The sequence below is a fragment of the Amycolatopsis mediterranei genome, assembly GCF_026017845.1.
In the GTDB taxonomy this organism is placed as follows: Bacteria; Actinomycetota; Actinomycetes; order Mycobacteriales; family Pseudonocardiaceae; genus Amycolatopsis; species Amycolatopsis mediterranei.
This window is the reverse complement of the sequence record NZ_CP100416.1, coordinates 8,862,364-8,917,914: the sequence shown is the minus strand read 5'-3', so window position 1 is coordinate 8,917,914 and position 55,551 is coordinate 8,862,364. Positions and strand designations below refer to the sequence as shown.

Annotated in this window: 61 protein-coding genes (1 of these 61 only partly in view); 46 read left to right on the top strand and 15 right to left on the bottom strand. The window is 70.8% G+C overall.

The genetic code is table 11. The annotated features are described in order from the left end of the window. From lysA to prfA, 7 genes are all read left to right on the top strand, one after another. Nucleotides 1–1,047, top strand: the 3' portion of a protein-coding gene (gene lysA, locus ISP_RS40295; protein WP_013229543.1) for a diaminopimelate decarboxylase. It extends 384 nt beyond the left edge of the window; the window shows 1,047 of its 1,431 coding nt (coding positions 385–1,431); the start codon falls outside the window, past its left edge; its stop codon occupies nucleotides 1,045–1,047. 6 nt (nucleotides 1,048–1,053) lie between these two features. Then, entirely contained in the window at nucleotides 1,054–2,379 is a 1,326-nt protein-coding gene (locus tag ISP_RS40290; protein ID WP_013229542.1) for a homoserine dehydrogenase, read from the top strand. Next, a complete protein-coding gene (thrC, locus tag ISP_RS40285) occupies nucleotides 2,376–3,437 on the top strand; it encodes a threonine synthase (RefSeq protein ID WP_013229541.1) in 1,062 nt (353 codons plus the stop codon). The genes ISP_RS40290 and thrC overlap by 4 nt, the downstream gene beginning before the upstream one ends. Then, entirely contained in the window at nucleotides 3,434–4,318 is an 885-nt protein-coding gene (gene thrB / locus ISP_RS40280; RefSeq protein ID WP_037373533.1) for a homoserine kinase, read from the top strand. Before thrC ends, thrB begins: the two co-directional genes overlap by 4 nt. A gap of 410 nt (nucleotides 4,319–4,728) precedes the next feature. Further along, complete coding sequence (gene rho / locus ISP_RS40275; RefSeq protein ID WP_013229539.1) at nucleotides 4,729–6,732, top strand: transcription termination factor Rho; 2,004 nt, start codon at nucleotides 4,729–4,731, stop codon at nucleotides 6,730–6,732. A 182-nt stretch (nucleotides 6,733–6,914) separates the two neighbouring features. Continuing rightward, complete coding sequence (gene rpmE / locus ISP_RS40270) at nucleotides 6,915–7,145, top strand: 50S ribosomal protein L31 (protein WP_013229538.1); 231 nt, start codon at nucleotides 6,915–6,917, stop codon at nucleotides 7,143–7,145. 81 nt (nucleotides 7,146–7,226) lie between these two features. Beyond that, nucleotides 7,227–8,297, top strand: a complete 1,071-nt coding sequence (prfA, locus tag ISP_RS40265) for a peptide chain release factor 1 (RefSeq protein WP_014467685.1) — start codon at nucleotides 7,227–7,229, stop codon at nucleotides 8,295–8,297. 57 nt (nucleotides 8,298–8,354) lie between these two features. Here prfA and ISP_RS40260 read toward each other — a convergent pair whose 3' ends face one another. From ISP_RS40260 to ISP_RS40250, 3 genes are read right to left on the bottom strand one after another with little or no spacing between them, the layout of a single operon-like run. After that, on the bottom strand, nucleotides 8,355–9,623 hold the full coding sequence (locus ISP_RS40260; protein WP_013229536.1) for a mannosyltransferase family protein: 1,269 nt from the start codon (nucleotides 9,621–9,623) through the stop codon (nucleotides 8,355–8,357). Continuing rightward, nucleotides 9,616–10,047, bottom strand: a complete 432-nt coding sequence (locus tag ISP_RS40255) for a GtrA family protein (protein ID WP_013229535.1) — start codon at nucleotides 10,045–10,047, stop codon at nucleotides 9,616–9,618. Before ISP_RS40255 ends, ISP_RS40260 begins: the two co-directional genes overlap by 8 nt. After that, nucleotides 10,044–11,048, bottom strand: a complete 1,005-nt coding sequence (locus tag ISP_RS40250; protein ID WP_013229534.1) for a glycosyltransferase family 2 protein — start codon at nucleotides 11,046–11,048, stop codon at nucleotides 10,044–10,046. Before ISP_RS40250 ends, ISP_RS40255 begins: the two co-directional genes overlap by 4 nt. 518 nt (nucleotides 11,049–11,566) lie before the next feature. On the opposite strand from ISP_RS40250, the gene prmC reads away from it, so the two are divergent. Continuing rightward, the gene (gene prmC / locus ISP_RS40245) at nucleotides 11,567–12,433 is read left to right on the top strand and encodes a peptide chain release factor N(5)-glutamine methyltransferase (protein ID WP_013229533.1); all 867 of its coding nucleotides are present in this window, start codon (nucleotides 11,567–11,569) and stop codon (nucleotides 12,431–12,433) included. Nucleotides 12,434–12,547: 114 nt separating this feature from the next. On the opposite strand, the gene ISP_RS40240 is transcribed toward prmC, so the two are convergent. Next, nucleotides 12,548–14,521, bottom strand: a complete 1,974-nt coding sequence (locus tag ISP_RS40240) for a M6 family metalloprotease domain-containing protein (RefSeq protein ID WP_013229532.1) — start codon at nucleotides 14,519–14,521, stop codon at nucleotides 12,548–12,550. Between the two features lie 289 nt (nucleotides 14,522–14,810). Between ISP_RS40240 and ISP_RS40235 the strand changes: the two genes are divergently transcribed. The 13 genes from ISP_RS40235 to aroA all read left to right on the top strand — a co-directional run bounded on the left by ISP_RS40235 (nucleotide 14,811) and on the right by aroA (nucleotide 26,576). After that, nucleotides 14,811–15,461: an L-threonylcarbamoyladenylate synthase gene (locus tag ISP_RS40235; RefSeq protein ID WP_013229531.1), complete on the top strand. Its 651-nt coding sequence runs from the start codon at nucleotides 14,811–14,813 to the stop codon at nucleotides 15,459–15,461. Between the two features lie 74 nt (nucleotides 15,462–15,535). Then, a complete protein-coding gene (locus ISP_RS40230) occupies nucleotides 15,536–16,693 on the top strand; it encodes a glycosyltransferase family 4 protein (protein ID WP_013229530.1) in 1,158 nt (385 codons plus the stop codon). A gap of 47 nt (nucleotides 16,694–16,740) precedes the next feature. After that, nucleotides 16,741–17,184 carry a hypothetical protein gene (locus ISP_RS40225; protein WP_013229529.1) on the top strand — a complete coding sequence of 148 codons (444 nt, stop codon included), beginning with the start codon at nucleotides 16,741–16,743 and terminating at the stop codon, nucleotides 17,182–17,184. A 510-nt stretch (nucleotides 17,185–17,694) separates the two neighbouring features. Next, a complete protein-coding gene (gene atpB, locus ISP_RS40220) occupies nucleotides 17,695–18,480 on the top strand; it encodes a F0F1 ATP synthase subunit A (RefSeq protein ID WP_013229528.1) in 786 nt (261 codons plus the stop codon). A 55-nt stretch (nucleotides 18,481–18,535) separates the two neighbouring features. Continuing rightward, nucleotides 18,536–18,799, top strand: a complete 264-nt coding sequence (locus ISP_RS40215; RefSeq protein ID WP_013229527.1) for an F-type H+-transporting ATPase subunit c — start codon at nucleotides 18,536–18,538, stop codon at nucleotides 18,797–18,799. A gap of 30 nt (nucleotides 18,800–18,829) precedes the next feature. After that, nucleotides 18,830–19,390, top strand: coding sequence for a F0F1 ATP synthase subunit B (locus ISP_RS40210; protein ID WP_013229526.1), 561 nt, complete (start codon nucleotides 18,830–18,832; stop codon nucleotides 19,388–19,390). Nucleotides 19,391–19,395: 5 nt separating this feature from the next. Then, nucleotides 19,396–20,220 (top strand): F0F1 ATP synthase subunit delta, encoded by an 825-nt coding sequence (locus ISP_RS40205; RefSeq protein ID WP_013229525.1) that lies wholly within the window; start codon nucleotides 19,396–19,398, stop codon nucleotides 20,218–20,220. Between the two features lie 57 nt (nucleotides 20,221–20,277). Next, nucleotides 20,278–21,918 carry a F0F1 ATP synthase subunit alpha gene (gene atpA / locus ISP_RS40200; protein WP_013229524.1) on the top strand — a complete coding sequence of 547 codons (1,641 nt, stop codon included), beginning with the start codon at nucleotides 20,278–20,280 and terminating at the stop codon, nucleotides 21,916–21,918. Between the two features lie 11 nt (nucleotides 21,919–21,929). After that, nucleotides 21,930–22,868: a F0F1 ATP synthase subunit gamma gene (locus tag ISP_RS40195; protein ID WP_013229523.1), complete on the top strand. Its 939-nt coding sequence runs from the start codon at nucleotides 21,930–21,932 to the stop codon at nucleotides 22,866–22,868. After that, nucleotides 22,868–24,295, top strand: coding sequence for a F0F1 ATP synthase subunit beta (atpD, locus tag ISP_RS40190; RefSeq protein WP_013229522.1), 1,428 nt, complete (start codon nucleotides 22,868–22,870; stop codon nucleotides 24,293–24,295). Before ISP_RS40195 ends, atpD begins: the two co-directional genes overlap by 1 nt. A 114-nt stretch (nucleotides 24,296–24,409) precedes the next feature. Next, the gene (locus ISP_RS40185) at nucleotides 24,410–24,775 is read left to right on the top strand and encodes a F0F1 ATP synthase subunit epsilon (protein ID WP_013229521.1); all 366 of its coding nucleotides are present in this window, start codon (nucleotides 24,410–24,412) and stop codon (nucleotides 24,773–24,775) included. Between the two features lie 25 nt (nucleotides 24,776–24,800). Then, complete coding sequence (locus ISP_RS40180; RefSeq protein WP_013229520.1) at nucleotides 24,801–25,235, top strand: DUF2550 domain-containing protein; 435 nt, start codon at nucleotides 24,801–24,803, stop codon at nucleotides 25,233–25,235. A gap of 102 nt (nucleotides 25,236–25,337) precedes the next feature. Next, nucleotides 25,338–26,576 carry a 3-phosphoshikimate 1-carboxyvinyltransferase gene (aroA, locus tag ISP_RS40175; RefSeq protein ID WP_013229519.1) on the top strand — a complete coding sequence of 413 codons (1,239 nt, stop codon included), beginning with the start codon at nucleotides 25,338–25,340 and terminating at the stop codon, nucleotides 26,574–26,576. Here the strand turns inward: aroA and ISP_RS40170 are convergent. Continuing rightward, nucleotides 26,573–27,145, bottom strand: a complete 573-nt coding sequence (locus ISP_RS40170) for a cob(I)yrinic acid a,c-diamide adenosyltransferase (protein ID WP_013229518.1) — start codon at nucleotides 27,143–27,145, stop codon at nucleotides 26,573–26,575. The genes aroA and ISP_RS40170 overlap by 4 nt on opposite strands. Before the next feature lie 61 nt (nucleotides 27,146–27,206). On the opposite strand from ISP_RS40170, the gene murA reads away from it, so the two are divergent. Continuing rightward, nucleotides 27,207–28,481: a UDP-N-acetylglucosamine 1-carboxyvinyltransferase gene (gene murA / locus ISP_RS40165; protein WP_013229517.1), complete on the top strand. Its 1,275-nt coding sequence runs from the start codon at nucleotides 27,207–27,209 to the stop codon at nucleotides 28,479–28,481. A 1-nt stretch (nucleotide 28,482) separates the two neighbouring features. On the opposite strand, the gene ISP_RS40160 is transcribed toward murA, so the two are convergent. Continuing rightward, entirely contained in the window at nucleotides 28,483–29,067 is a 585-nt protein-coding gene (locus ISP_RS40160; protein WP_013229516.1) for a TetR/AcrR family transcriptional regulator, read from the bottom strand. Between the two features lie 43 nt (nucleotides 29,068–29,110). Here ISP_RS40160 and ISP_RS40155 point away from each other — a divergent pair, with 43 nt between their 5' ends. From ISP_RS40155 to ISP_RS40145, 3 genes are read left to right on the top strand one after another with little or no spacing between them, the layout of a single operon-like run. Then, nucleotides 29,111–29,593 (top strand): nuclear transport factor 2 family protein, encoded by a 483-nt coding sequence (locus ISP_RS40155; protein ID WP_265049883.1) that lies wholly within the window; start codon nucleotides 29,111–29,113, stop codon nucleotides 29,591–29,593. Beyond that, nucleotides 29,586–30,404, top strand: a complete 819-nt coding sequence (locus ISP_RS40150) for an NmrA family NAD(P)-binding protein (RefSeq protein ID WP_013229514.1) — start codon at nucleotides 29,586–29,588, stop codon at nucleotides 30,402–30,404. Before ISP_RS40155 ends, ISP_RS40150 begins: the two co-directional genes overlap by 8 nt. Further along, entirely contained in the window at nucleotides 30,401–31,591 is a 1,191-nt protein-coding gene (locus ISP_RS40145) for an alpha/beta hydrolase family protein (protein WP_013229513.1), read from the top strand. The genes ISP_RS40150 and ISP_RS40145 overlap by 4 nt, the downstream gene beginning before the upstream one ends. Here ISP_RS40145 and ISP_RS40140 read toward each other — a convergent pair. Both ISP_RS40140 and ISP_RS40135 read right to left on the bottom strand, forming a co-directional pair. After that, nucleotides 31,588–32,214 (bottom strand): LysE family translocator, encoded by a 627-nt coding sequence (locus ISP_RS40140; protein ID WP_013229512.1) that lies wholly within the window; start codon nucleotides 32,212–32,214, stop codon nucleotides 31,588–31,590. The two genes, ISP_RS40145 and ISP_RS40140, sit on opposite strands and share 4 nt — an antisense overlap. Then, entirely contained in the window at nucleotides 32,214–32,840 is a 627-nt protein-coding gene (locus ISP_RS40135) for a LysE family translocator (RefSeq protein ID WP_013229511.1), read from the bottom strand. Before ISP_RS40135 ends, ISP_RS40140 begins: the two co-directional genes overlap by 1 nt. 143 nt (nucleotides 32,841–32,983) lie before the next feature. On the opposite strand from ISP_RS40135, the gene ISP_RS40130 reads away from it, so the two are divergent. From ISP_RS40130 to ISP_RS40120, 3 genes are all read left to right on the top strand, one after another. Further along, nucleotides 32,984–33,505, top strand: coding sequence for a PH domain-containing protein (locus ISP_RS40130; protein ID WP_013229510.1), 522 nt, complete (start codon nucleotides 32,984–32,986; stop codon nucleotides 33,503–33,505). Nucleotides 33,506–33,565: 60 nt separating this feature from the next. Beyond that, complete coding sequence (locus ISP_RS40125; protein ID WP_013229509.1) at nucleotides 33,566–34,081, top strand: hypothetical protein; 516 nt, start codon at nucleotides 33,566–33,568, stop codon at nucleotides 34,079–34,081. Nucleotides 34,082–34,166: 85 nt separating this feature from the next. After that, on the top strand, nucleotides 34,167–36,185 hold the full coding sequence (locus ISP_RS40120; protein WP_080582949.1) for a protein meaA: 2,019 nt from the start codon (nucleotides 34,167–34,169) through the stop codon (nucleotides 36,183–36,185). On the opposite strand, the gene ISP_RS40115 is transcribed toward ISP_RS40120, so the two are convergent. After that, nucleotides 36,178–36,738, bottom strand: a complete 561-nt coding sequence (locus ISP_RS40115) for a cysteine hydrolase family protein (RefSeq protein WP_013229507.1) — start codon at nucleotides 36,736–36,738, stop codon at nucleotides 36,178–36,180. The two genes, ISP_RS40120 and ISP_RS40115, sit on opposite strands and share 8 nt — an antisense overlap. A gap of 71 nt (nucleotides 36,739–36,809) precedes the next feature. Here ISP_RS40115 and ISP_RS40110 point away from each other — a divergent pair, with 71 nt between their 5' ends. From ISP_RS40110 to ISP_RS40095, 4 genes are all read left to right on the top strand, one after another. Further along, the gene (locus ISP_RS40110) at nucleotides 36,810–37,793 is read left to right on the top strand and encodes a GlxA family transcriptional regulator (protein WP_013229506.1); all 984 of its coding nucleotides are present in this window, start codon (nucleotides 36,810–36,812) and stop codon (nucleotides 37,791–37,793) included. Next, nucleotides 37,775–38,542, top strand: a complete 768-nt coding sequence (locus ISP_RS40105; RefSeq protein ID WP_013229505.1) for an enoyl-CoA hydratase-related protein — start codon at nucleotides 37,775–37,777, stop codon at nucleotides 38,540–38,542. Before ISP_RS40110 ends, ISP_RS40105 begins: the two co-directional genes overlap by 19 nt. A 64-nt stretch (nucleotides 38,543–38,606) precedes the next feature. Beyond that, nucleotides 38,607–39,107 carry a TetR/AcrR family transcriptional regulator gene (locus ISP_RS40100; protein WP_230468571.1) on the top strand — a complete coding sequence of 167 codons (501 nt, stop codon included), beginning with the start codon at nucleotides 38,607–38,609 and terminating at the stop codon, nucleotides 39,105–39,107. Continuing rightward, complete coding sequence (locus tag ISP_RS40095) at nucleotides 39,104–39,568, top strand: DUF2867 domain-containing protein (protein WP_013229503.1); 465 nt, start codon at nucleotides 39,104–39,106, stop codon at nucleotides 39,566–39,568. The genes ISP_RS40100 and ISP_RS40095 overlap by 4 nt, the downstream gene beginning before the upstream one ends. On the opposite strand, the gene ISP_RS40090 is transcribed toward ISP_RS40095, so the two are convergent. Beyond that, a complete protein-coding gene (locus ISP_RS40090) occupies nucleotides 39,540–40,085 on the bottom strand; it encodes an NUDIX domain-containing protein (protein WP_013229502.1) in 546 nt (181 codons plus the stop codon). The two genes, ISP_RS40095 and ISP_RS40090, sit on opposite strands and share 29 nt — an antisense overlap. Nucleotides 40,086–40,122: 37 nt before the next feature. On the opposite strand from ISP_RS40090, the gene nucS reads away from it, so the two are divergent. From nucS to ISP_RS40040, 10 genes are all read left to right on the top strand, one after another. Continuing rightward, entirely contained in the window at nucleotides 40,123–40,782 is a 660-nt protein-coding gene (gene nucS / locus ISP_RS40085; RefSeq protein ID WP_014467679.1) for an endonuclease NucS, read from the top strand. Nucleotide 40,783: 1 nt separating this feature from the next. Beyond that, entirely contained in the window at nucleotides 40,784–40,990 is a 207-nt protein-coding gene (locus ISP_RS40080; protein ID WP_013229500.1) for a DUF1653 domain-containing protein, read from the top strand. A 384-nt stretch (nucleotides 40,991–41,374) separates the two neighbouring features. Then, entirely contained in the window at nucleotides 41,375–42,151 is a 777-nt protein-coding gene (locus tag ISP_RS40075) for a hypothetical protein (RefSeq protein ID WP_013229499.1), read from the top strand. A 211-nt stretch (nucleotides 42,152–42,362) separates the two neighbouring features. Continuing rightward, nucleotides 42,363–44,060 (top strand): sodium:solute symporter family protein, encoded by a 1,698-nt coding sequence (locus ISP_RS40070; RefSeq protein WP_013229498.1) that lies wholly within the window; start codon nucleotides 42,363–42,365, stop codon nucleotides 44,058–44,060. A 9-nt stretch (nucleotides 44,061–44,069) separates the two neighbouring features. Beyond that, entirely contained in the window at nucleotides 44,070–44,354 is a 285-nt protein-coding gene (locus tag ISP_RS40065) for a hypothetical protein (RefSeq protein ID WP_013229497.1), read from the top strand. Nucleotides 44,355–44,401: 47 nt separating this feature from the next. Continuing rightward, entirely contained in the window at nucleotides 44,402–45,394 is a 993-nt protein-coding gene (locus tag ISP_RS40060; protein WP_230468570.1) for a DUF3558 domain-containing protein, read from the top strand. A gap of 75 nt (nucleotides 45,395–45,469) precedes the next feature. Continuing rightward, nucleotides 45,470–46,471, top strand: a complete 1,002-nt coding sequence (gene dhaK, locus ISP_RS40055) for a dihydroxyacetone kinase subunit DhaK (protein ID WP_013229495.1) — start codon at nucleotides 45,470–45,472, stop codon at nucleotides 46,469–46,471. After that, nucleotides 46,471–47,100: a dihydroxyacetone kinase subunit DhaL gene (dhaL, locus tag ISP_RS40050; RefSeq protein WP_013229494.1), complete on the top strand. Its 630-nt coding sequence runs from the start codon at nucleotides 46,471–46,473 to the stop codon at nucleotides 47,098–47,100. The genes dhaK and dhaL overlap by 1 nt, the downstream gene beginning before the upstream one ends. Continuing rightward, nucleotides 47,097–47,768, top strand: a complete 672-nt coding sequence (gene dhaM, locus ISP_RS40045) for a dihydroxyacetone kinase phosphoryl donor subunit DhaM (protein ID WP_013229493.1) — start codon at nucleotides 47,097–47,099, stop codon at nucleotides 47,766–47,768. Before dhaL ends, dhaM begins: the two co-directional genes overlap by 4 nt. Before the next feature lie 118 nt (nucleotides 47,769–47,886). Beyond that, nucleotides 47,887–49,653 (top strand): 3-hydroxyacyl-CoA dehydrogenase family protein, encoded by a 1,767-nt coding sequence (locus ISP_RS40040; protein WP_013229492.1) that lies wholly within the window; start codon nucleotides 47,887–47,889, stop codon nucleotides 49,651–49,653. On the opposite strand, the gene tsaA is transcribed toward ISP_RS40040, so the two are convergent. The 3 genes from tsaA to ISP_RS40025 are packed head-to-tail and all read right to left on the bottom strand — an operon-like array spanning nucleotide 49,654 to nucleotide 51,322. Then, nucleotides 49,654–50,064, bottom strand: a complete 411-nt coding sequence (gene tsaA / locus ISP_RS40035) for a tRNA (N6-threonylcarbamoyladenosine(37)-N6)-methyltransferase TrmO (protein ID WP_235190537.1) — start codon at nucleotides 50,062–50,064, stop codon at nucleotides 49,654–49,656. Then, complete coding sequence (locus ISP_RS40030; RefSeq protein WP_013229490.1) at nucleotides 50,061–50,486, bottom strand: nucleoside deaminase; 426 nt, start codon at nucleotides 50,484–50,486, stop codon at nucleotides 50,061–50,063. The genes tsaA and ISP_RS40030 overlap by 4 nt, the downstream gene beginning before the upstream one ends. After that, nucleotides 50,483–51,322, bottom strand: a complete 840-nt coding sequence (locus ISP_RS40025) for an LLM class flavin-dependent oxidoreductase (protein ID WP_013229489.1) — start codon at nucleotides 51,320–51,322, stop codon at nucleotides 50,483–50,485. Before ISP_RS40025 ends, ISP_RS40030 begins: the two co-directional genes overlap by 4 nt. Nucleotides 51,323–51,415: 93 nt before the next feature. Here ISP_RS40025 and ISP_RS40020 point away from each other — a divergent pair, with 93 nt between their 5' ends. Together ISP_RS40020 and ISP_RS40015 are read left to right on the top strand one after the other, a co-directional pair. Then, nucleotides 51,416–51,880, top strand: a complete 465-nt coding sequence (locus ISP_RS40020; RefSeq protein WP_013229488.1) for an Lrp/AsnC family transcriptional regulator — start codon at nucleotides 51,416–51,418, stop codon at nucleotides 51,878–51,880. Then, a complete protein-coding gene (locus ISP_RS40015; protein ID WP_013229487.1) occupies nucleotides 51,864–52,388 on the top strand; it encodes an AAA family ATPase in 525 nt (174 codons plus the stop codon). Before ISP_RS40020 ends, ISP_RS40015 begins: the two co-directional genes overlap by 17 nt. Nucleotides 52,389–52,390: 2 nt before the next feature. Here the strand turns inward: ISP_RS40015 and ISP_RS40010 are convergent, their stop codons facing one another. Next, the gene (locus tag ISP_RS40010) at nucleotides 52,391–52,867 is read right to left on the bottom strand and encodes an Lrp/AsnC family transcriptional regulator (RefSeq protein ID WP_013229486.1); all 477 of its coding nucleotides are present in this window, start codon (nucleotides 52,865–52,867) and stop codon (nucleotides 52,391–52,393) included. A 58-nt stretch (nucleotides 52,868–52,925) separates the two neighbouring features. On the opposite strand from ISP_RS40010, the gene ISP_RS40005 reads away from it, so the two are divergent. Further along, nucleotides 52,926–54,044, top strand: a complete 1,119-nt coding sequence (locus tag ISP_RS40005; RefSeq protein ID WP_013229485.1) for a trans-sulfuration enzyme family protein — start codon at nucleotides 52,926–52,928, stop codon at nucleotides 54,042–54,044. Between the two features lie 6 nt (nucleotides 54,045–54,050). On the opposite strand, the gene ISP_RS40000 is transcribed toward ISP_RS40005, so the two are convergent. Beyond that, a complete protein-coding gene (locus tag ISP_RS40000) occupies nucleotides 54,051–54,257 on the bottom strand; it encodes an FmdB family zinc ribbon protein (protein WP_013229484.1) in 207 nt (68 codons plus the stop codon). Nucleotides 54,258–54,302: 45 nt separating this feature from the next. Here ISP_RS40000 and ISP_RS39995 point away from each other — a divergent pair, with 45 nt between their 5' ends. Continuing rightward, a complete protein-coding gene (locus ISP_RS39995) occupies nucleotides 54,303–55,427 on the top strand; it encodes an alkaline phosphatase family protein (protein WP_013229483.1) in 1,125 nt (374 codons plus the stop codon). The last annotated feature ends 124 nt before the right edge of the window (nucleotides 55,428–55,551 follow it).

Genomic DNA, 55,551 nt, shown 5'->3' with positions numbered 1-55,551 from the left:
GCCGACTTCCCGGCCGAGCGGATCACCTTCCACGGCAACAACAAGTCGCCCGCCGAGCTGGAAGCCGCGGTCGTCGCCGGGGTCGGCACGGTGGTGCTCGACTCGTACTTCGAGATCGCCCGGCTGGCCGACATCGCCGCCCGCCACGACGTCGTGCAGTCCGTGCTGATCCGGGTGACCGTCGGCGTCGAGGCGCACACCCACGAGTTCATCGCGACCGCCCACGAGGACCAGAAGTTCGGGTTCTCGCTGGCGAGCGGCGACGCCGCCGAGGCGGTCCGCCGGGTGCTCAACGCGCGTTCGCTCAAGCTCGTCGGCCTGCACAGCCACATCGGCTCGCAGATCTTCGACGCCGACGGCTTCGAGGTCGCCGCCCGCCGCGTCGTCGGGCTGCTCGCCGACCTGGCCAAGGAACACGGCCCCGAGCTGCTCGACCAGCTGAGCCTGGTCGACCTCGGCGGCGGCTTCGGCATCGCCTACACCGAGAAGGACAACCCGCCGCCGCCCGCGCAGATGATCACGCAGATCCGCGAGATCGTCCGCAAGGAGTGCGCCTACGCGGGCTTGCCGGTGCCGCGGATCGCCGGTGAGCCGGGCCGCGCGATCGCCGGTCCGGGCACGATCACGCTCTACGAGGTCGGCACCATCAAGGACGTCTCGCTCGGCGACGAGTCGGCGCGGCGGTACGTCAGCGTCGACGGCGGGATGAGTGACAACATCCGCACCGCGCTCTACGACGCGGTCTACGACGTCCGGCTGGTTTCCCGCTCCGCGGGCGACAACGAACAGCCGGTACCGGCCGTGTTGTCCCGGGTCGTGGGAAAACACTGTGAGTCCGGCGACATCGTCGTACGAGACTGCTGGCTGCCCGACACGCTGGCTCCCGGCGACCTGCTGGCGGTCGCGGCGACCGGCGCGTACTGCTACTCGATGGCGAGCACGTACAACCGGATGCCCCGCCCGGCCGTGGTCGCCGTGCGCAACGGCAGCTCACGGCTGCTGCTGCGGCGGGAGACGACCGACGACATGCTGCGCCTGGAGGTCTGAAACACCGTGTCTGCTTCCGAACTGCCTGCAGCCGACCGACGTCCGATCAGGGTCGCGCTGCTGGGCTGCGGGACCGTCGGCGGCGAGGTCGCCCGGCTGCTCACCGAGCAGGCGGGGGAGCTGGCCGCGCGGGCGGGCGCGCCGGTCGAGCTGGCCGGCATCGCCGTCCGCCGTCCGGACAAGCACCCCGAGCTGCCGCCGGAGCTGCTGACCGCCGACGCCGAAAAGCTCGTGACCAGTGACGACGTCGACGTCGTTGTCGAACTGGTCGGCGGCATCGAGCCGGTGCGCGGCTGGCTGCTCGCCGCGTTGAAGGCCGGGAAGTCGGTCGTCACGGCGAACAAGGCACTGCTGGCCGAGCACTCCGCGGACCTGTTCGAGGCGGCCGACGCCGCGGGCGCCGACCTCTACTTCGAGGCCGCGGTGGCCGGGGCCATCCCGCTGCTGCGGCCGCTGCGCGAATCCCTCGCGGGCGACCGGATCACCCGGGTGATGGGCATCGTCAACGGCACCACGAACTACATCCTCTCGGCGATGGACTCCACCGGCGCCGGCTACGCCGAGACGCTCGACGAGGCCAGCCGGCTCGGGTACGCCGAGGCCGATCCGACCGCCGACGTCGACGGCTACGACGCCGCGTCGAAGGCCGCGATCCTCGCTTCCCTCGCCTTCCACACCCGCGTGACGGCGTCGGACGTGCACCGCGAGGGCATCGCCGACGTCACCGCCTCCGACCTCGCGGCGGCCCGGGGGCTCGGGCGCACGGTGAAGCTGCTGGCCATCTGCGAGCGGGTCACCGACGATGACGGCGTCGAGTCGGTGTCCGCCCGCGTGCACCCGGTGATGATCCCGCGCCGCCACCAGCTCGCGGGGGTCGGCGGCGCGTTCAACGCCGTCTACGTCGAGGCCGACGCGGCCGGCGAGCTGATGTTCTACGGCCAGGGCGCGGGCGGGGCCCCGACCGCGAGCGCGGTGCTCGGCGACCTCGTCGCGGTGGCCCGCAACCGGGTCGTCGGCGGCCGCGGCCCGCGCGAATCCGCGCACGCGGCCCTGCCGGTGCGGCCGATGGGCCAGACGCCGACCCGGTACCACGTCAGCCTGTCGGTGGCCGACCGCGCCGGCGTGCTCGCCCAGGTGGCGCAGGCGTTCGCCGACCACGGCGTCAGCATCGCGGCGGTGCGCCAGAGCGACGTCGGCGACCGCGCGAGCCTGGTCGTGGTGACGCACCAGGCACCCGACGCGGCATTGCAGTCCACTGTGGACGAGATCGGCCGGCTCGACGTGGTACACGAAGTTGTCAGCGTGATGCGCGTGGAAGGCGAAGACCAGTGATCAGGCACCCGTGGCCCGGACTCATCGAGGCGTACCGGGATCGTGTCCCGGTCCCGGACGGGGCGCGAGTCGTCACGCTCGGGGAGGGCAACACGCCGCTGCTGCCCGCCCACCACCTGTCCGAGCTGACCGGCTGCGAGGTGTACCTCAAGGTCGAGGGGGCCAACCCGACCGGCTCGTTCAAGGACCGCGGGATGACCGTGGCCATCACGCACGCGCTCGCCAGCGGGCTCAAGGCGGTGATCTGCGCGTCGACCGGCAACACCTCCGCCTCGGCCGCCGCCTACGCCGCCCGCGCCGGCCTCACCTGCGCCGTGCTGGTGCCGCAGGGCAAGATCGCCATGGGCAAGCTCGCCCAGGCCGTCCTGCACGGTGCGCGGATCCTGCAGGTCGACGGCAACTTCGACGACTGCCTCGAGCTGGCCCGCAAGACCGCGGCCGACTACCCGGTCACCCTGGTCAACTCGGTCAACCCGGTGCGCATCGCCGGCCAGAAGACCGCGGCCTTCGAGATCTGCGACGTGCTCGGCACCGCGCCGGACATCCACTGCCTGCCGGTCGGCAACGCCGGGAACATCACCGCCTACTGGGCGGGGTATTCGGAGTACGCCGCCGACGATGTGGTGAAGAACACCCCGCGGATGTTCGGCTTCCAGGCGGCCGGTGCGGCGCCGCTGGTGCACGGCGAGCCGGTGCGCGACCCGGACACGATCGCGACGGCGATCCGGATCGGCAGCCCGGCGTCGTGGACCGCCGCGGTGAAGGCCAAGGACGAGTCGGAGGGCCTCTTCGAAGCCGTCACCGACGAGAAGATCCTCGAGGCCTACCGGCTGCTGGCCGGCCGCGAAGGCGTCTTCGTCGAGCCGGCGTCGGCCACCAGCGTGGCGGGCCTGCTGGCCACGGCCGCCGACGGCAGGCTCCCGCGCGGTTCGCGGGTCGTCTGCACGGTCACCGGACACGGCCTGAAGGACCCGCAGACGGCGCTCGCGGGCAACGTCGAGGTCGAACCCCTCGCCGTGGACCCCTCGGCGGTCGCGGCGGCGCTGGACCTGCGGTGACCGGCTTCCGGGTCACCGTCCCGGCGTCCACTGCGAACCTCGGGCCGGGCTTCGACGCCTTCGGGATGGCGCTGAGCCTCTACGACGTGGTCGAAGTGCGGGTCACCGACGCCGGGCTCAAGGTCGAGGTGACGGACGCCGGCGCCGGTGGCGTCGCCGACGTCCCCACCGACGAGACGCACCTGGTCGTGCGGGCGATCCACGCGACCTGCGCGCACCTCGGCGTCGAGCCGCCCGGCCTGCACCTGCGCTGCTTCAACGCGATCCCGCACGCGCGCGGCCTCGGCTCGTCCGCGGCCGCGGTGGTGTCCGGGGTGGCCGCCGGGTACGCCCTCGCCGGCCGGGAACTCGACGCGTTCGAAGCGCTGCAGCTGGCCGCCGGGTTCGAAGGCCACGCCGACAACGCCGCGGCCAGCCTGCTCGGCGGCCTGGTCCTGGCCTGGTGCGACGGCGGGCGCTTCCACGCCGAACGGCTCACGCCGCACACCTCGATCCGGCCGGTCGTGGCCGTGCCGTCGGTCCGCTCGGCCACCGCCACCACGCGCGGCCTGCTGCCGGCGACCGTGCCGCACGCCGACGCCGCGCACAACGCCGGCCGCGCCGCGCTCGCCGTCCACGCGCTGACGACGCAGCCGGCGCTCCTGCTCCCGGCCACCGAGGACCGCCTGCACCAGAGCTACCGCGCCCCCGCGTACCCGGCGAGCACGGAGCTGGTGGCGACGCTCCGTGCACACGGAGTGGCCGCCGCGATTTCCGGTGCCGGTCCGACGGTGCTGGCGCTGACCACCACGGGAATACTTCCGCCCGGGGTCGGCGTTGACGACTTCGACGTTCTCGAGCTGCCCGTGGATCTTGCGGGCGTGCAGGTTGCGGCTCAGTAAAGGGTGGGTCACGTGCCTGCCGCCACACCCGCCACGCGGGGGGTGGTTGTTGCACCCGGCACCGCTGCGGTCTACCCTCGGGGGCGTTCGATCACCGTGCGTTTCCGCACCCGATGCCGGTCCCGGGGATTCCCCCGGATCGCATCCTTCGTCGATCCGCCGAATCCGCACCGCCTGGCACGCGGGGTAACGCGGAGGGACGCAGGCGGGTTTCCGGTCTCGGCGGTGCCGAATTCCGTGTCCTCCGAATGGAGGACGCAAACCCCTGTGGTGGAGGCGCTCCAGCTGTGTTCCGCACGGCCGAAGAGCTCATCTCGCGTATCGGGGGGCAACTACGCCGGTTCGCGATCAGAAGCGAGCGGCAGTCCGCTGATCCGCCTGGAGGCGTGGATCGGTCAGGAAGGACATGTGTGAGCAACACCGATCTTTTGAGCGACGTGGGTAGCGACACGGCCGGTTCGAACGGCACGGCCCCCGCTCCCAAGCGGGCGGTCGGCGGGCTGACCGGAAAGACCGTCGCCGAACTGCGTTCGCTGGCTGGGGAGCTCGGCGTCGGCGAGACGACGGGCATGCGCAAGGGCGATCTGATCGCCGCGATCCGTGAGCGCCAGGGCAAGTCCCGCAAGCCGCGTGCGGCGGCCGAGACGTTGCCGCTGGACGGCGTCGGCGAGCCGCCGAAGGCGGCCCCGAAGGCGAAGGCCGAGGCGCCCGCCGCTCCGGCGGAGACCAAGCCGGAGCCGAAGGCCGAGGCGCCCGCCTCCGCGCCGTCGGACGCCCCGCCGCAGGCCGAGCGCCCGCAGCAGGACCGGCAGGACACCCCGCAGGGCCAGGACGGCCAGTCCGAGGAGGGCGGCCGCAGCCGGCGTCGCCGCGGGTCCAACCGGGCCGCCGGATCGCCCGACACCCAGCAGGGCGGCGACCGTCAGCAGGGCCAGGGCGACCGTCAACAGGGCGGCGACCGCCAGCAGGGTCAGGGTGACCGTCAGCAGGGTCAGGGCGGCGACCGCCAGCAGGGCGACCGCAACCGCGACCAGCAGCGCCAGGGCGGTGGCAACCGCGGCGACAACCGGAACGACAACCGCCAGGACGGCAACCGTCAGCGCAACAACCAGCAGGACGGCAACCGCGGCGGGCAGGACAACCGCAACCAGCAGCCGGACGACGACGAGGAAGGCGGCCGTCGCGGCCGTCGCTTCCGCGACCGTCGTCGCCGGGGCAGCGGTGGCGGCCAGCGCGAGGGCGGTTCGCCGGACACCGAGATCCGCGACGACGACGTCCTGCTGCCCGTGGCGGGCATCCTGGACGTGCTCGACAACTACGCGTTCGTGCGGACCTCCGGCTACCTCGCCGGCCCGAACGACGTGTACGTCTCGCTGTCGCTGGTCCGCAAGTACGGCCTGCGCCGCGGTGACGCCATCACCGGTGTCGTGCGCCAGCCGCGTGACGGCGAGCAGCAGCGGCAGAAGTTCAACCCGCTGGTGCGCGTCGACTCGATCAACGGCCTGGAGCCCGACGAGGCCAAGCGCCGTCCGGACTTCACCAAGCTGACCCCGCTGTACCCGAACGAGCGGCTGCGCCTCGAGACCGAGTCGCACAAGCTCACCACCCGCGTGATCGACCTGATCATGCCGGTCGGCAAGGGGCAGCGCGCCCTGATCGTCTCGCCGCCGAAGGCCGGCAAGACCACGATCATGCAGGACATCGCGAACGCGATCTCCACGAACAACCCCGAGTGCCACCTGATGGTCGTCCTGGTCGACGAGCGTCCGGAAGAGGTCACCGACATGCAGCGCTCGGTGAAGGGCGAGGTCATCGCCTCGACCTTCGACCGGCCGCCGGCCGACCACACCTCGGTCGCGGAGCTGTCCATCGAGCGGGCCAAGCGCCTGGTCGAGATGGGCCACGACGTCGTCGTGCTGCTCGACTCGATCACCCGACTGGGCCGGGCCTACAACCTGGCGGCTCCGGCGTCCGGCCGGATCCTGTCCGGTGGTGTCGACTCGACCGCGCTCTACCCGCCGAAGCGGTTCCTCGGCGCGGCGCGCAACATCGAGAACGGCGGCTCGCTGACCATCTTCGCCACGGCGATGGTGGAAACCGGCTCGACGATGGACACGGTCATCTTCGAGGAGTTCAAGGGCACCGGTAACGCGGAGCTCAAGCTCGACCGGAAGATCGCCGAGCGCCGGGTGTTCCCGGCCGTCGACGTCAACCCGTCCGGTACCCGCAAGGACGAGCTGCTGCTGAACCCGGACGAGCTGGCCGTGACCGTGAAGCTGAGCCGGGTGCTGCACGCGCTCGACTCGCAGCAGGCCATCGACCTGCTGATCTCGCGGCTGCGCAAGACCAAGACCAACGTCGAGTTCCTCATGCAGGTCTCGAAGACCGCCCTCGGTGGCGGCGAAGACGACTGAGTCCTGGCCTGCGGAAGGGTCTTCCCGGGGTGCCCGGGGAGGCCCTTCCGCGCCGGGAATAGCTGGTCAGCGGGGTACGTTCCAGTACTCGTCAGCTCGTCTGGCAGAATTACCCGCTGAAGTCCGGCGCCGGTTCACCCCGTGGAACGACTGGGGACCCGGAGCCAACGAGAGAGGACACCATGAAGAGCGGTATTCACCCCGAGTACGTAGTCACCGAAGTGAACTGCGACTGCGGCAACAGCTTCACCACGCGCAGCACCAAGACCAACGGCAGCATCCACGTCGAGATCTGCTCCAACTGCCACCCGTTCTACACGGGCAAGCAGAAGATCATGGACACCGGTGGCCGGGTCGCGCGCTTCGAGGCTCGCTACGGCAAGCGGCAGAAGAAGGACGCCGACGCCAAGTAGCTTTTTCCACGGCGCCCACCCGGACTTCCGGGTGGGCGCCGTTTCTTGTCTTTGGTTTTTTCGGGCTGAGAGGTGGCAGAGGTGGATTCGAGCTCGCTCAAGGGGCTGCTCGCTGAGCACGCGGAGCTGGAGACGCAGCTCGCGGACCCCGCCGTGCACGCCGACCAGGCGCGCGCCCGCAAGCTCGGCCGCCGCTACGCCGAGCTGACGCCGGTGGTGCGGGCCGTCCACGACCTGGACACCGTCCGCGACGACCTCGCGGCCGCGCGGGAGATGGCTTCGGAGGACGCGGAGTTCGCGGCCGAGGCCGAAGAGCTGGCCGCGCGGATCCCCGATCTCGAGTCGAGGCTCACCGAGCTGCTGCTCCCGCGCGACCCGTACGACGGCTCCGACGTCGTGATGGAGATCAAGTCCGGCGAGGGCGGCGAGGAGTCGGCCCTGTTCGCCGGCGACCTCCTGCGCATGTACCTGCGCTACGCCGAGCGCCACGGCTGGAAGGCCGAGGTCCTCGACTCGGTGGACTCCGACCTGGGCGGCTTCAAGGACGTGACGCTGTCGATCAAGAGCAAGGCGGCCGCCGTGGACGGGGTGTGGTCCCGCCTGAAGTTCGAGGGCGGTGTCCACCGCGTCCAGCGCGTGCCGGCGACCGAGTCGCAGGGCCGCATCCACACGTCGGCGTCCGGCGTGCTGATCTACCCGGAGCCGGAAGAGGTCGAGGTCGAGATCGACCCGAACGACCTGCGCATCGACGTGTTCCGGTCGTCGGGCCCGGGCGGCCAGAGCGTCAACACGACCGACTCGGCGGTCCGGATCACCCACCTGCCGACCGGCATCGTGGTGTCCTGCCAGAACGAGAAGTCCCAGATCCAGAACCGTGCCCGGGCGCTGCAGGTGCTCCAGGCCCGCCTGCAGGCGGTCGCGGAGGAGGAGGCGGCGGCGAAGGCGTCCGACGCCCGCCGTTCGCAAGTCCGCACGGTGGACCGCTCGGAGCGCGTGCGGACGTACAACTTCCCGGAGAACCGGATTTCCGACCACCGGGTGAACTACAAGGCGTACAACCTCGACCAGGTCCTGGACGGCGACCTGGACGGCGTGCTGGACGCACTGGCGACCGCGGACCGCGAAGAGCGCCTGGCGGCTCAGTCGGGCTGACGGCGGCCGGGGGGCGCCAGCAGGCCGGACGTGCGCCTGCTGGTGGGCCCGGAGCGCTCAGCCGGACCAGAAACCGGTGATGAAGCGCAGGTAGATCATTCCGCAGACCAGCGCGTTCGCGTACAGGACCACGTGCACCGCGCCACGCAGCTTCGGGCGGCGCTCGCCGAACAGGACCAGTGCCACGTACATCACCAGGCACGGCAGCAGGTAGCGGTGGACCGACACCACGTTGTTGTTCATCGTCAGCATCACGATCGACGCGAACCCGAACAACGCCAGCGGGACACCCTTCGCGCGCAGCGCCACCAGGACGTACACCGAGGACGCGAACAGCAGTGCCAGGCCGATCATCGGCAGCACGTGGCTCATCAGCGTCCACGCGTCCATCGGGGTGTCCCCGAGCAGCGCGTGACCGGTGATCTTGGCTTCGCGCCAGAGCGTGCCGAGGATGTTCGGGTTGAACTGGTGGTACGACCACTCCCGCACGCCCTTGAGCGCGTTGAAGCTGGCGAAGAAGTCCCCGGTCTGGATCTTCATGGCGACCAGCACGCCGCCGAGACCGAGGAACGCCGCCGGGAACCACAGCAGGTTCGGCGACAGCAGGCCGCGCAGCTTCCAGTCCTTCGACCGCCAGAACTCCAGGAAGCACAGGCCGACGAACACCGCCGCCGTGATGCGGGAGGCCGTCAGCGGGATGAGCGTCAGTCCCATCCAGAGCCATTGGCGGCGCAGCGCGAACAGGTAGGCCCAGAAGCCCAGCGCGCAGAACACCGCCTCGCTGTAGAACGAGTGCAGGAAGAACGCGGCGGGTGCGGTGAGGAACGCCGCGACGACCAGCCACGGGGCCCGCTCGCCGTCGAAGAAGTGGCGCCCGATCTTCAGCAGCGCCACCGCGGCCAGCCAGGTGGCCACCAGGTTGACCAGGAAGCCGGCGGCGAGCAGGCCGAGCGTGCCGAAGCTGACCGTCTGGACCAGCCAGACCAGGACCGGGAACACCGGGTAGAACGCCCGCGTCGGGGCGTAGCTGCCGGTGTAGGCGTGCACGGCGATTTCGCCGTAGTTGCCGGCGTCCCAGCGGTAGGTGTGCGCCAGGAGGCTCATCGTCGAGCCGATGCCCGTCTTCGGGATGCCCTCGTCGACCGGGCTGGACGGCGCGAACAGGTACGCGACGGCGATCAGCACCACGTTCCAGGCCAGCACCACGGCGAAGACGCGGGCGTAGTCGCCGTGCACCCAGGCGGCCCGGCGACCGGCCGGGGCCGTCTCCGCGCGTTCCGGCTCGACCTGATCGGTGGTCAGGGACGGCTCGGCCGTCCTAGTCATGCGTGACCTCCGCGACCGGCGGCTCGGCCGCCGCGGGCCGCTGCCGGAAGACGACCTTGTTGTAGAGCACGTAGTTCCAGACCAGGCCGACCGCGATCCCGGCGAACTTCGGGAGCAGCAGGTTCACGCCGGGGAACGCCGCGGTGACGGCGAAGATGATCGCCGCCTGCACCACCCACAGCCCGAACGCGGTGACGGCGAAGAACAGCAGCGCCTGGCGGCGGACGTCGCCGTCCTTGGCGCGGAAGGTGAAGTTCCGGTTCAGGGTGAAGCTGAGCAGCATGCCCGTGGTCGTCGAGATGAAGTTCGCCACGAACAGCGGGACGCCCAGCGTCACCAGCAGCGCGTAGCCGAGGGCGTCGACGAGGGTGTTGCCCACGCCGACCAGCCCGAAGCGCAGCTGGGTCGCCGAGATCAGCTTCACCGTGCGCCTCTTCCCGCGTCGGCGCCCTCGCGGGCCTCGACCGGCGTCCCCGGGCCGGTGCGCACCGACGCGACGCCGTAGAGCGGCCGGTTCTGCACCTGGGAGTACGTGCGGCCGATGTAGCTGCCGAGCACGCCGAGCATGATGATCTGGATGCCGCCGAGGAAGAACATCGCGATCCCGAGGAAGGCCCAGCCGGGCACCGCGGTCTGCGGGGCGAACAGCTTGACGCCGCCGACGTAGAGGATCCCGACGAAGCTCAGGAACGAGATCAGGTACCCCATGCGCGTGATCATCCGCAGCGGCGTCACCGAGAAGCCGAGGATGCCGTCGGCGGCGAAGCGCAGCATCTTGCGCAGCGGGTAGCCCGTGACGCCGGCGTGCCGCTTGTCGCGGTCGAACAGCACGGCCGTCTGCTTGAAGCCGATGTAGCTGACCAGCCCGCGCAGGAAGCGGTCGCGCTCGCGGTACTTGCGCAGCTCGTCGACCACCTTGCGGTCGATCAGCCGGAAGTCGCCGGTGTTCTTCGGGATGTCGACCGCGGCCATCTTCCGCAGGAACCAGTAGAACCCGCCGGCGGTGAGCTTCTTGAACGCCGAGTCCTGCCGCGAGCGCCGCTGCGCGTAGACGACGTCGAAGCCCTCTTCCCACTTCTCGATCAGTTCGAGCGCCACCCGCGGCGGGTCCTGCATGTCGCTGTCCATGATGACGACGGCGTCGGCGTCGACCAGGTCCAGCCCGGCGGTGACGGCCATCTGGTGGCCGAAGTTGCGGGACAGTTCGACCACGGTGACCCGCTGGTCGCGGGCGCTGAGCTCGGTGAGCTTGGCCAGCGAGCCGTCCCGGCTGCCGTCGTCGACGTAGAGGAAACTGAAGTCGTACTTCCCGGCGAGGGGGGCGGTCACCTCGTCCACCGTCCGGTGCAGCAGGTCGATGTTCTCTTCCTCGTTGTAGATCGGGAAGATGAACGCCACCCGGCGGGTGATCGGCTCTGTGGGCACTGCGGGGCTCCCCGGGAGTTTCGGTGCGGAAAGGTCCGAGCGGCGCCGTGGAGCAGGCGAATCCCCGACCCGGTGCCCTGCATCCTAGAAGATCCGGCCTGGCGCGATCCCGGGACCCGGGTCAGCCCACCGTCGCGGCCGGGCCGGCCGGCGCTCTGCGATCCCGGGGGACGCGCCGCAACGCCGCCCTCGCGTTGCCGCCGGCGATGACCGGCACCGGCCCGCCGGCCGGGGGGAGTGAAGGACCCGCGGCCGGTGCGGAACAGCTCGGCGAGCAGGTCGAGGGTGGCCCGGCGGCGCGGTGGCCGAGGTCGTCGGCGAGCAGCGCCGGCTCCGCGAGGCGGCCGGGGCCGAGGTCCGGCTGCCGGGCCGCGACGGACGACCGGATCGGGGTGCCGGACGGCGCTGGCGGGGTACTGGCCCGGGCGCCTCGATACGCTGGTCGGGTGGGACCGGCGCGTGTCCTCACGGGGGAGTTCCGCCTGGTGTGCCAGGCTCGACGAGGTGAAGGACGACGAGTGAATCGGCAGCCGCTGCGCCTGGCCATCATCGAGGCCACCCGGATCCTCGAGCGCGCGGGCGTGGCCTCGCCGCGGTTCGACGCCGAGGTGATCGCCGCGCACGTGCTCGGGGTCGAACGCGGCCGGCTGCCGATGGTGCCGCTGGTCGACCCGCCGGTCATCGAGGCCATCGGCCAGCTCGTCCAGCAGCGCGCCAAGCGCATCCCCCTGCAGTACCTGACCGGCTGGGCCGCGCTCGGCGACATCACCGTCGCGGTCGGCGCCGGGGTGTTCGTCCCGCGGCCGGAGACCGAGCTGCTGCTCGAGTGGGGGGTCAAGTTCCTGCAGGGCCGGGAGTTCCCGGTGGTGGTGGACCTGTGCACGGGCTCGGGCGCGCTGGCGCTGGCGGTGGCCCACGCGCGCCCGGACGCGGTCGTCTACGCGGTGGACATCGACCCGCAGGCGCTGGCCTGGGCCCGCCACAACGCCGACGTGCACGCCGACGCGGGTAACACCCCGATCCGGTTGTATTCGGGCGACATCGGCGACCCGACGATGTTCGCCGAGCTCGACGGCCTGGTCGACCTGGTGTTGTGCAACCCGCCCTACGTCCCGGAGGGCACCCCGGTGCCCCCGGAGGTCGCGGAGCACGACCCACCGCGCGCGGTGTTCGCGGAGGAGAGCGGCCTGGCGGTGATCCGCCACGCGATCGCGGCGGGCGCGAGGCTGCTGCGCCCGGGCGGCGGCCTGGCGATCGAGCACGACGACACGCACGGTTCGGCGGTCCCGGCCCTGGTCCGGGCGCGCCGGGTGCTGACCGGGGTGGAGGGCCACACGGATCTGACGGGCCGCGCCCGGTTCGTCACCGCTCGCCGATTGGGCTGATCCGGCCTCGCGCGGGGGCGCCGCACGCAGTGCCGGGCGCGCCGCGCGCAGTGAATGACTCATTCCTGTCGTCAGACGCCAGGAATGAGTCATTCACTGCATGTCAGCGGGGTGCTAGAAGCCGAACGCCGTGCAGCTGGCCGTCGCGGTCTTCGACGGGTCGCTCACCGACGTCGCCGTCAGCTTCACCCTCGCGGCCAGGTCACCGCCTTGGCCGCGCTTCGCGTACGCCGCCACCTTCGCGAACCCGCCGAACTTCGCCGTCGCCAGCTCGTTCGGCAGCCGGACCTCCCAGCCGCGGGTGTCCGTCGACACGCTCAAGCGGTACGTGTCCGTGTCGTACGGTGCCTTCGCACCCCGTGCCGAGCCCGTGTTCAGCAGGCCGAATTCGCAGGTGGCCAGCCCGCCACGGGCGATGGCCGGGAGGGCCGGGGTCAGCGCCGCCTCGCGGGCCTGGCCGCCCGAGCCGTCCAGCGAAGCCACCGTCACCGTGTAGGACAGGATCCCGTGGCGGTCGCGGGCCACGTCCGTGATCAGGAACCGCAGGCGGTTCGCCTCGTCGGTGTACTCGTACGGGCTCGCCGCTTCGGTGCCCGCCTTGAACAGGGCGTCGTTCAGCTGCCGGTAGTCACCGACGGTGATCTTCACCGGCGTCCCGTCCGGCTTCGTGTAGTCGGTGATGCCGATGTCCTGCGGGTTGGCGTCGATCACCCAGTCGAACGGGGCGTTGTCCTGGTTCTTCGTCTTCGTGATCAGCACGCCCGAGTCGGGCGCGAAGGAGTCCGAGCCCATCCGGTCGACGACTTCGACGGTGTAGTTGTCGTAGCCGCCGCCGTCGCAGAACGGGTCCTTCGACCGGTCGCACTTCGGCGCCTTGTCCCCGCCGGTGAGCTTGATGTTCAGGCCGGCGAACGCGCCGGGCTGCGCCTCGGCCTCGCGCGCGGTCAACCGCGCCGACACCGGCCCCGAAGCCGCCAGCTCGGTGCGGTCCAGCTGCAGCACGTCGGCGGAGTCGACGATGCCGAGCTTCAGCTTGTTGCGCAGCTGGTGCTGCGCGCCCATCGAGCTGCCCTGCGTCGCCGGGATCTGCCAGCGCGTGTGCGGCCCGCCGGGCCCGTTGAACGTGCCGCGCGACAGCATGTCCCACGGCCCGCTGTAGCTGCGCGACGGCGGGACGCCGAACGGGTTGTTGTAGTTGTCGCCGATGCCAAGGATGTGGCTGAACTCGTGGGCGTAGGTCGACTGCCCGGAGCTTTCGGCCTGCACCGAGCTGCCGTTCTGGGCGTTGGGCCAGATGCTGGCCGCCGACGCCCACGACGTCCACGGCACGTACCGGGTGGCCGCGTAGTTCGGCAGGTCGTGGTTCGGCGGCCCGAAGCTGTCGGGCACGTTCTCCTTCGTCCCGAACTTCATCTCGCCGAACTCCTGCCAGGTCGAGCTCTCGTCCTGGCCGGCGGAGAGGTAGAAGACGAAGTCGAACTGCTTCGCGGTGTCGCCGACGTCGGCGCGCCAGGCGTCCCCGGCGTCCTTGCGGATGTCGCGGGCGCAGTTCGCGCCGGGCGGGCAGGCGCTCGGCTGGAACTCCATGCCGTACTCATAGGACTTGCCGGGCATCCGGTACGGCCCGAAGGCGGTCAGCTGCACGCCGAACCGGCCGCCGGAGTCCTCCATCCAGTACTCGTTGATCGTGTGGCCGTTGTTGAGGGCTTCGGGCTTGTTGAGGAAGTCCTGGTAGTACTGCGCGACGTTCGCCCGCGGGATGTTCGCCGCCGTCGGCGCGGGGTTGCCGAAGATCGTCGAGTTCGCCGGCTTCGTGACGACGAAGTCCTGGTCCGGGTAGTCGGCGAGGACGACGGCGCCCTTGAAGGTGCGCTGGGTGGGCTTGAGCGCGGGGTCGGCCCAGTTCGTGCCGGGCACCTTGCGGTAGTCGGACCAGGTCATGTGGTCCTGGTTCTCCCAGTGCGCGGCGTCGATCGGGGCGGGCCAGCCACGGGTGAGCGGCTCGGCCGCGGCGGTGCCGGTGCCGAGCCCGGTCAGAACGGCGACCGCGGCGAGCAGGGCGAGCGTTTTCGGGGTGCTGGGGCGCATGTGCGGCTCCTTCACTGGGAACCCACGGGTGGTGGTTCCCGAAGATCGACCGTATTGAGCCGCACTGTCGTGGTTCTGCCTCGCGGCGAGGTCCACCCGCTTGCCCCACGACGAAAGTCTGGCCGGTTTGTCAGCCCGCCGGGACCGCCCGCGACGCCGTGAATGACTCATTCATGTCCTCCGACGACAGGAATGAGTCATTCACTGCATCCGCGGTGCCGGCGGACCGGACCGGGCCGGTGTGACGCGGCGAACGTCCCCGCGGACGGCGGGACTACGCTTGGCGCCCATGAGCGTGGTCTACGACTGCAGCAAGCGGGAGACCCGGGCCGACGGGCTGGCCGCGGCGGCCGGGGCGGTGCGGTCCAGCAGGCTGGTCGTCCTGCCGACCGACACGGTCTACGGGATCGGTGCCGACGCCTTCGACGCCGGTGCGGTGCAGGCGCTGCTGCGCGCCAAGAACCGCGGCCCGGACATGCCGGTCGGCGTGCTCGTCGGCTCCTGGTCCACTGTGGACGGCCTGGTGCTCGGGGTGCCGCCGCAGGCGCGCGCGCTCATCGAAGCCTTCTGGCCGGGCGACCTGTCGATCGTGCTGCCGCACGCGCCGAGCCTGCAGTGGAACCTCGGCGACGCCCGCGGCACCGTGATGCTCCGGATGCCGCTGCACCCGGTCGCGCTGGAGCTGCTGCGCGACGTCGGGCCGATGGCCGTCTCGAGCGCGAACGTCTCCGGGCGGCCGCCCGCCAGCACCGCGCAGGAAGCCCAGGAACAGCTCGGCGATTCGGTCGCGGTGTACCTCGATGGCGGGTCGAGCGGTGAGGCCGTCGCCTCGAGCATCGTGGACCTCACCGGCACCGAGCCGGTCGTGCTGCGCGAGGGCGCGGTCGGCAAGGAAGCCATCGCGGAGGTGCTCGGTGTACCCGCGGAATCGTTGGCCTGAAGCCGGATCACCGGGATTTCCGCGGCACGATAGCGTGTCGCGGGTGACCCCGACCCCGCGAGCGTGACGTCCCCGTGCCGCCCACATCCGGTCTCCTCCCCATCCGGGAATACATCCTCGTCGCGCTGACCGCGACGGCCGTGACCTACCTGCTCACCGGCGTCGTCCGCCGGATCGCGATCCGCGTCGGCGCGATCGCCAACCCCCGTGCCCGTGACGTGCACGTCGCCCCGATCCCGCGGATGGGCGGGATCGGCATCTTCCTCGGCGTCGCCGGCGCGATGGGCCTGGCCCACCAGCTGCCCGCGCTGTCGCACGGCTTCGACGCCTCGTTCGACTCGGTCGGCGTGCTGCTGGCCGCGGGCGTCATCTCCCTGATCGGCGCGCTCGACGACCGGTTCGAGCTGGACGCCTGGACGAAGCTGGCCGGCCAGGTCATGTGCGCCGGGATCCTGGTCATCTTCGGCGTGCAGTGGGTGTCGTTCTGGGTGCCGTGGGGCGGCACCGGCGCCTCGTTCGGCTCGGTGCTGGTGCTCGACAAGAACCAGGGCGCGCTGCTCACCGTCGTGATGGTCGTGGTGATGGTCAACGCGATGAACTTCGTCGACGGCCTCGACGGGCTGGCCGGCGGCCTCGGGTTCATCGCGGCCGCCGCCACCTGCGCGTTCTCCCTCGGCCTGCTCGACAGCTCCGGCGGCGACGTCGGCACCTACCCGCCCGCGCTGATCGCGGCCACGCTCGCCGGCGCGTGTCTGGGCTTCCTGCCGTACAACTTCCAGCCCGCGAAGATCTTCATGGGCGACTCCGGCTCGATGATGATCGGCCTGATGCTCGCGGGCGCGACGACGTCGGCGTCCGGGCGCGTGCCGTACCCGCAGTTCAGCGGCAAGGACGCGATCGCGCTGCTCTCGCCGCTGGTGGTCGTGGCGGCGGTGCTGTTCGTGCCGATGCTGGACCTGATCATGGCGGTCGTCCGGCGCACCCGCCGCGGCGAAAGCCCGTTCGCCGCCGACAAGATGCACCTGCACCACCGCCTGCTGGAAATCGGCCACTCCCAGCGCCGCGCGGTCCTGCTGATCTACTTGTGGGCCGGGATCCTCGCGTTCGGCGCGGTGTCGGTGACGCTGTTCGACGACGCCGCGGCGCTGTGGATCATCGGCGTCGGGCTGGTGTTCGCGGTGGTGGTCTCGGTCGTCCCGCGGCTGCGCTCGCGCAACCAGCCGGGGACCTGACCCGCGGGAGTCTCTACACTCGGGGGCAACCGAGCAGGGAGCCAGGTGTGAGCGAAGCCGAAACGCACGAGCAGGAGAACCCGCACGCCAAGGTGGTGCTGCAGGCGGCCCGCGCGATGACGAAGGCCTCGCTGCTGGTGACCCCGCCCGCGGTGGTGGTGTGCATCGCGTTGTTCAGCATCCTCAACGGCCTGCCCGGCTTCCTGGGCTCGCTCGTCGGCGGCGTGCTCGCCATGCTGGCGTCGTTGTCCACACTGGGCATGATGAAGTTCAGCGCGGGCCAGGACCCGATGTTCGTCATGGTCATCGCGCTCGGCGGGTACGTCGTGAAGGTCGTCGTGCTCTTCGGGGCGCTGACGCTGCTGAAGGGCGTCACCGCGCTGCACCCGATGTCGCTCGGCATCACGATGATCGTGGCCATCCTCCTCGCCGCCGCGGCCGAGTTCGCCGCCTTCCGCAAGACGAAGATCCCGACGATCATCCCGTCCTGACGCCGTTACTCTTCGTGCCCTCGCCTGCGGCCGCTTGAGTGTGACCGGCGCCACAAAAGTGCGCTTTCGTGCGCGTCGCGGACAGTGACCGGGACCCCTTGCCTGCGGTGATCCGGGCCGGGTCCCGGCGCGCACCGGACCTGGGTCCCGGGACCACCCGGGACCTAAGTCCTGGGCTGATCGGTTGGTTAGGAGTACGCCTGTCCGGCACTGATTGACCTGCTGGTATGGTCCGCGTCAAGGGTGGCGGCCTCGACCGCGCACTCCCTCAGACGAACCGCGATCAGCAGAGTGGCGACCGTGTAGTTCCGCCGTCCGGCCGCTGGTCCGAAGTAGACCGCAGGGCAGTGTTCACGCGAGACAACCCCGTGTGCAGAACGTGAAGGTGTGTTCTGCGAACTGTGGGGTAGCCGCCTCCGACGTCCCGATACGTATCGGGTACGTTAAGTCCAGATCGTGACGATTCCCCCGGCGGAGTGAACGCCGGCCGGGAGAACCGGAAGGAGCCCAGTGGGCGCGCTGGTATTGGCCGAGGGTGCGACGTTCGCGCCGCCCGGCGCCGAAAGCTTCGAGTTGCCGGCGTTGTTCGGCGGAGTCACCAAGCCGATGCTGCTCGTCGTGCTTTCGGTTGTCATCATCGCGACGTACTTCCTGCTGGCGACCCGCAAGCTGAAGGTCGTGCCGGGCAAGGGACAGTTCGTCGCTGAGTCGATCTATGACTTCAGCCGCAACAACATTGCGCGCGAGCAGATCGGTTCGAAGGATTTCAAGCCGTTCGTGCCGCTTGTTTTCGCACTGTTCACCTTCATTCTGGTGAACAACCTCTACGGGATCATCCCGTTGCTGCAGTTCCCGACCATGGCGCGGTTCGGCTTCCCGGTCGCCCTGTCGGTCCTCGTGGTCTACCCGGTGTACCACTTCGTCGGGTTCAAGCGGCACGGGTTCAAGGGGTACTTCAAGAAGGAACTCGCGCCGCCGGGCGTGCCGGGCCCGGTGCTGCCGCTCTTCGCGCTGATCGAGTTCGCGGAGAAGTTCTTCCTCAACCCGCTCACGCTCGCCATCCGTGTTTTCGCCGCCATGTTCGCGGGTCACCTGATCCTGGCGGTGTTCACCCTCGGCGGCACCTTCCTGCTGACCGAGACCTCGGGCTGGGCGCTGAAGCCGGTTTCCCTGGTGGCGTGGATCTTCGCCATCGGGATGACGTTCCTCGAGGCCTTCATCCAGGTGCTGCAGGCCTACATCTTCGCCCTGCTGTCGGCCGGGTACATCGGCGCCGCGCTGGCGTCGGAGCACTGAGAACACAAGCCCCCGATCCACGCGAGCGCGTGGACCGAAGTGAAGGGAAATGCACGTGAGCAACATCGTTCTGGCCCAGGCCGCCACGCAGGCCGTCAACATCAACCCCGGCCTCGCCGCCATCGGTTACGGCCTGGGCGCGATCGGCCCGGGCATCGGTGTGGGTCTGATCTTCGCCGCCGTCATCAACGGCACCGCCCGCCAGCCGGAGGCGCAGGGCAAGCTGCAGGGCATCGGCTTCTCGACCTTCGTGCTGACCGAGGTGCTCGCCCTGATCGGCATCGTCATCTACTTCATCGCCTCCGCCGCCGGCGCCTGAGTCCTCGGCTCATCGCTTTAAGGAGACGCCGTGCTGAACAGTGCCCTTGTCCTCGCCGCAGAGGGCGAAACGCACAACCCGATCGTTCCGGACCCGTCGGAGCTGATCCTCGGCATCGTCGCCTTCCTGATCCTGCTGTTCATCCTCAAGAAGTACGTCGTCCCTCGCTTCGAGGCCGCGTACGAAGAGCGTGCGCAGAAGATCGAGGGAGGCATCGAGAAGGCCGAGCGGGCCCAGGCCGAGGCCGAAGAGGCACTGGCCAAGTACAAGGCCCAGCTCCAGGAGGCCCGGACCGAAGCCGCGAAGATCCGCGACGACGCCCGGCTCGAAGCCGAGCAGATCAAGGCGGAGCTGCGGGCCGACGCGGAGGCCGAGTCCCAGCGCATCGTCGCCCAGGGGCAGGCCCAGCTGCAGGCCCAGAAGGCGCAGATCATCGCGGAGCTGCGGGCCGACATGGGCCGCAACGCCGTCGAGCTGGCCAGCCGCATCGTCGGCGAGTCGCTCGAGGACGAGGCGCGCCGCCGCGGCACCGTCGACCGGTTCCTCGCGGAGCTGGAGACCGCCGGTGCTTCCAACGGAGCGGGGAAGTAACCAGAATGACGCTGCATGCTGCGAGCCGCGAAGCGCTCAGCCTCGCCGAGGAACGCCTCGGCGAGGTTCTGGCCGACGCGGGAGCCGATGCCGCCACGGTCGGCGACGAGCTGCTCTCGGTCGTCGACCTGCTGGACCGGGAAATCGGCCTGCGCCGGGCGGTGAGCGACGCCTCGGCGACGCCGGAGGCGCGCACCGAGCTGGTGCGCCGGCTGTTCGACGGCAAGCTGTCCGAACCGGCCCTCAAGGTCCTCGACGCCGTGGCGGGCAGCCGCTGGTCCAGCCCTCGTGAGCTGACCGACGGGCTCGAGTCGCTCGGCCGCTCGGCCCTGCTCACCTCGGCGGAGAAGACCGGGAACGTCGACACCGTCGAGTCCCAGCTCTTCCAGGTCGCGCGGGTCGTGGCCAACCACCCCGAGCTCGAGAAGGCGCTGTCGGACCTGACCGGTACCGCCGACGCGAAGCGCACGCTGGTGCGCGGGCTGTTCGCCGACAAGGTGGACGTCGTCACCGAGACCCTCGTCGAGCAGGTCGTGCGCCGGGCCAAGGGCCGCGGCGTCGGCGTCGGGCTCGACAAGCTGGTCAAGCTGGCCGCGGAGCGGCGCCAGCGCTCGGTCGCCTACGTGACCAGCGCGAACGCCCTGTCCGACGAGCAGACCGCCCAGCTGGGCGCGAAGCTCGACGCCATCTACGGGCGGCCGATCGCGCTGCACGTCGAGGTCGACCCCCGGCTCGGCGGCGGGCTCGTCGTCCGCGTCGGCGACGAGGTCATCGACGGGAGCGCGGCGGGGCAGCTGGCGGCGCTGCGCAAGCGGCTGGCCCGGGCATAGCCCCAGGTCACACAAGACTTTGCATACTGGCAAGAACGAAGCGAGAGCGGGAAAGACATGGCCGAGCTGACGATCTCCTCGGATGAGATCCGTAGCGCGATCGAGAACTACGTCTCGAGTTACGCCCCGGACGTGAGCCGGGAAGAAGTTGGCGTCGTGATCGACGCGGGTGACGGCATCGCCCACGTCGAGGGCCTTCCCTCGGCCATGGCCAACGAGCTGCTCGAGTTCCCCGGCGGCGTCCTGGGCGTCGCCCTGAACCTGGACGCGCGCTCCATCGGTGCCGCGATCCTCGGTGACTTCGAAAGCATCGAAGAGGGCCAGCAGGTCAAGCGCACCGGGCAGGTCCTGTCGGTGCCGGTCGGCGACGGCTACCTCGGCCGCGTCGTCAACCCGCTGGGCCAGGCGATCGACGGCCTCGGCGACATCGAGACCACCGACCGCCGCGCGCTGGAGCTCAAGGCCGCCTCGGTGGTCGAGCGCCAGCCGGTGTCGGAGCCGCTGCAGACCGGCATCACCGCGATCGACGCGATGACGCCGATCGGGCGCGGCCAGCGCCAGCTGATCATCGGTGACCGCAAGACGGGCAAGACCGCCGTCGCCGTGGACACGATCATCAACCAGAAGGCCAACTGGGAGACCGGCGACCCGAAGAAGCAGGTTCGCTGCATCTACGTCGCCGTCGGCCAGAAGGGCTCCACGATCGCCGCGGTCAAGAAGTCCCTCGAGGACTCGGGCGCGATGGAGTACACCACCATCGTCGCCGCCCCGGCGTCGGACTCCGCCGGCTTCAAGTGGATCGCGCCGTACACCGGCTCGGCCATCGGCCAGCACTGGATGTACGAGGGCAAGCACGTCCTCATCGTGTTCGACGACCTGACCAAGCAGGCCGACGCCTACCGCGCGATCTCGCTGCTGCTGCGCCGCCCGCCGGGCCGCGAGGCGTTCCCCGGCGACGTCTTCTACTTGCACTCCCGCCTGCTGGAGCGCTGCGCGAAGCTGTCGGACGAGCTGGGCGCCGGCTCGCTGACCGGTCTCCCGATCATCGAGACCAAGGCGAACGACGTGTCGGCCTACATCCCGACCAACGTCATCTCGATCACCGACGGCCAGTGCTTCTTCCAGTCGGACCTGTTCAACGCCGGCCAGCGCCCGGCCATCGACGTGGGTATCTCGGTCTCCCGCGTGGGTGGTGCCGCGCAGGTCAAGGCGATGAAGTCGGTCTCCGGCTCGCTCCGGATCGACCTGTCGCAGTACCGCGAGCTGGAGGCCTTCGCGGCCTTCGCCTCGGACCTCGACGACGCGTCGAAGGCGCAGCTCGAGCGCGGTGCCCGCCTGTACGAGGTGCTCAAGCAGCCGCAGTACTCGCCGATCCCGGTCGAGGAGCAGGTCTGCACGGTGTGGCTGGGCACGAACGGCCACTACGACTCGGTCCCGACCGAGGACGTCCGCCGCTTCAACCACGAGTTCCTCGACTCGGCCCGCCGCAAGCACGACGACATCCTGGGCGCGATCCGCGAGACCGGGAAGTTCGAGGACGAGACCGCCGACAAGCTGGTCGCCGCGGTGAACGAGTTCAAGAAGGAGTTCACCACCTCCGAGGGCAAGTCCCTGGTCGAGGCGGACGCCGACGCGATGGACGCCGACAAGGTCGGGCACGAGACCGTCAAGGTCAACAAGCCCGCCCCGAAGAAGTGAGCTGATAGCTCATGGCCGCACAACTCCGGGAACTCCGGTCGCGCATCAAGGCGACCAAGTCGATCGGCAAGATCACCAAGGCGATGGAGCTCATCGCCACCGCGCGCATCACGAAGGCGCGGGCGAAGGTCGCCGCCTCCCGGCCGTACGCCGACGAGATCACCAAGGTGCTCTCGGCGCTGGCCGGTGCGGCGGCCAACCTCGACCACCCGATGCTGGTCGAGCGCCCGAACCCGAAGCGGGCCGCTGTCCTGGTCGTGACCAGTGACAAGGGCCAGTGCGGTGGCTACAACTCCAACGTGCTGCGCGCGACCGAAGAGCTGCTCGCCCTCCTGCGTTCCGAGGGCAAGGAGCCGCAGGTCTACGTCACGGGCAACAAGGGCCTTAACTACTACCGGTTCCGCAACCGCCCGGTCGAGGACAGCTGGACGGGCTTCTCCGACCAGCCGACCTACGCCGGCGCGGTGGCGGCCGGCGAGGCACTGGTCCAGTCGTTCATGGCCGGCGTCGACGACGAGCACGGCGACACCGACGGCATCACCGGTGTCGACGAGATCCACATCGTCTACACCGAGTTCGTGTCGATGCTGACGCAGCGCCCGACCGCCAAGCGCGTTGCGCCGCTCGAGGTCGAATACTCCGAAGGGGAAGAGGAGAAGCCCGCCGGGTTGCTCCCCAGCTACGAGTTCGAGCCGAGTGCCGACAAGCTGCTGGACGCGCTCCTGCCGAAGTACATCAACACGCGTCTCTACGCGGCCTTCCTCGAGTCGGCGGCGTCCGAGCTGGCCGCCCGCCGGACGGCGATGAAGGCCGCGTCGGACAACGCGAACGACCTGGTGGGCAACCTGACGCGGGAGATGAACCAGGCCCGCCAGGCGCAGATCACCCAGGAGATCTCCGAAATCGTCGGTGGCGCGAACGCGCTCACCGCAGCAGGAAGTGATGATTGATGACCAGTACTGAAGCCCCGCGCGCCAAGGGGCGCATCGTGTCGGTGACCGGTCCGGTCGTCGACGTCGAGTTCCCGCGCGGTTCCGTCCCCGAGCAGTTCAACGCCCTCAAGGTCGAGATCGAGTTCGAGCAGCTCCGCAAGACGGTGACGCTCGAGGTCGCCTCCCACCTGGGTGACAACCTCGTCCGCACCATCTCCCTGCAGCCGCAGGACGGCCTGGTGCGCGGCGCCGAGGTCACCGACACCGGCGGCCCGATCACGGTCCCGGTCGGCGACAAGGTCAAGGGCCACGTCTACAACGCCCTCGGCGAGTGCCTCGACGAGCCCGGCTACGGCGACGACCTCGAGCGCTGGGGCATCCACCGCAACGCGCCGTCCTTCGACCAGCTCGAGGGCAAGACCGAGATGCTGGAGACCGGCCTCAAGGTCGTCGACCTGCTCACCCCGTACGTCCAGGGTGGCAAGATCGGCCTGTTCGGCGGCGCCGGCGTCGGCAAGACGGTGCTCATCAAGGAGATGATCACCCGCGTCGCCCGGAACTTCGGTGGTACCTCGGTGTTCGCCGGTGTCGGCGAGCGCACCCGTGAGGGCAACGACCTCTTCCTGGAGATGTCCGAGGACGGCGTCATCAACGACACCGCCCTCGTGTTCGGCCAGATGGACGAGCCGCCGGGCACGCGTATGCGCGTCGCGCTGTCCGCGCTGACCATGGCGGAGTACTTCCGCGACGTCCAGAACCAGGACGTGCTGCTGTTCATCGACAACATCTTCCGGTTCACCCAGGCCGGCTCGGAGGTGTCGACCCTGCTGGGCCGCATGCCGTCGGCCGTGGGTTACCAGCCGACGCTGGCCGACGAGATGGGTCAGCTGCAGGAGCGGATCACCTCGACCCGGGGCCGTTCGATCACCTCGATGCAGGCGATCTACGTCCCCGCGGACGACTACACCGACCCGGCCCCGGCCGCGACGTTCGCCCACCTGGACGCCACCACCGAGCTCTCCCGGTCGGTGTTCCAGAAGGGCATCTTCCCGGCGGTGGACCCGCTGGCGTCGACGTCGACGATCCTCGACCCGGCCATCGTCGGTGAGGACCACTACCGCGTCGCCTCCGAGGTCATCCGGATCCTGCAGAAGTACAAGGAACTGCAGGACATCATCGCGATCCTCGGTATGGACGAGCTGTCGGAAGAGGACAAGCTGACCGTTCAGCGCGCGCGCCGCATCGAGCGGTTCCTGTCGCAGAACATGCTGGTCGCCGAGGCGTTCACGAACATCCCGGGCTCGACGGTGCCGCTGTCGGAGACCATCGAGTCGTTCGACCGCATCACCAAGGGTGACTTCGACCACTACCCGGAGCAGGCGTTCCTGGGGATCGGTGGCCTCGAGGACCTCGAGAAGAAGTACAAGGAAATCACCAAGAAGTGAGCTCGCGAGCGCGGCGGGGGCAGTGTCCACTGTGGACTCGGGCCCCCGCCGTTCTCGTAACTCGAGTCAGACCTATTACACTCGGTGGTAACACCCCGAGCGAAGGAGTGCTACGTGGCTGAGATGTCCGTGGAGCTGGTGGCCGTCGAGCGCCGTCTCTGGTCGGGTACTGCCACTTTCGTGGTGGCCCAGACCACCGAGGGTGAGATCGGCATCATGGCCGGTCACGAACCCGTGCTCGGGCAGCTGGTCGAGGGTGGCGTGGTCAAGGTGACGACCACCGACGGCGAGACGGTCTGCGCGGCCGTCCACGGCGGGTTCCTCTCCGTGACCGGCACCGGGGTGAGCATCCTCGCCGAGAGCGCCGAGCTCTCGGACGAGATCGACGTCGAAGCAGCCAAGGCGGCCCTGACCGGGGACGACGAAACCGAGCGGGCGAGGGCCTCGGCCCAGCTCCGCGCAGCGGGTCAGACGGCCTGAGCGCGAGACGGGCAGGAGCCGGGCCGTGAAGATCACCGTGGTCGTAGCAGGGCTCCTGATCGTGCTCGCGGTGCTGGCCGCCTGGTACGGCCAGCGGTGGATCCGGATGCGCCGCGGTGGTGGCGTGAGCGTCGCGCTGCGGTGGCGTCCGGACAACCCGCGGTCGAGCTGGCACCTGGGGCTCGGCCGCTACGAGGGCGACGAGTTCGTCTGGTACCGGGTGTGGAGCCTGCGCACCGGCGCGGACCGCGTCTTCCAGCGCGAAAGCATGCAGATCGCCGACCGCCGGGACCCCTCCGGCACCGAGGCCTACGCGGTTCCCGAGGGCTCGACGGTGCTGCGCTGCGAGTCGGAGACCCAGGAGGCGATCGAGATCGCCATGGGCCCGGGCGCGCTCACCGGCTTCCTCTCGTGGCTCGAGTCCGCCCCACCCGGCCGCCGCCTCCCGCGCGCCTCCTGAGCCGTGTCGCCCCGCCAATCACGCGAGATGCCCCTTCAATCACGCGAGTTGCGCCCCGGATCACGTGAGTTCCGCGTTTCGGGCACTCCGTAGACTCGAGACGTGACTCTCGTCGAGATCCCCGGCTCCAAGTCCGTCACCGCCCGTGGCCTGTTCCTGGCCGCCGCCGCGCACGGCACCACCGTCCTCGGCCGCCCGCTGCACTCGGACGACACCGAGGGCTTCGCCGAGGGCCTGGCCGAGCTCGGTTACCGCGTCGACCGGCAGCCGGGCGAGTGGACCATCGAGGGCCGTCCGTCAGGTCCGGGGGTCGCCGAAGCCGACGTCTTCTGCCGGGACGGCGCCACGACGGCCCGGTTCCTGCCCGCCCTGGCCGCGGCCGGCACCGGCACGTTCCGCTTCGACGCCTCCGGCCAGATGCGCCGCCGCCCGCTGGGGCCGCTGACCGACGCCCTGCAGGAGCTGGGCGTCGAACTCGAGTTCCGCGGCGAGCCGGGCCACCACCCGCTGACGGTCCGCGCGAACGGCATCAAGGGCGGCGAGCTGACCCTCGACGCGGGGTTGTCTTCGCAGTTCCTGACGGCGTTGCTGCTGGTCGGGCCGCTGACCGCGGAGGGCCTGCGGATCACGGTGACCGACCTCGTGTCGGTGCCGTACGTCGAGATCACGCTGGAGATGATGCGCCGCTTCGGTGTCGACGTCCGCCGCGAGGGGCAGACGTTCGTGGTCCCGGCGCAGCCGTACCAGGCGTGCGAGTACCCGGTGGAGCCGGACGCGTCGACGGCGAGCTACTTCCTGGCCGCGGCGGCGCTCACCGGCCGCACGGTGACCATCCCGGGGCTGGGTTCCGAGGCGCTGCAGGGGGACGTGAAGTTCGCCGACGTGCTGCGGGAGATGGGCGCGCACGTCGACCTGGGGCCGGACTCGGTGACGGTCGCGGGCCCGTCGGACGGCCTGCGCGGGATCACGGTGAACATGCGGGACATCTCCGACACGGTCCCGACCCTGGCCGCGATCGCCCCGTTCGCTTCCGGCCCGGTGCGCATCGAGGACGTCTACAACACACGCATCAAGGAGTGCGACCGGCTCGACGCGTGCGAGGAAAACCTGCGCGCGATGGGGATCGCCGTCGAGACGGGCCGCGACTGGATCGAGATCCAGCCGGGCCGGCCGACGGGCACGCTGGTGTCGTGCCGCCGCGACCACCGGATCGCGATGGCGTTCAGCATCACCGGCCTGCTGGTCGACGGCGTGACCCTGGATGATCCGGACTGTGTGAAGAAGACGTTCCCCGGCTTCCACCAGGCGCTGGGGACCCTGCGGGAGGGCTGGGGGATCTAGGGCTGCCCGCCCGGCTGCCACAGGACGTCACCGTCGGGGTTCGCCAGCCTCGCCAGGATGAACAGCAGGTCCGACAGCCGGTTCAGGTACTTCACCGCCACCGGGTTCGTCGTTTCCGGCTCGGCCTCGTGCAGGGCCCAGGCCGACCGCTCGGCCCGGCGCGCCACCGTGCGCGCCTGGTGCAGGAACGCCGCCCCCGGGGTGCCGCCCGGCAGGATGAACGACGTCAGCTTCGGCAGCCGCTCGTTGAACTCGTCACACCAGCCCTCGAGCCGCTCGACGTACTTCTCGGTGATCCGCAGCGGCGGGTACGGCGGATCGTCGGAAATCGGCAGGCAGAGGTCGGCGCCGACGTCGAAGAGATCGTTCTGCACCACACGCAGGACGTCCGCGACCTCATCGGTCAGCTGCCCGGCGGCGATCGCGAGACCCAGCACCGAGTTCGTCTCGTCCGTGTCCGCGTACGCCCCCAGCCGCGGGGACGTCTTCGGCACGCGGGACCCGTCGCCGAGCGCGGTCGTGCCGTTGTCGCCGACCTTCGTGTAGACGCGGTTGATGCGAACGACCATGAACCCACCATAGCGGCCCCCGCCCGGGCCGAATCCGGGCGAGAGGGCATGATTGGCGGCCATGAGCGAGCACTTCGACGTGCATGGCGGAGCCCGGCTGGTCGGCGAGGTCGACGTGGTCGGCGCCAAGAACAGCGTGCTGAAGCTGATGGCCGCCGCCCTCCTCGCGGAGGGGACCACGACCATCACGAACTGCCCGCAGATCCTCGACGTCCCGCTGATGGGCGACGTGCTGCGGAGCGTCGGCTGCGAGGTCGTCATCGAGGGCGACACCGCCACCATCACGACGCCGGCCGAGCTGTCGCACCGCGCGGACTCGGCGGCGATGGGCAAGCTGCGCGCGTCCGTCTGCGTGCTGGGGCCGCTGGTCGGCCGGCTGAAGCAGGCCGTCGTCGCGCTGCCGGGCGGCGACGCGATCGGCTCGCGCCCGCTGGACATGCACCAGAACGGCCTGCGCAAGCTGGGCGCGACGAGCACGATCGAGCACGGCTGCGTCGTCGCGAAGGCCGAGACGCTGGTCGGCGCGCAGATCTGGCTGGACTTCCCGAGCGTCGGCGCGACCGAGAACATCCTGATGGCGGCCGTGCTGGCCGAGGGCACCACGGTCATCGACAACTGCGCGCGCGAGCCGGAGATCGTCGACATCTGCACGATGCTCACCGAGATGGGCGCGAAGATCGAAGGCGCCGGGACGTCGACGCTGACCGTGCACGGCGTGGAGCAGCTGCACCCGACCACGCACAGCGTGATCGGTGACCGGATCGTGGGCGCCACCTGGGCGTTCGCCGCCTCGATGACCCGTGGCGACATCACCGTGCGCGGGGTCAACCCGCACCACCTCGACCTGGTGCTGAACAAGCTGCACCAGGCCGGCGCGGACGTCGAAACGTTCGGGGACAAGGGTTTCCGCGTGGTCCAGCCGGAGCGCCCGAAGGCGGTCGACTGGGTGACGCTGCCGTACCCGGGCTTCGCGACCGACCTGCAGCCGTTCGCGGTGGCGCTGTCGGCGGTGTCGGAAGGCACGTCGATGATCACGGAGAACGTCTACGAGGCCCGGTTCCGCTTCATCGAAGAGATGGTCAGGTTATCGGGCGACGCCCGCACGGACGGCCACCACGCGGTGGTCCGCGGCGTCGAACGGCTGTCGAGCGCGCCGGTCTGGGCGTCGGACATCCGCGCGGGCGCGGGGCTGGTGCTCGCCGGCCTGTGCGCGGACGGCGTCACCGAGGTCTGGGACGTCTTCCACATCGACCGCGGCTACCCGCACTTCGTCGAAAACCTCAACCGCCTGGGCGCGAACATCAAGCGCGTTGCGGGGGAGCCTGAGCGGAAGTAAGTCACGCGCCCAGTGCGCGCAGGGCGTACTCCACGAGCCGGTCGAGGTAGTCCGGCTCAGCGGGAGCCCGCCGGACCACCAGGCGCCAGTAGATCGGCGCGGCCAGCACGTCCAGCGCCATTTCCAGGTCGAGGTCGGCGGGTAGTTCGCCGCGGGCGATGGCCCGGCGCAGCATCGCCTCGCCGACCTCGCGCCGCGGGCCGCCGATGCTCGTGCGCGTGCTTTCCGCGGTCTCGGGGTTCCGCACGCCCTCGGCGACCAGGTCCGGCAGGATGCGCGAAAACAGCGGGTGCGTCAGCCAGTCGATCAGGGCCTGCATCGTTTCGCGCAGGTCGCCGCGCAGTGAGCCGGTGTCGACGTCGGCCGCGCGGGTCACGCTGAATTCCGCGACGACCGCGGTGATCATCTCGGGCTTCGACCGCCAGCGGCGGTACAGCGCGCTCTTGCCGACCCCCGCCCGCTTGGCCACCGCTTCCATGGACAGGCGCCCGTAGCCCTGCTCGGCGAGTTCGTTCAGGACGGCGTCGGTGATCGCCTGCGTGACCTCGGGCTGGAGGACCGCGGCGCCGGTCGGGGTGCGTGCCATGGAGCACAGTCTAGCGGGTGGACGGAACGGTACCGTCCCGTATATGGTTACGACGGGACGGTACCGTCTCGTCCGAACGTTGAAGGAGGCTGCGATGCACGACTTCGTCGAGCACGCGCTCGAACTGCTGCTGAAGCACGACATGGCCGGGTTCGCCGGGCTCTGGGCCGAGGACGGCGTCCTCGAGTTCCCGTTCGCCGGTCCCGGCTACCCGAAGCGGGTCGAAGGGCGCGACGCGATCCGCGAGTACCTGCGCGACTACCCGAACCTGCTGGACATCCGGGAAGTCACCGCGAAGACCGTGCACGAAACCACCGACCCGGGCGTGGTCGTCGTCGAGTTCACCGTCGCCGGGGTCGTGGTGGCGACGCAGAAGCCGTACGAGCTGTCGTACATCGCCGTGATCACCGTCGAGGGCGGCGAAATCCGCACCTACCGCGACTACTGGAGCCCGCTGGCCGCGGCCGAGGTCATCGGCGGCGTCGAAGAGCTGACCGCGGCCTTCACCGGAGGCGACCGTGGCTGACGTCCTGGTCCTCGGCGGCACCGGCACGACCGGCCGCCGGGTCGTCGCGGGCCTGCGCGCCGCGGAAGTCCCGGCCCGGGCAGCCACGAGGAAGCCGTCAGAGCCCGGTCAGGTCCGGTTCGACTGGGCCGACCGGCCGACCCACGCCGACGCGCTGCGCGGGGTCTCCGCGGTGTACCTGCTGGCCCCGATCGGCGAGGCCGAGCCCGCGGCGCTGGTGGAGCCGTTCCTGGCCGATGCGCAGGAGGCGGGCGTCCGGCGGGTCGTCCTGCTCAGCTCGTCGGCCGTCACCGAGGACACACCCGGACTCGGCGACCTGCAGCGGCTGGTGCGCGCGGTGCCGGAGTGGGCCGTGCTGAGGCCGTCCTGGTTCATGCAGAACTTCACCGGCGAGCACCTGGTCGCCCAGGGCGTGCGGGACGGCGAGATCGTCACGGCCACCGGCGACGCCCGGGTCGCGTTCGTCGACGCCGGCGACATCGCGGCGGTCGCCGTCCGCGCGCTGACCGATCCGCAACCGCACAACACCGAACACGTCCTGACCGGACCGGCGGCCTTGAGCTACGCCGAAGCCGCGTCGATCGTCTCCGCGCGCACCGGGTGGCCGGTGCGGCACCGCGCCGTCAGCACCGCCGAGTTCGCCGGCCACGTGACGGCGTCGGGGGTTCCCGCCGAGTTCGCCCGCGTGCTGGCCGCCCTCGACGAGGACATCCGCCACGGCGCCGAGGACCGCGTCACCACAGTCGTCGAGCAGGTCACCGGACGGCCGGCCCGGTCGTTCGAAACCTTTGCCCGGGAGGAAATCCGATGAAGCAGCTGATGTTCGAAGACGACCGGCAGTTCTGGTTCGAAACCCTGCGCCTGTTCGGCCACGCGGCCTACGGCGGCTCGGACTTCGGCGAGGTCCTCGCCGCCGCGTCCACCGTGACGCCGGGCGACTACGACAGCTGGCACGACGCCTACCGCGCGCTCGCGGACCGGCTGTACGCCGAAGCGGCCGAGGCCGGTCCGGTGACCGCGCGGGACCTGCTGCTGCGCGCGTCGACCTACTACTTCTCGGCGGAGTTCTTCCTGCACGGCGACCCGGCGGACCCGCGGATCGCGGCGGCGTACGACCGCAGCGTCGAGTGCTTCCTCCGGGCGGACGTGGCCGAGCCGGTCGAAATCCCTTACGACGGCGCAGTTCTGCGTGGCTTCTTCTACCGCGCGCCGGGCGAGGACCCGAAGCCGGTGCTGATCATGCACAGCGGTTTCGACGGCAGCGCCGAGGAACTGCACTACCTGGGCGCGGCGGCGGGCGCTTCACACGGCTATCACGTCCTGACATTCGACGGACCCGGCCAGCCGAGCGCGGTCCGGCGCGAGAAGCTCCTCTTCCGCCCGGACTGGGAGCACGTGGTCACGCAGGTGGTCGACTTCGCGCTGGAGCTCGACGGAGTCGACCCGGCGCGGATCGCACTGCTCGGCGTGAGCCTGGGCGGCATGCTGGCCCCGCGCGCGGCGGCGTTCGAGCCTCGCCTGGCCGCGGTGGTCGCGGTGGACGGCGTGTACGACGCGGGCACCGCGGTGACGTCGATGCTGCCGTGGCCACGGGAGGAGATCGTGCGCCGGGCCCGGGCGCCGCACGACGAGGAGTTCGACGCGCTGCTCGCCGCGGGTCGCGAAGCGAGCCCGACGCTGCGCTGGGCGTGCGACCACGGCCGGTACGTGCTGGGCGCGGCGACCGACCGCGAGTTCGTCGCGAAGTACCTCGAGTACACGCTCGAAGACGGCGTGGCGGAGAAGATCACCTGCCCGGTCCTGGTGTGCGAAGCGGCCGACGACCTGTTCTTCGGCGGTTCGCAGGAGACCGAGCCGCGACGGCTGTACGCGCACCTGAAGGCCCCGAAGACGCTGCTGACGTTCACCGCGGAGGAGGGCGCGGACGCGCACTGCCACGTCGGTGCCCAGCGGCTCGCGACGGGCCGGATCTACGACTGGCTGGACCGGACGCTTTAACCTTCGAGGGCGAGTCCCGCGCCGAACCCCACCAGCGCGGTGCCCGTCGCCCCGTCCATCGCCCGGCGGACCTTCCGCTGTCCCAGCCAGCCGCGGACCCGGTGCACGAACAACAGCAGCAGCACCTGCCACACCACGCCCAGCGCCGCGACCGTGTACGCCAGCAGCAGCGCGTCGGACTGGTCCGTCACGCCCGGGGTCAGGAACTGCGGCAGCACCGACAGGTACAGCACGATCACCTTCGGGTTGGTGATGTTGGACAGGAACCCTTCGCGGAACCGCCGTCCGCGGGAGGCGCGGGCCCGCCGGACGTCGTCGAGGGCCTCGTAGTCGCCGCGCCAGGCGCCGCGGAGGGCTTGGACGCCGAGGAAGACCAGGTAGGCCGCGCCGAGCCACTTGACCGTCTCGAACACGGGCTGGTAGCGGGTGATCACCGCGCCCAGGCCGAGCGCCGCCGCCGTGCCCTGCAGGAAGTTCGCGACGGTGATCCCCGCGCACGCCCAGCCGCCGCCGCGGGCGCCGCCGGTCAGGGCGTTCTTCAGCACGACCATCGTGTCCGGGCCCGGCATCATCGCCAGGAACGCCATCATCCCGGCGAAACCGGCGTAGGTGCTCCAGGTCATCAGGCCTCCAGGGCGAGCGCGGCGCCGAAACCGAGCAGCGCGGTGCCGGTGACGCCGTCCAGCGCACGGCGCACCCGGCGGCGCTCCAGCCACGCGCGCACGCGGTGCACGAACACCAGCAGCACCAGCAGCCACAGCACGCCGAGCACGGCAACGGTGTAGGCCAGCGCGAGCGCGTCCCAGGTCGTGGTGCGCCCCGGATCGAGGAACTGCGGCAGCACGGACAGGTACAGCACCAGCACCTTCGGGTTGGTGATGTTGGAGAGGAAGCCCTCGCGGAACCGCCGGAACCCGCCGCCCCGGCGTCGCCGGCCCTCTTCGACGGCGTGGTAGCTGCCGCGGAACGCCCCGCGCAGCGCCTGGACGCCGAGGAAGACGAGGTAGGCCGCGCCGGCCCACTTGAGCGCGAGGAACACCGGCTGCGACCGGGCGATGAGGACGCCGAGACCCAGCGCCGCGGCGCTGCCCTGCACGGCGTTGCCGGCGAAGATGCCGAGCGAGGCGAGCAGGCCGCCGCGGAACCCGCCGGACAGCGCGTTCTTGAGCATGACCATCGTGTCCGGCCCCGGCGCGAGGACGATCAAGACCACGATGACCAGGTAACTCCCGTACGAACTCCACGTCACGGCTGCTCACGTTAATCGACGGGACCGGCCCGGTCGTGCAGTTTTAGGTCACACAGTTAGGTCACACAGTTCGGTCACACAGTTCGCCGGCCCGGTGCGCGCGGGAGTCGGCGGAACGGGCTCCGGCGGAGTAGTGTTCGGCCATGTCAGCAGGCGAAATCGATCTTCTGCCCGGTGAACGCGTGCTCTGGGCGGGGGAGCCGGTCCAGCGCCCGCTCTACGTCGCCGCCGACGGGGTGATCGCCCCGGCCGGGCTCGTCCTCGCCGCCGCCGCTCTCTGGTTCTTGCTCACCAAGCAGCCGAGCGGCCTCACCATGGCCGCCGCGGTGGTCGCGCTGGTGCTCGGCTGCTACGGCGCGGTCGGCCGGTCGGTCGTCCGGTACCTCGCGCTCGGGCGCACCACCTACGCGCTGACGGACAACCGGGTCATCGCGCGTTCGGGCCTGTTCCGGCAGAAGGAACGTTCCAGCGAGCTGGCCGGCCTGCCGGCACCGGTGCTCAAGACGGGGCCGTCGCGCACCGGGACCATCGCCTTCGGCGGCCCGGGAACGGTGACGCTGATGGGCATCGGCGAGCCCAAGCGGGTCCGCGACCTGCTCACCAAGGCGATCGACGAGGCCAAGGCCCGCCAAGCCCCGCCGGCCGCGGACAGTTCGGCCGCCTGAGCCGGGCAACCTGCGCGACCACCCGAGCGTCAGCCCGGCAAAGAACGCCGGGAGGTCGCTGTGGATGTGCCGACGAACGTCCTGCTGCCGGGTGAGCGGCTGCTGTGGGCGGGACGGTCACAGCGGCTCACCCTCGTCTGGTTCGACTGGTGCCAGTTCCTGATCGGCCTGCTCTGGGGGATCGCGACCATCGTGGTCCCGGTGGCCAGGTACGACCCGATGTCGTTCTTCTTGTGGGTCGTCGGGCTGAGTGGTCTCGCGTTCACCTGGGGGATGGTCGGCGCCAGGCTGCGGGCGCGGCGCAGCGTGGAGTACGTCGTGACCGACCGGCGGATCGTGCTGGCCGATCGCTTCTCGGGACGGATTCGCGCGTCGGCGTACCTCGGCACGTTGCCGCCGCCGGTCGCCCGGATCCGGCCGGACGGCAGCGGAACCGTCGACTTCGGCAGGTTCTCGCGGATCGCTCCGGGGCCCGGTCCTTCGTCGTTCGGCCTGATGGTGACGGGCCTGGTCGCCGTGCCGGAGGCCGGGCGGGTCCGCGACCTGATCGCGTGGGCCCAGACCGGGCAGGCCTGAGCTCACCCGGACGTGTCCGATTCCACTGCCCGGATAAGTTACCGGTCGGTACACTCGACGAAACGTCCACCGCCGGAGGTGCCCAGTGCCGTACCCAACGGATCACGAGCGAGACCGACCGTGGGTGATGCGGACCTACGCGGGGCACTCCTCCGCGGCCGCGTCGAACGAGCTCTACCGCCGCAACCTCGCGAAGGGGCAGACCGGGCTCTCGGTCGCGTTCGACCTCCCGACCCAGACCGGCTACGACCCGGACCACCAGCTCTCCCGCGGTGAGGTCGGCAAGGTCGGCGTGCCGGTGTCGCACATCGGCGACATGCGGCGGCTCTTCGACGGCATCCCGCTCGCCGAGGCCAACACGTCGATGACGATCAACGCGCCGGCCATGTGGCTGCTCGCGCTGTACGTCTCCGTGGCGCGCGAGCAGGCCGAGACCGAGGGCCGAGACGTCGACGAGGTCCTCGCGAAGCTCACCGGCACCACGCAGAACGACATCATCAAGGAGTACCTGTCCCGCGGGACCTACATCTTCCCGCCGGGGCCGAGCCTGCGGCTGATCACCGACGTGATCGCCTGGACCGTGCACCACGTCCCCAAGTGGAACCCGATCAACATCTGCAGCTACCACCTGCAGGAAGCCGGGGCGACGCCGACGCAGGAGGTCGCGTACGCGCTGTGCACCGCGATCGCCGTGCTCGACGCCGTCCGCGACTCGGGGCAGGTCGACGCGGCCGACATGGCCAAGGTCGTCGCGCGGATCTCCTTCTTCGTCAACGCCGGCGTCCGGTTCGTCGAAGAGATGTCGAAGATGCGCGCGTTCACCGCGCTCTGGGACGAGCTCACGCGGGACCGGTACGGCGTGACCGATCCCCAGGCCCGCCGGCTGCGGTACGGCGTGCAGGTCAACTCGCTCGGCCTCACCGAAGCCCAGCCGGAGAACAACGTCCAGCGGATCGTGCTCGAGATGCTCGCGGTGTCGCTCTCCCGCGGCGCCCGCGCCCGCGCGATCCAGCTGCCCGCGTGGAACGAGGCCCTCGGCCTGCCGCGGCCGTGGGACCAGCAGTGGGCGCTGCGGATGCAGCAGGTCCTCGCCTTCGAGACGGACCTGCTGGAGTACGAGGACATCTTCGACGGCTCGCACGTCATCCAGGCCAAGGTCGACGAGATCATGGCCGGTGCCCGCGAGGAGATCGCCCGCGTGCAGGACCTCGGCGGCGCGGTCGCCGCGGTCGAGAGCGGCTACATGAAGTCGCAGCTGGTCGCATCGCTGGCCGAGTACCGCCGGGAGATGGAGAACGGCGAACGGGTCCTGGTCGGCGTCAACAAGTTCGACACGACCGAGCCGTCACCGCTGCAGGCCGAAGGGGCGAAGGCGATCGAGACGATCGACCCCGCCGTCGAGAAGGCCGCCGTCACCGCCATCGAAGAGTGGCGCGACCAGCGTGACAACGACGCCGTCGAGCGGTCGCTGGCCACGCTGAAGGAACGCGCCCAGACCACGGAGAACCTCTTCGAGGCCACTGTGGACTGTGCGCGGGCCGGCGTGACCACCGGCGAGTGGGCCGGTGCGCTGCGCGAGGTGTTCGGCGAATACCGGGCACCCACCGGCGTTTCCGCCGCCGCGGTCGCCGGCGTGGGCGATCCCGAGCTGGAGCGGGTGCGCGCGCGGGTCCGGGAAACCGGGGCGGAGCTGGGCGAGCGGCTGCGCATCCTGGTCGGCAAGCCCGGCCTCGACGGGCACTCCAACGGCGCCGAGCAGGTCGCCGTCCGGGCGCGCGACGTCGGCTTCGAGGTCGTCTACCAGGGCATCCGGCTGACGCCCGAGCAGATCGTCGCCGCCGCGGTGCAGGAAGGCGTGCACGTCGTCGGGCTCTCCGTGCTCTCCGGTTCGCACCTCGAGGTCGTCCCGCACGTCGTCGACGGTCTGCGCGCCGCGGGGGCGGGCGACGTGCCGGTGATCGTCGGCGGCATCATCCCGCCGGACGATGCCGCGCTGCTCGCCGAACGCGGCATCGCCCGGGTGTTCACGCCCAAGGACTACGAGCTCACCGGGATCATGGACGGCATCGTCAGCCTGATCCGGGAGCGGCACGGCCTCAGCTGAGCGCGGCCAGGATGTCCTTTGTGGACTGCACGGTGGCGAAGCCGCCACCGTGCAGGTTGGTCGCCGTCGCGCGAGACAGCTCGCCGGCGGTGAGCACGCTGCCGTCGGGGCCTTCGAGGTCGAACGTGAACGTGGCGTCGAGGGCGAAAGTGACGTCGTAGCCGAGGTTCCCGCCCATCCGCGCGGTGGTCTCGCAGCAGAAGTTCGTCTGGATGCCGGCCACGACGAAGCTCGTGATGCCGCGCTTGCGCAGCCACGCGTCGAGGTCGACGTCGCCGATGAAGGCCGAGTTGACCTGCTTGCCGAACACCAGGTCCGGCCGGGCGCCGTCGAGTTCGGGCTTGAAGTCGTTGCCGGGCTGGCCGGGCCGCAGCGGCGAGCCGGGCTTCGGCGAATCGTGGTGCACGAGCACCACCGGCAGCCGCCGCTCCTGCCACGCGTCGAGCAGGGCCTTCATGTTCGCTTCGGCGCCCGGGTTGTTGCGCGGGCCCCAGAACTGCGGGTCGTCGAACCCGCGCTGGACGTCGATCAGGATGAGTGCCGGTTCGGTCATGCCGTCGAGTCTCGTGGTCTCCTCGGCGCCAGGGGAGTGGCAGAAGATGCGCGATGCGGTACTTTCCTGCCATGCGCACCATCGGCGTCCTCCTCCTGCCGGGCACCCGGATGTTCGACCTCGCGGTGATCGGCGAGGTCTGGGGCCAGGACCGGACCGACAGCGGGATCGGCCCGTTCACCCTCCGGCTGTGCAGCGTGGGCCGGGTGCGGACACCGGCGTCGCCGTTCGGTGACATCGCGGCCACGCACGGGCTCGCCGGGCTCGACGGCTGCGACCTCGTGCTGGCACCCGGCCGTGACGACCCGCTCGCGCCGGTGCCGCCGTCCGCCGTCGCGGCACTGCGCCGGGCGCACCGGGCGGGCGCGACCGTCGCCGGGCTGTGCTCCGGCGCGTTCACGCTGGCCGCCGCCGGCCTGCTCGACGGCCGTCCGGCGACCACGCACTGGCGCGACCTCGACGCCCTGGCCGGCGTCGCCCCGCGGGCGGACCTGCAGCGTGACGTGCTCTACACCGACGACGGCGGGATCCTGACGTCCGCCGGTGTCGTCGGCGGCCTCGACCTCTGCCTGTACCTGGTCCGGCGCGACCACGGCGCCGACGTCGCCGCCCGGCTGGCGCGCCGGCTGGTGATGCCACCGGCACGGGAGGGCGGTCAGCGCCAGTACGTCGACAACCCGGTGCCGCCGTCGGCGGCCCAGCCCGGTCTCGCGTCCACAATGGACTGGGCGCTGGCCCGCCTCGGCTCCGGCATCGGCGTCGAGGACCTGGTCGGGCACGCGCGGATGAGCGAACGGACGTTCCACCGCGAGTTCGCGGCGGCCGCCGGTGTCACGCCGGGGCGCTGGCTGCGCGTCCAGCGCGTCCGGTACGCGCAGCGCCTGCTGGAGACGACGGCGCTGCCGGTCGAGCGGGTCGCGCAGCGATCGGGGCTGGGCACGGCGGCCAACCTGCGCCGGCGGATGCGCGCCGAGGTCGGCGTCGGCCCGGACGGTTACCGGCGCACATTCCGGTCCGGAGGGGCTACGGTCGGGGAATGTACGAGCACCTCCTGATGAGCCGGGACGGCGACACCGTCACGATCACCATGAACCGGCCGGCGCGGCGCAACTCGCTGTCCGCGGACCACCTCGCCGAGCTGCTGAGCGCGTTCCGCGAGGCGGGGACGTCCGACGCGACCGGCATCGTGCTGGCCGGCGCGGGACCGGTGTTCTCCGCGGGACACGACTTCGGCGACGTGGCCAAGCGCGACCTGATGGGCGTGCGCGAGCTGCTCACGGTGTGCACGGACCTGATGAAGACGATGCAGTCGATCCCGCAGGTGGTCATCGCGCGGGTGCACGGCCTGGCGACCGCGGCGGGCTGCCAGCTCGTGGCGTCGTGCGACCTGGCCGTGGCCGCCGAGTCGGCGGGCTTCGCGCTGCCGGGCGGCAAGGGCGGCTGGTTCTGCCACACGCCGGCGGTGCCGGTGGCGCGCTCGATCGGCCGCAAGCGGCTGATGGAGCTGGCGCTGACGGGTGACGTCATCGACGCGGCGACCGCGCTCGACTGGGGCCTGGTCAACCGCGTGGTGCCCGACGAACAGCTCGACGACGCCGTCGGGGACCTGCTTTCGCGGGCGACGCGCGGCAGCCGGGCCAGCAAGTCGATGGGCAAGATGACGCTGTACGCCCAGCTCGACCGGCCCGAGGCCGACGCGTACGCGATCGCACTGGAGGTCATGGCGGCGGCGTCCCAGCTGTCCGGCGCCCGCGAAGGCATGGCGGCGTTCCTCGAGAAGCGCAAGCCCTCCTGGACCGACTGAACCCTCCCGGCTCCGGCCGGGTTTCGCCGTGGCCACGGACCGTACCATACGGTATGGTATGGCCATGGTGGGCAAACGGGAATGGCTGGACGCGGGACTGGTGCTGCTGGCGGAGCAGGGCGCGCCGTCGGTGACCATCGAACGGCTCACCGAACGCCTCGGGCTGTCGAAAGGCTCCTTCTACCACCACTTCAAAGGCATGAGCGGCTACCGCACCGCCCTGCTGGCGCACTTCGAGACCGAACGCACCACGCGGTTCGTGGAGCAGGCCGAAGCGGCCGAGGGTGACCGGCTGCGCGCGCTGCTGAGGCTCGTCCTGGCGCCCGGACCCGGGCCGGAACTGGAGATCGCCGTCCGGGCGTGGGCCCTGCAGGACGCCGAAGCCCGGGCGGTCCAGGAGCGCGTGGACTCGACCCGCGTGGCCTACCTGACCGAGATCAGCGGCGACGCCGGCCTCGCGCAGGCGCTGTACCTGGTCGTCGTCGGCGCGGGGCAGGTCGTGCCCCCGCTGACCGGGCGGCAGCTGAAGAACGCATTGGAACTCGTACTGGGGAGACGGAAATGACCGAGCCACACCTCGACGGCGCCGATTACGTCGAGTTCAAGGAGATCGAGAGCGAGAACAGCCTGCGCGAGTTCGTCGCGGGCGTCTTCGGCTGGTCGCCGGCCTGGGTGAAGGCCCTGTTCGGCGTCCGGTACGTGCTCGCCAAGGCGTTGCGGCTCGACACCGCGGCCATTCCGCGCACCGGCCGGCTCCGGCCCGAGGACGTCGGCTTCGCGCCCGGCGACCGGATCGCGTTCTTCACCGTCCGGTCCGGCGATCCGGAGCGGTACCTGGTGGCAGGCGTGGACGACAGCCACCTGACCGGCTACCTGACGTTCGAGGCGGTGCCGCGCGGCTTCCGGCTCGGCACGATCGTGCACTTCCACAACCGCGTCGGCCCGGCCTACTTCGCGCTGATCAAGCCGTTCCACCACCTGGTGATCCGCGGGATGCTCAAGGCCGGTGCCGCTCGGCCAGCATGAGCTGCGCCCACGCGGCGATCGACTGCGCGTCGGTGATGTCGCCCGCGAGGATCATCTTCTCGACGTCCGCCCGCGCGAACCACGCGCTGCGCATGTCCTGCTCCTCGTGCTCGCGCTCCGGCTCGCCCTCGGTGATGTCCGTGGCGAGGAACACCCAGCCGCGCTGGCTGCTCATGCCGGCGGCGACGTCGAGCTTGCCGAGCGGGACCATCGAGCCGGCGCTCAGCCCGGTCTCCTCGCGCAGTTCCCGCACGGCGAGCTCGGCCGGCGGCACGTCGGCCAGGTCCGGCGCGGTGCCCTGGGGGAACTCCCAGCGCCGCTCGCCGAGCGGGTAGCGGAACTGCTCGACCAGCCGGAACCGGTCGCCGTCCTGGGCGATGACCAGCGCGTACGCCGGCTTGTCGATCACGCCGTAGATGCCCGGCGAGCCGTCGGAGCGGCGGATCTCGTCCTCCCGCACCGTCATCCAGTTGTTCCGGTACACCTCGCGGGACGCGACACGCTGAATGGGGTCCACGCGCCCAGTATCACCGACCCTGTCCTACCCTCCTCGGGTGCGTCTCGTGATCGCGCGGTGCCAGGTCGACTACGCCGGCCGGCTCACCGCCCACCTGCCGATGGCCACCCGCCTGCTGCTCGTCAAGTCCGACGGCTCGGTGTCGGTGCACTCCGACGACCGTGCGTACAAGCCGTTGAACTGGATGAGCCCGCCCTGCTGGCTGATCGAGGACGGCAAGCTCTGGATCGTCGAGAACAAGCAGGGCGAGAAGCTGGTGATCTCGATCGAAGAGGTCTTCCACGACTACTCGCAGGCCTTGGGCGCCGAACCGGGCTTGCAGAAGGACGGCGTCGAAGCGCACCTGCAGGAACTGCTGGCCGAGCACATCAAGACCCTCGGCGACGGCTACACCCTGGTCCGCCGCGAATTCCCCACGGCGATCGGCCCGGTCGACATCATGGCCCGCGACGCCGACGGCAAGTCGGTGGCGGTCGAGATCAAGCGCCGCGGCGAAATCGACGGCGTCGAGCAGCTGACGCGCTACCTGGAACTGCTCAACCGCGACCCGCTGCTGGCGCCGGTGCAGGGCGTCTTCGCGGCCCAGATCATCAAGCCGCAGGCCCGGACGCTGGCCGAGGACCGCGGCATCCGCTGCTTGACACTGGACTACGACGAGCTCCGCGGCATCGAGTCCGACGAGTTCCGGCTGTTCTGACGTGCGGCCGGGCCGGTACGTCCACTACAAGGGCGGCGAGTACGAGGTGCTCGGCGTGGCCCGGCACAGCGAGACCGAAGAGGAACTCGTGGTGTACCGGGCGCTCTACGGCGAGCGCGGGCTGTGGGTCCGCCCGGCGGCGATGTTCACCGAGACCGTGGAGACACCGGCCGGCCGGGTTCCGCGGTTCCGGCGGGTGGCGGACTGACCCCGGCCCGTTGAAAAATTGACCCTCCGGCTGCCCGAAGGGGCGGGTCTCGGTGCCGATACCGAATCGATGCCAAAATCGACGTATCTGATTCGCTGATTGTTGCTCCGCCAGGAAATCGTTAACCCGATAGGCGGGCGCGCAGTGGGGAGATACTTTCTCGCCGCTATTTATGCGCTGTTCGGGTGAGTTCGGGTTCTTATTCGCCGGGGTCGTGCGACACTCGATTCGAGGGGTTCCGCCGGTGCGTCCGGCGTGGCCGGAGGGTGGTGCGCTAGGCCGTCTTTCTTCGTCGTGCCAACGTTTCAGTCCGCCTTCGAGCTCGTGGTGCGCATGTCATCCGGCCGACGTGCGCGCATTTTCGACTGCACGGAGGAGGAAGTCATGCGTTATCGCCCACTCGGTTCCGATCCGGCTGACCCGCGCCTTGGCCGGTTCATTCCGGACGACTGGCGGCACGTGGAAAGGTATCCGCTCGGCGCGCTGGCCGAGGAAGACCGGCCCACCCGGTCGCCGGTCGTGATCGGGGTCAACTGGTACTCGGCGTTCGACCAGCCGGAACAGGACGAGAAGTCCGGCGAGTTCTTCATCGCCAAGGCCGGCGTCAAGAAGCTCGGCCACATCCGCGGCGGCCACTGCGTGTGCCTCGAGCCGGGCGGCACCCCGGACACCGACGCCTGGTACGCGTTCTACGATCAGGGCCACGAAGGCGCCTGCGTCGGCTTCGGCTGGTCGCGGTGCATGTCGATCTTCAACGGCAGCGAGTACGTCGCCCGCTGGCTCTGGGACACGGCCAAGAAGCGCGACGAGTGGCCCGAGACCAACCCCGGCGACGAGAACGGCACGTCGGTCCGGGCCGCGGCCGAGGTGCTCAAGGACAGCGGGCACGTCCTGTGGGACGAGTCCTACGCGAACGACGACTGGCAGGCCCGGGAGAAGTACACGCCCGAGGCCAAGCAGGGCATCAAGGCGTTCCGCTGGGCGAAGTCGGTCGACGACGTGCACTCGGTGCTCGCCAACCCGCGTGCCGACGAGCTCGGTGCCGTGCCGCTGCTCAATTCCTGGGGCCCGGGCTTCCCGCACCGCACCTACCTGCCCGACGCGGTGCTCGCCAAGCTGATCGAGGAGGACGGCGAGATCGCGGTACCGACCGATCAGTGAGTCCAGCCGCTCCCGCGGCGCAAGAACGAGGGCGCGTTTCCCCTGGTGGTGACCGGGGGAGGCGCGCCCTCCGGCCTTTGTGGACACGTCAGCGTGCCGAGCCTGAATCCATGCAGTACTGTCCCGATCCGACAGGGTGCTGGTGATTCCTGTCGGTTGTTGTCCTGTTCGACTCGTACTGTTTCAAGCAGTACTGCCGGAGGTGGGTCGGGTGCTCGTCCTAGCCGATGCGAACCTGCGACTCGACGCGAGCGCGATCGACTACATCGAATTGGCGTTCTACTTCGTGCTCGTGCTCGGCATCGGGTACCTGGCGCGGCGGCAGGTGTCGAGCAGCCTCGACTTCTTCCTGTCCGGCCGGTCGCTGCCCGCCTGGGTCACCGGCCTGGCGTTCATTTCGGCGAACCTCGGCGCGGTCGAAGTCATGGGCATGTCGGCGAACGGGGCCAAGTACGGCCTGCCGACCGTGCACTACTTCTGGATCGGCGCCATCCCGGCGATGCTGTTCCTCGGCATCGTGATGATGCCCTTCTACTACGGCTCGAAAGTCCGCAGCGTTCCCGAATTCATGCGGCGGCGCTTCGGTAAGCCGGCCCACCTGGTCAACGGCGTCAGCTTCGCCGCCGCCCAGATCCTGATCGCGGGCGCGAACCTCTTCCTGCTGGCCAGCGTCGTCAAGCTGCTCCTCGGCTGGCCGCTGTGGGTGTCGATCGTCGTCGCCGCCGCGATCGTGCTCTCCTACACCGCGCTCGGCGGCCTCTCCGCCGCGATCTACAACGAGGTCCTGCAGTTCTTCGTCATCGTCATCGCGCTGGTGCCGCTGACGATCATCGGCCTGGTCAAGGTCGGTGGCTGGCAGGGCCTGGTCGACAAGGTCACCAACAGCCCGGGCGGCACCGCACAGCTGCACTCGTGGCCCGGTGACAACCTGACCGGCTTCGGCAACAACATCCTGTCGATCCTCGGCATCGTGTTCGGCCTCGGATTCGTGCTCTCCTTCGGTTACTGGACGACGAACTTCGTCGAAGTCCAGCGCGCGATGGCGTCGAAGAGCATGTCGGCCGCGCGGCGCACCCCGATCATCGGCGCGTTCCCGAAGATGCTGGTCCCGTTCATCGTGATCATCCCCGGCATGATCGCCGCGGTCACCGTGTCCGAGTACGTGAAGGACAAGCAGGTCCTGCTCGACGGGGGCACCGCGGAAAGCGGCGTCACGTTCAACAACGCGCTCCTGCTGCTGATGCGCGACCTGCTCCCGAACGGCATGCTCGGCATCGCCATCGCCGGTCTGCTCGCTTCGTTCATGGCCGGCATGGCGGCCAACCTGAGCTCGTTCAACACGGTCTTCACCTACGACATCTGGCAGACCTACGTCCAGAAGGACAAGCCGGACCACTACTACCTGAACCTGGGCCGCATCGTGACGTCGGCCGGCACGATCCTCGCGATCGGCACGGCGTTCATCGCGTCGCAGTCCAGCAACATCCTGGACTACCTGCAGGACCTGTTCTCGTTCTTCAACGCGCCGCTGTTCGCGACCTTCATCCTCGGCATGTTCTGGAAGCGGATGACGCCGCACGCCGGCTGGAGCGGCCTGGTGCTCGGCACCGCGTCCGCGATCACCGTCTGGGGCCTGTCGAAGGCCGGGGTGCTGGGCCTGACCGGCCAGGGCATCAGCTTCGTCGCCGCGGGGACCGCGTTCGTCGTCGACATCGTGGTGAGCGTCGCCGTCTCGCTGGCGACCCGGCCGAAGCCGGACGAGGAGCTGGTCGGCCTGGTCTACTCGCTCACGCCGAAGGAAACCCGCCGGCACGACTCGACCGGCGAAAACGCGGGCTGGTACCGCAAGCCGGGCCTGCTCGCGGGCATCGTGCTCGTCCTGACCATCGCCCTGAACGCCATCTTCTAGGAGGCCGGAATGGCTACCGAATCGCAGCCGCGCGCCCACAAGGCCGGCGCCTTCGACATCCGGCTGATCATCGCCCTGCTGATCGGCGTCTACGGCGTCATCCTCACCGTCATGGGCATCGGCTTCACGTCCGACGAGGACATCAAGAAGGCGGCCGACGTCAACATCAACCTGTGGGCCGGGATCGGCATGCTGGTGGTCGCCGCGCTGTTCGTCACCTGGGCCCTGGTCCGGCCGCTCGTCGTGCCGGCGGAGACCGAGAGCGACGACACAACGGCCGTCGCCGGCGAATAACCGGGTTGTCCGGACAGCGGCGCACACCGGCAGCTACCGTGCTCGGCGTGTTCCCCGACGTTCGGCGCCGCCGTCTCCCGAAGCTGTTCCTGCTGGTCACCGCGCTCGCGCTGCCCCTGACGGCGTGCGGCCCGGACCTCGGCAAGTCCAACTTCGCCCGGACGACGGTGCCCGCGGCGGCCGGCTCCGGCCAGGTCGCCGACGGCCCGATCACCGACGCCGCCGTGGCGGCGGATGTGCTCCGCACGATCCAGCCGTGCCAGTTCCTGACGAAGGCCGCCCTCGGCGCCCGGGGCCTCGGTACGGTCGAGAACGATCCGTCGCCGTCGTCCATCGCCTTCGACACCTGCAGCAACAAGGTGAAGGACCCGGGCGGCAAGGAGATCCGGTTCGAGCTCGAGATCGGCAGCACGGTGGCGCCGCGGGCCGACAAGACGGCCGGGGTGGTCGGCGGGCTGCCGCTGCGCGTGAACAAGACGGGCGACACCGACTGCACCGTCGCGGCGATGACGGCGCTGAACCCGGACGTGGCGCTCACGGTGTCGGTCACCTACACCGGTGATCCCTGCCGTCCCGGCCAGGCGTTCGTCGACTCCGTCGTCCGGACGCTGCACAACTCGCCGGAGAAGTACTCGACGCCCACGGGCACGGTGCTGACCGCCGATCCGTGCGCGATGGCCGACACCGCGGCGGTGACCGCGGCCGTGCCGGCGGCGAAGCCCGCGCCCTCGGGCCTGCACTCGTGCGAGTGGCGGGACCGGGGCCCGGCGGTGACGGTCGGGTTCCGGCCGGGCCTGCCGCCGCTGGTCGGCGACGGTTACTCCAAGGTGGACCTCGGCAACGGCGTGACCGGCTTCCAGAAGCAGGCGAGCGGGGGTTCGGCGCGGTGCCAGGTCGAGTGGCAGCACCGGCCGTGGCAGGGCGACGACGTCGAACTGGCCCAGGTGGACTACCAGGGCTATGCCGACAACGACAGCGATCCGTGCGGCAAGGCGGTGGCCGTCGCGAAGAACGTGGTCACCAAGCTCCCGCAACCCTGATCCGCCTTGATCTGGCGGCGGGCCGCGCGGAGAGGTAGGAAGGACACCCCACCCGCCGATGTGCCGGAGGCTGCCGTGAAGAAGATCATCAACGATCCGGCGAACGTGGTCGCCGAGTCGCTGCGGGGGCTCGCCGCCGCGCACGCCGACATCCTCCGCGTCCAGTACGAGCCGGACGTCGTGATCAGAGCCGACGCGCCGGTCGCGGGCAAGGTCGCCGTCATCTCCGGTGGCGGGTCCGGGCACGAACCGCTGCACGGCGGCTTCGTCGGCCAGGGCATGCTCGCCGCCGCGGTCCCCGGCGCGGTGTTCACCTCGCCGACGCCGGACGCGGTGCAGGCCGCGGTCACCGCGACCACCGGCGAAGCGGGCGCGCTGCTCATCGTGAAGAACTACACCGGCGACGTGCTGAACTTCGAGACGGCCGCCGAGCTCGCCGCCGCCGAGGGCCTCGAGGTGCGCAGCGTCGTGATCGACGACGACGTCGCGGTCAAGGACTCGACGTACACCGCGGGCCGCCGCGGGGTGGGCGGCACCGTGCTGCTGGAGAAGATCACCGGCGCCGCCGCCGAGCGCGGCGACTCGCTCGACGCCGTCACCGCGCTGGCGCAGAAGGTGATCGGCCAGGTCCGGTCGATCGGCGTCGCCCTCACCGCGCCGACCGTGCCGCACGCCGGCACCCCCAGCTTCGACCTCGACGAGAACGAGATCGAGTTCGGCATCGGCATCCACGGCGAGCCCGGCCGCGAGCGGATCCCGGCCGAGCCGGCCGACGAGCTGGTGGCACGGATGGTCGAGGCGGTCGTTTCGGACCTGCCGTTCGCCTCGGGCGACCGCGTGCTGCTGTTCACCAATTCGATGGGCGGCACCCCGCTCGTCGAGCTCTACCTGGCCCACGGCATCGCCGAGCGGCTGCTGGCCGACCGGGGGATCGTGGTCGAACGCCGGCTGGTCGGCCCGTACATCACCAGCCTCGAGATGCAGGGGATGAGCTTGACGTTGCTCAAACTGGACGACGAGCTGACCGAGCTCTGGGACGCACCGGTCAACACCGCGGCCCTGCGGTGGGCGCTCTGATGGCCTGCACGGCCGACGGGGTCGCGGCGGCGGTGCGGGCCGCCGCGGCGGTGGTCGCCGAGCACCGCGCGGAACTGATCGACCTCGACCGCGCGATCGGCGACGGCGACCACGGCGAGAACCTGAACCGCGGCTTCGCGGCCGTCGTCGCGGCGCTGGATTCCGCTGTTCCGGACACCCCCGGCGGCGTGCTGAAGCTCGTCGCGACGACGTTGATCTCCAAGGTCGGCGGAGCCGCGGGCCCGTTGTACGGCACGGCTTTCCTGCGTGCCTCGGCCAAGCTGGGCCCGGCCGCCGAGCTCGACGTCCCGGCGCTGCTCGACGCGTTGCGCGCGGGCCTCGAAGGTGTCCAGGCCCGCGGCAAGGCCGTGGCCGGCGACGCGACCATGGTCGACGCCCTGATCCCCGCGGTCGCGGCCGCGGAGAAGGCGGCCGGGGACGGCGGGGACGTCGCCGCGTTGCTGACCGCGGCGGCCGACGCGGCCGACACCGGTGCCGAGTCCACAGTGGACCTGGTGCCGCGGAAGGGCCGGGCGTCCTACCTCGGCGAGCGCGCGGTCGGCCACCTCGATCCCGGCGCCCGGTCGTCGGCGCTGCTGCTGCGCGCGTTCGCGGAGGCCGCCCGGTGAGCGTGGGAATCGTGCTCGTGTCGCACAGTGCGAAGCTCGCCGAAGGCCTGGCCGAGCTGGCCGCCCAGATGGCGCCGGACGTCACCATCCTCCCGGCAGGCGGCCTCTCCGACGGCTCGATCGGCACGGACTACGACGAGGTCGTCGCCGCCACCCAGCGCGCCGACTCCGGCGACGGCGTCGTGCTGCTCTACGACCTGGGCAGCGCGCAGATGACGGCCGAGCTCGCCGTCGAATCACTGGCCGACCCCTCGGCCGCGGTCGTCGCGGACGGCCCGCTGGTCGAGGGCGCGATCGCGGCGGCGGTCGCCGCGCAGGCGGGGCAGGACCGCAAGGCGGTGGCCGAGGCCGCCGCGGCGGCCGGCCTCCCCGAGGACCTGGCCCCGGCCGAGGCTCCGGCCGATTCCGCCGAAATCGAACTGGAGCTGCACAACGAGGTCGGGCTGCACGCCCGGCCCGCCGCGGTGCTGGTGCGCACGCTCAGCGAGTTCGACGCCGAGGTGACGGTCCGGCTCGGCGATCAGGAGGCCGACGGACACAGCGTCCTGGCCCTGATGTCGCTCGGCGCGCGCCAGGGCGACCGGATCCGCGTGCGAGCGCGCGGGCCGCAGGCTTCCGCCGCGCTGGAGAAGGCGAAGGAGCTGGTGGACGGCAATTTCGGCGAGTGAAGCCGGGCGCTCGGCCGGGTGACTTGAGCGGTACTGACTCGATTCCGTCTGGGCTTCCGGCGGTCCCGTGTGGGAGAGTCGGGGCAATTACCAGCGAGTAACATCTCTGGAGGCCTCGATGGTGCGGGACATTTCGACGGTCGGTGTGGTCGGCCTGGGCACCATGGGGGCCGGGATCGCCGAAGTGCTCGCGCGCAGCGGACTCGACGTCGTCACGGTCGAACTCGACGAAGCGGGCGTCGCGCGCGGCCGCGGCCACCTCGAGCACTCCACCGAACGGGCGCTCTCCGGCGGCAAGCTGGACGCGCCCGGGCGGGCGGCGCTGCTGGACCGGATCCACTACAGCACGTCGCTGTCGGATCTGTCCGAAGTGGATCTGGTGATCGAGGCGATCCCGGAGAGCCTCGAGCTGAAGGCCGAGGTCTTCGCCGAGCTGGACAAGATCACCCGGCCCGAAGTGGTCTTCGCGTCCAACACGTCTTCGCTGTCGATCACCGAGATCGGCGTGCACACCGCGCGGCCCGGCAAGGTCGTCGGCATGCACTTCTTCAACCCGGCGCCGGTGCTGAAGCTCGTCGAGATCGTCAAGACGGTGGTGACCGAGCCGGACGTGGTCGCCGAAGTCGTCGAGTTCGCCGAGCGGCTGGGCAAGGTGCCGGTGGTGATCGGCGACCGCGCCGGGTTCATCGCCAACGCGCTGCTCTTCGGTTACCTCAACCACGCGGTGCGGATGTACGAGCAGCGCTACGCCACCCGCGAGGACCTCGACGCCGCGATGCGCTTCGGCTGCGGCTACCCGATGGGCCCGCTCGCGCTGCTCGACCTGATCGGGCTGGACACCGCGAACGAAATCCTCGACACGATGTACCACCAGTCCCGCAACCGCCTGCACGCGCCCGCGCCGCTGCTCAAGCAGATGATCACGGCGGGTCTGCTGGGCCGCAAGACCGGCCGGGGCTTCTACACCTACGACGCCCCGGACTCGCCCACCGTGGTCTCCTCCGGTGTCGTGTCCACAGTGGAGGGTGTCCCGCCACGCCCGGTGGCGCGGGTCGGCGTGGTCGGCACCGGCACGATGGCCACCGGCATCGCGGAGGTGTTCGCCAAGCGCGGCCTCGACGTCGTGCTGCGCGCCCGGAGCCTCGAGAAGGCGCAGGCGTCGGTGGCTCGCGTCAAGAAGTCACTCGACAAGGCCGTGGTCAAGGGCAAACTGTCCGAAGAGGACGCCGCGGCGGCACTGGCGCGGATCACCCCGGTGACCGACTTCGAGGCACTGGCCGACGTCGACCTGGTCATCGAAGCGGTGGCCGAGGAATTGCCGGTCAAGCAGGCGGTGTTCGCGGCGCTGGACGAAGTGGTCCGCCCGGGCGCGGTCCTGGCGACGACGACGTCTTCGCTGCCGGTGATCGAGTGCGCCGCCTCGACGTCCCGGCCGTCCGACGTGGTCGGCCTCCACTTCTTCAACCCGGCCCCCGTGATGAAGCTGGTCGAGGTGGTGTCGACGATCGCGACGGCCCCGGACGTGGTGGCAACGGCGAGCGCGGTCTGCAAGGCGGTGGGCAAGCACGCGGTGCACTGCGGCGACCGCGCGGGCTTCATCGTCAACGCGCTGCTGTTCCCGTACCTCAACGACGCGGTGAAGATGCTTGAAGCCCACTACGCGGGCGCGAACGACATCGACACGGCCATGAAGGTCGGCTGCGGCCTGCCGATGGGCCCGTTCGAGCTGCTGGACGTCGTCGGCCTCGACGTCTCCCTGGCCATCCAGCGGACGCTGTACAACGAGTTCCGCGAGGAAGGCTTCGCGCCGGCGCCGCTGTTGGAGCACCTGGTGACCGCGGGGCGGCTGGGCCGGAAGACCGGGAAGGGCTTCAAGGACTACTGATCAGCGCTCGGCCACCTCGCCGAGGACCGGTTTCACGTCGAGCACCGGGGTGCCGTCGATGGCTTCCGAGCCCGTGACCGTGAGCGCGGCGCCCTCGATCGCCGTCACCGTGACCGTGTGGAGGCCGATCGGGTTCGGGCGGTCCGGCGAGCGCGTCGAGAACACGCCGGTGCTCGGGCGGTCGCGGTCGCCGCGGGGGTGGACCGCCTGGACGTCGCGGTCCGCCTCGTGCAGCCAGGTCAGGAGGATCAGGCGGTCGCCCGGCCGCAGGTCGGCCGCCGCCGGGGTGAACTCCGGGGCGAAGACCACCCGGGACGGCGGCGCGCCCTCGTCGCCCTGCTTCGGGGCCGCCGAGCGGTCCGTCAGGGGCGACTCGATGTGCGCCACCGGGCGCACCTGGTAACTCGTCACCGGTAATAGCCCTCGACCGGCACGCGGGCCTCGTCGAACAGCGCCGGGCCCTCCGACTCGTACCCCCAGGTGACCGGCGGCCGCAGCGTGAGGAACTGTTCCGTCGACAGCGCGTAGACGACGCGGCCGAGCCCGGACCGCTCGATCGCGCCGGTGCACATCCCGCACGGCTGCGTGCTGGTGAACATCGTCGTGGCCGCCGCGGTCTCCGGGTCCAGGTTCTGCGCCGCCCAGCGGGCCAGCTTCAGTTCCGGGTGGGCCGTGATGTCGTTGTCGGTCAGCGAGGTGTTGCGGTCTTCGGCCAGGATCTTGCCGTCGGCGTCGGCCAGCAGGGAGCCGAACGGCGGGTTGCCGTGTTCCTCGCGCGCTTCGCGGGCGAGCTCGATCGCCCGCCGCAGCAGGGTTTCTTCGGTGTCCTTCACCGGTTCTCCTTCCAGGACGCGGCCACCGCCGCGAGGTCTCGCCACGCCACCTCCGGGCGCAGCGTTTCGGCCGGGTCCGAGTCGAACGGGTCGAGCACGACGGTGTCCGCCCCCATCGCCCGCAACTGCGCCAGATCGTCGATGACCTGCTCGAGCGTTCCTTCGCCGGCCCGCCGCTCCGGCCCGGTCACCGGCGCCGCCGTCACGCGCAGCAGGATCCGTGGCGCGAACGCGGGTAGCGGCCGGTCGCCCGCCAGCTTTTCCAAGCGCCCCAGCGTTTCCCGGAACCCGGCCATCGTCAGCCGCAGCGGGTGCCACGCGTCGCCGAGCTCCACCGCCCGGCGCAGCCCGGCGTCGCTGTGCCCGCCCAGCCACAGCGGGATCGGATCCACGCGGTAGTCGTCGCGCTCGGCCCACGCCGCGCGGATCGTCCGCAGGTACTCGCCGGTGAGCTTGCCCCGCTGCTCGAACGGCACCCCCAGCGCGTCGAACTCCTGCTTCGCCCAGCCGATCCCGGCGCCGAGCACGAGCCGGCCGCCGCTCAGCTCGTGCAGGTTCGCCGCCATCCGCGCCACCAGCAGCGGATGCCGGTACGGCACCACCAGCACGGTGGTGCCCAGCCGCACCCGCTGCGTGACTCCGGCCAGCCACGACAACGTCGTGAACGGCTCGTAGAACGGCGCGGGGTACTGCCCGGCGACGTCCGGCGTGATGGCGACGTGGTCGGACACCATCAGCAGGTCGTAGCCCAGCCCCTCCACCGTCTGCGCCCAGGCGCGCAGCACGCCCGGGTCCGTGCCGGGCCCGAAGTTGGGGACGTTCACGCCGATCTTCACCGCAAAAGGCTATCGGCGGCCGAGCCAGGACCGGAAGGGATTGGTCACGGCGTTCGGCCCGTTCCGCCGTGGATCCCACGGTATGTTCGGCGGATGACCGAGAGTCTCGATCCGACGGACTGGGCCATCCTGGCCGAGCTCCAGCGCGACGCCCGGTTGCCGCTCACCGAGCTCGGCCGCCGGGTGAACCTCAGCGCGTCCGCGGCGACCGAACGGCTCCGGCGGCTCGAGACCGCCGGCGTGATCAGCGGCTACCGCGCGGAAATCGACCTCGCCAAGGTCGGCTACCCGGTGCTCGCCGTGGTCCGGCTCAAGTACCCGGGCAGCCGCCACGAGCCGCTGCACACGCTGCTCGGCGAGCGCTCCGAGATCCTCGAATGCCTGCGCACCACCGGCGACGACTGCTACACGCTCAAGATCGCCGCGGCCTCCATGGCCCACCTCGAGCACACCATGGACGAGCTCGCGCAGTTCGGCAGCACCACCACGAACGTCGTCTACAGCCAGACATTGCCCTACCGCGGACCGCGGGAGCCCGCCCGTGACCTCGACGCCTGAGCGCATCGTCGTCGTCGGCGTGACGGGCTCGGGCAAGTCGACGCTCGCGGCCCGGATCGCCGAGCGCACCGGCCTGCCCTACCACCCCGCGGACGACATCTGCTGGCAGCCGGGCTGGGTCGGCACTCCTGACGAAGAACAGCGGCGCCGGATCGCCGAGGTGTGCGCGCAGGAGCGCTGGGTCCTCGACGCCGTCTACAACTCGTGGCAGGACCTCGTCCTGCCCCGCACGCAGCTGGTCGTGGGCCTCGACTACCCGCGCTGGCTTTCGCTGGGCCGCCTGGTGCGCCGGACGCTGGTGCGGACGGTGACACGCAAGCGGATCTGCAACGGGAACGTCGAGTCGGTGCGCCAGGTGTTCTCCGCCGACTCGATCGTCCGCTGGCACTTCAGGTCGTTCGCGCGCAAGCGGGCCCGCATCCGGGCGTGGGCCGTCGAGTCGCCCGGCCCGGTCGTCGTCCGGCTGACGTCCCCGCGCGAGACCCGCCGGTGGCTCGAGAGCCTCTGAGCTCAGGTGCCCGGCGGCAGCAGCGGACCGCCGCTCCAGTGCTGGAACACCAGGTTGGTGTGGACCCGGGCGACCTCGTCCCGCGCGGTCAGCTCGTCGAGGACCAGCCGCTGCAGCTCCCCGGCGGAGCTGGTCGCGACGTGCGCGAGGAAGTCGTCCGGCCCGGTCAGGTGGTAGACCGCCCGCACCTCCGGCAGGGAGAGCAGGTGCTCGATGAACGGGTCGACCAGCGGCCGCCGGTGCGGGCGGACCTGGACGAACAGGAAGGCCTCCAGCGGCCGCCCGAGCTTCGCCGCGTCGACCGACGCGTGCTGGCCGGTGATCACGCCGGTGTCCCGCAGCCGGGCGACGCGGTCCAGGCACGTCGACGGCGCGATGCCGACCGCGGCCGCCAGGTCCTTGTTGGTGACCCGGGCATCGTTCTGCAGCAGCCGCAGGATTTCGAGATCCACCGGACTCAGTTCGACAGAATCGGACATCGCCGAATGATATCCGAGAGTGTTGCTCCTGGTCCGGTGAAAGCTCGACCATGCTGGCATGACTTCCTCGCTGCGCACGCGGGCCGTCCACGCCGGCCGTGACGATCTCACGGACCTCGGCGTGCACGCCGCTCCGCTCGACCTGTCCACGACCTACCCGTCCCGCGACAGTGCCGCCGAAGCCGCCCGGATCGACGCCTTCGCCGCCGGCGCCGAGCTCGACGGCCCGCCGATCTACGGGCGGGTGGGCAACCCGACCGTCGAACGGTTCGAGCGCGCGCTCGCCGAGCTCGAAGGCTTCGACCACGGCGTCGCGTTCGCCAGCGGCATGGCCGCCGTCTCGGCCTGCCTGCTTTCCGCGGTGGCGCAAGGGAAACGGCACGTCGTCGCGGTGCGCCCGCTCTACGGCTGCAGTGACCACCTGCTCGAGTCCGGGCTGCTCGGCACGGAGGTCACCTGGGCCGCACCCGGCGCCGTCACCGCCGCGCTGCGGCCGGACACCGGGCTGGTGTTCGTCGAGACGCCGGCGAACCCGACCCTGGCCGAGGCGGACATCGCCGAGCTGGCCCGTGCTTGTGGCGACGTGCCTCTCCTGGTGGACAACACGTTCGCCACCCCGGTCCTGCAGCGCCCCGGCCGCCACGGCGCCCGGCTGGTGCTGCACAGCGCGACGAAGTTCCTCGGCGGCCACGGCGACGTGATGGGCGGGATCGTCGCGTGCGACGCGCCGGAAGCCGCCCGGCTGCGCCAGATCCGCTTCGCCACCGGCGGCGTGCTGCACCCGCTCGCCGGATACCTGTTGCTGCGCGGGCTTTCCACGCTGCCGCTGCGCGTCAACGCCGCCTCCGCGACCGCGGCGACGCTGGCGTCACGGCTCCGCGAGCACCCGGCCGTGACCGCCGTCCACTACCCGCGGATCGGCGGCCCGCTGGTGGCGTTCGAGGTCGGCGGCGACCCGCACGCCCTGATCGCGGCGGTCCGGCTGATCACGCCGGCCGTCAGCCTCGGCAGCGTCGACACGCTGATCCAGCACCCGGGCTCGATCAGCCACCGGATCGTCGACGAGGGCGACCGCCAAAGCGCCGGCGTGTCCGACCAGCTGATCCGGATGTCCGTCGGTTTGGAGGACGTCGAGGATCTGTGGGCCGATCTGGAGCAGGCGCTGAAGGTCGGCTGAGCCTGGTCAGCCGCAGCAGCCGCCACCGCAGCAGCCGCCGCCGGCCGGGGCCGCGGGACCGCTCGCGGCCCCGGTGAGGGCGACCGTGGTGAGCAGCTTGACGGTGTCGGCGTGGCCCTCCGGGCAGGCCGCCGGCGCACTGGATTCGCTCATCGGGCGCAGGAGCTCGAAGGTCTCGGTGCACTCGCGGCAGCGGTAGGCGTAGGTCGGCATGCCGCGATTATCGCCGGAGGCGCCCGGGGATGGGAAGCTGGGCGCGTGCAGCCGCCCTCGCTCGCCGACGTCCCGCACCTCGGCCAGGTCGTCCCGTCCCTGCTCGCCGCGCTCGGGGTGCCCGGCTGCGGGAACGTTCTGGCGTTGCCGGAGGCCCGCAGCGCCGGCGTGCTGCTGGTCGACGGGCTCGGCTGGGAGCTTCTCGCCGAGCACGCCGCGGACGCCCCGGTGCTGACCGAGCTCGCCCGCGAGCCGCTGCGCGTGGGCTTCCCGTCGACGACGGCCGCCGGGGTCGCCGCGATCGGCACCGGGCTCGCGTCCGGCGAGCACGGGATGGTCGGCTACACCTTCGAGATGCCCGGCACCGGCGTGCTCAACGCGTTGCGCTGGTGCAGCCACGAAGACGGCAGCGATCTGCGCGGCGCCCTCCCGCCCCGCGAGGTCCAGCCGCTGCCGACGACCTTCGAGCGGGCCGCCGCGGCGGGCATCGACGCGGCCGTGGTGTCCTCGGCCAAGTTCCGCGACACGGCCTTGACGCTGGCCACCCAGAGCGGGGCGCAGTACGCCGGGGTCCACGCGCTCGGCGACCTCGCCGCGCGGACGTTGTCGGTGCTGGACGGGCGCGCGTTCTGCTACGCCTACCACAGCGAACTCGACTTGCTGGGCCACGTCTACGGCCCCGGCTCGGCCGCCTGGCGCATGCAGCTGCGGCAGATCGACCGGCTCGTCGAGTCCCTTGTGGACGGTCTGCCGTCCGGAGCGCTGCTCGCCGTGGTGGCCGACCACGGGATGGTGACCGTCGAGGACAAGCTCGACCTCGAAGACGCCCCGGAGCTGCTGGCCGGCGTCCGCACGTTCGGGGGCGAGGTCCGCGCACGGCACGTCTACACCGAGCCGGGCGCGGCCGCGGACGTCCTCGCGGCCTGGCGGGAGGTGCTCGGCGAGCGGGCCTGGGTGCGCTCGCGCGAGGAGGCGGTCGCCGAGGGCTGGTTCGGGCACACGGTGAGCGACCGGGTCCTGCCGCGCATCGGCGACGTCGTCGCCGCGGCCCGGGACGGGTTCGGGATGGTCCGGGGGCTCGCGGAGGCCGTGGAGACGTCGCTGGTCGGGCAGCACGGGTCGTTGACCAGTGCCGAGCAGCTGGTGCCGCTGGCGTTGGCCCAGGGGTAGGCCGTACCCGGGTGGACGACACGCGTGCCTGGGTGGACGACACGCGTGTGGAGTTGCCCCGGTGGGGCGGACACGGGGTTTTAGGCAGCTGGGGCCTGAACGTAGCTGTTTCGGGCTTCGGCTG

What these genes read in the sequence shown, in the direction of transcription:
- ISP_RS40160 (WP_013229516.1), bottom strand. Translation starts at nt 29,067, where the DNA reads ATGGCACGCACCCCGACCGGCGCCGCGGTCCTCCAGCCCGAGGTCACG.
- ISP_RS40065 (WP_013229497.1), top strand. Translation starts at nt 44,070, where the DNA reads ATGGCTACCGAATCGCAGCCGCGCGCCCACAAGGCCGGCGCCTTCGAC.
- ISP_RS40140 (WP_013229512.1), bottom strand. Translation starts at nt 32,214, where the DNA reads ATGACCTGGAGCACCTACGCCGGTTTCGCCGGGATGATGGCGTTCCTG.
- ISP_RS40010 (WP_013229486.1), bottom strand. Translation starts at nt 52,867, where the DNA reads ATGTCCGATTCTGTCGAACTGAGTCCGGTGGATCTCGAAATCCTGCGG.
- ISP_RS40100 (WP_230468571.1), top strand. Translation starts at nt 38,607, where the DNA reads ATGGTGGGCAAACGGGAATGGCTGGACGCGGGACTGGTGCTGCTGGCG.
- ISP_RS40095 (WP_013229503.1), top strand. Translation starts at nt 39,104, where the DNA reads ATGACCGAGCCACACCTCGACGGCGCCGATTACGTCGAGTTCAAGGAG.
- ISP_RS40115 (WP_013229507.1), bottom strand. Translation starts at nt 36,738, where the DNA reads ATGACCGAACCGGCACTCATCCTGATCGACGTCCAGCGCGGGTTCGAC.
- ISP_RS40195 (WP_013229523.1), top strand. Translation starts at nt 21,930, where the DNA reads ATGGCCGCACAACTCCGGGAACTCCGGTCGCGCATCAAGGCGACCAAG.
- ISP_RS40145 (WP_013229513.1), top strand. Translation starts at nt 30,401, where the DNA reads ATGAAGCAGCTGATGTTCGAAGACGACCGGCAGTTCTGGTTCGAAACC.
- ISP_RS40205 (WP_013229525.1), top strand. Translation starts at nt 19,396, where the DNA reads ATGACGCTGCATGCTGCGAGCCGCGAAGCGCTCAGCCTCGCCGAGGAA.
- ISP_RS40000 (WP_013229484.1), bottom strand. Translation starts at nt 54,257, where the DNA reads ATGCCGACCTACGCCTACCGCTGCCGCGAGTGCACCGAGACCTTCGAG.
- ISP_RS40020 (WP_013229488.1), top strand. Translation starts at nt 51,416, where the DNA reads ATGACCGAGAGTCTCGATCCGACGGACTGGGCCATCCTGGCCGAGCTC.
- ISP_RS40110 (WP_013229506.1), top strand. Translation starts at nt 36,810, where the DNA reads ATGCGCACCATCGGCGTCCTCCTCCTGCCGGGCACCCGGATGTTCGAC.
- dhaL (WP_013229494.1), top strand. Translation starts at nt 46,471, where the DNA reads ATGGCCTGCACGGCCGACGGGGTCGCGGCGGCGGTGCGGGCCGCCGCG.
- ISP_RS40130 (WP_013229510.1), top strand. Translation starts at nt 32,984, where the DNA reads ATGTCAGCAGGCGAAATCGATCTTCTGCCCGGTGAACGCGTGCTCTGG.
- ISP_RS40235 (WP_013229531.1), top strand. Translation starts at nt 14,811, where the DNA reads ATGAGCGTGGTCTACGACTGCAGCAAGCGGGAGACCCGGGCCGACGGG.
- murA (WP_013229517.1), top strand. Translation starts at nt 27,207, where the DNA reads ATGAGCGAGCACTTCGACGTGCATGGCGGAGCCCGGCTGGTCGGCGAG.
- ISP_RS40260 (WP_013229536.1), bottom strand. Translation starts at nt 9,623, where the DNA reads ATGACTAGGACGGCCGAGCCGTCCCTGACCACCGATCAGGTCGAGCCG.
- ISP_RS40240 (WP_013229532.1), bottom strand. Translation starts at nt 14,521, where the DNA reads ATGCGCCCCAGCACCCCGAAAACGCTCGCCCTGCTCGCCGCGGTCGCC.
- ISP_RS40155 (WP_265049883.1), top strand. Translation starts at nt 29,111, where the DNA reads ATGGTTACGACGGGACGGTACCGTCTCGTCCGAACGTTGAAGGAGGCT.
- ISP_RS40005 (WP_013229485.1), top strand. Translation starts at nt 52,926, where the DNA reads ATGACTTCCTCGCTGCGCACGCGGGCCGTCCACGCCGGCCGTGACGAT.
- ISP_RS40040 (WP_013229492.1), top strand. Translation starts at nt 47,887, where the DNA reads ATGGTGCGGGACATTTCGACGGTCGGTGTGGTCGGCCTGGGCACCATG.
- rpmE (WP_013229538.1), top strand. Translation starts at nt 6,915, where the DNA reads ATGAAGAGCGGTATTCACCCCGAGTACGTAGTCACCGAAGTGAACTGC.
- atpD (WP_013229522.1), top strand. Translation starts at nt 22,868, where the DNA reads ATGACCAGTACTGAAGCCCCGCGCGCCAAGGGGCGCATCGTGTCGGTG.
- ISP_RS40075 (WP_013229499.1), top strand. Translation starts at nt 41,375, where the DNA reads ATGCGTTATCGCCCACTCGGTTCCGATCCGGCTGACCCGCGCCTTGGC.
- ISP_RS40170 (WP_013229518.1), bottom strand. Translation starts at nt 27,145, where the DNA reads ATGGTCGTTCGCATCAACCGCGTCTACACGAAGGTCGGCGACAACGGC.
- ISP_RS40105 (WP_013229505.1), top strand. Translation starts at nt 37,775, where the DNA reads ATGTACGAGCACCTCCTGATGAGCCGGGACGGCGACACCGTCACGATC.
- atpA (WP_013229524.1), top strand. Translation starts at nt 20,278, where the DNA reads ATGGCCGAGCTGACGATCTCCTCGGATGAGATCCGTAGCGCGATCGAG.